The following is a 57671-nucleotide window of genomic DNA, read 5'->3' on the forward strand; positions in this document are numbered from 1 at the left end:
AAAATTGTAGGAATGGAAACCGGACTAAAATTAGTAGCAAAAAAACCGAACACCGGACAAGCTTGGATAAATGCCAATCGTTTTATGAACTTTTCTTTAGAAGACTGTGTAAATATGATTTATATGGACAGTCAAGTAACTACGCCAAATGAAATTAGTGGGAATCAATTTACAAATCTTCAAATACAGCCTTCAAATAAAACAAAAAGCATTGTAAAGGTAAGTGGTCAGCATAATGAATTTCATGGAATGGTGTGGGATTTAAATAAAATAAAACATGAAAACGAACTCATTGAACTGACTGATAAGAGTATGAATACAATGGTTGAAATGTCCAGTGTACCAGCAAATAGAGTTTTAGATAGTGGGAAATCCAATATAATAAAGTAATATTTTTATTTATGAATTCACTTCTAAAAGCAGATAGAAATAAAAATTTTAGACAGGAGATTCAATATGTGGAAAACAAATATTATCAAGACTACTAGAGGAAAATTTGAGTATTTTGTGAAGGGAGAAGGTCCGCCTTTATGCGTTACACATATGTATAGTGAATATAACAATAATGGAAATACTTTTGCAAACCCATTCACTGATTTTTATAGCGTATATTTAGTTAATTTAAAGGGTTGTGGGAATTCAGATTTAGCAAATAGCGATTCCGAATTTAGTATGACGGAAACGGTTAAAGATTTAGAAGCGATTCGCGAAGCTTTATATATTAATAAATGGGGATTTGCTGGTCATTCAACAGGAGGGATGTTAGCTCTTGTATATGCGACTGAAGCACAAGAAAGTTTAACGAAAATAATTGTTGGTGGCGCAGCGGCGAGTATGGGATATGCATCCCATAAAGATAGTATATACTGTAGTAAAAATGAAAATTTTAATAGAATCGTATCAATTATGAATAAATTAAATGATGATAGTATATTACAAGAAGAAAGAAAAGCATTGAGTAGAGAGTGGGCACTTATGTCTTTTTATTCTGAAGAAAAGCTTGAAGAGGCATTAAAATTGCCGAATAGCGGAAAGACAGTTGGCAATCGGTTAAATTATTTTAGACAAGTTGAATATAAAGATTATGATGTTCGTCAGAAACTTAAATTCGTAAAAATCCCAAGTTTTATATACTGTGGTAAGCATGATGCGCAATGTCCCTACATATTTTCTCGTGAAATAGCAAATTTAATTCCGAACGCAGCATTAACTAAATTTGAAGAAAGTAATCATAATCCATTCGTTGAAGAAATAGACAAGTTTAATCAGTTTGTAAACGATACATTATAATCAATAAGTAAAAAGCGAATCTTCTATATAAGACAGATTCGCTTTTTACTATAATTAGACTTTTCGCCACCAAGCATACCTAGGATAGTCTGTAGATTTCAACGTAATAGATTCGCCAATTTGAGGCGTTGTAATTTTAACTCCTAAACGGTTAGCTTCTTTCGTAACACGTTCTATCGGGTCACTCCATTCGTGTAATGCTAACGTAAAAGCACCCCAATGAATCGGAAGAAGCAATTCTCCTTTAACATCAATATGAGCTTGTACCGTTTCTTCAGGCAACATATGAATCGCAGACCACCTCGGATCATATTGCCCGCATTCCATTAATGTAAGATCGAATGGACCGTATTTATCACCAATTCCCTTAAAGTGAGGGGCATAACCGCTATCACCACTAAAGAAAATTTTAGTCTCTTGACCAAGAATAAGCCATGAACACCATAATGAACGATCTCTATCTGTCATACCACGTCCAGAGAAATGCCTTGCAGGTGCACATACTAACTTAATATTATCAAACGTAATTTCGTCCCACCAATTATGCTCACTAATTTTACTAGGCGAAACACCCCATTTAATAAGATATTGTGCAACTCCAGTTGGAACATAAAAGTGCTTTGCGCGATCTTTTAACTGCATAATACTTTTGTAATTCAAATGATCATAGTGATTATGAGAAATGATAATCGCATCAATTTCTTGAAGGTCATCACGTTCTAAAGAAAAAGCACCACTATAGCGTTTACTATTAAACAGGGGAAATGGGGAAGAGGCATCTCCAAACATCGGGTCTAATAACAGTTTTTTACCTTCTATTTTCAAAAGAGAAGCAGAATGGCCAAACCATGTAACACTCTCTAACGATTCATTATCTTTATTTGATAAAACGATAGGCAAATCCTTTATAGGACGCAGCTTTGATTTTATTTTAAAGTAATCCGTCATTAAACTTATAATATCTTTCGGTTTAAAACTCATATCAGTATGAATTTGATTTGTATATTTCTTATTCATTCGTTCTCCTTTTTACGATTAACAATATACGTATGTTGTTATTGTAGCTATTTTTAGTTTAAACTAAATTATTTTACCTTTCATCTAAAATGCCTTGTATTTCATAAATCCGTCAAATTATAAAGTACAAATCGCACAGCAGCAGCTAAGACAAATATTAAGTACATGTAAATTGTTTTTATTTAGTAAATTCCTTCTTATACGCAACAAAGAACATATGTTTCATTGTATGTTATAGAAGAAAATATGTCTCTAATAAAAGAAAGGAAGGAGAGGATGTAAGTGCACCTCAGAAATCGCTATGCTTGCTAATGTGTCTGCAAGGTATATTCGTATGGTTTTATCAGACAATAACGTACCAAGGCGCGCTATAGGGAGTTGGAAAAGAAAGTATGACATAACAGAAGATTATTTTAAAACGTGGTCAAACAATATGGCTTATATTTTAGGGTTTATAGCAGCAGATGGTGTTATACAGAAAGAAAATCAATGTGTCAGTATATCTCAAAAAGAAAATTACATTTTAGAAGATATAAAACAAGAACTAAACACCAACCAGCCACTATATCGGAATAAAAAAACAGGCGTATATATGCTAAACATTAATAGCAAAGTAATAAAAGACGATCTAATGAATATTCACGGAATCATGCCATGTAAATCATTTAACATTGAATTTCCTTTAGTACCAGAAGAATATTTGCATCATTTTGTTCGTGGATATTTTGATGGGGATGGTTACGTTAAGTATGAAACTTATACAGTAAGCTTTGTAGGAGGATCATATAACTTTATGAATTCTTTAAATCAGGTACTACAAAATCATAATTTACCAGCCGATTTACTAAATCAAAATAAACATTATCGCGTCATTTTAACCGGAAGAAAACCAATACAACTATTTTCAAAGTGGATTTATAAAGACAAAGATATTTATCTGCATAGAAAATATGAAGAATTTCAGAAAGAAAGTCTAAGTCTAGATCAATTAAAAGATCGAAAGCTAAAAAGAACTCAAGCTGCTGTTAAGCAGAGAAAACAAAATTTCCTTAAGGAATATATGAAAAATAAATGTATCGCTAAAACTTGTTCCATTTTAGAAATAAAGGAACCAACTTTTAAAAGTTGGTTAAAAAATGATAATCAATTTAAAAAAGACTATGAAAGAATTCATTCATTATAAAAATGCAAGAAACCTTAGTATATCTATGCTAAGGTTTCTAATTTGGGATTATTAGAGGACACTCATTTTCGTTTATAGAACTTAATAAACACATAGATTTTACAATGAATTTATTAGTAAGGAAGGGAATATGAAATGCTCACTAATAATAGTCCGGAGAATATATTACATACAGCTTATGAAGGAAAAAGGCTTTATAACCTTTGTGAACCTCTAATTAAACCAACACTTAAGATCATTGAAGATCATTCAAATCAAATTGAATCTATTTCAAAAAGAAACGACACGTTTAATTATTTATCTAAAGAATCGTATAGTCTGTTACTGTATAGTAGTGTGTTATTAGATTTTGGACAAATAAATTATATTGAAGAAAACTATTAAAAAAAGAAACGACCTTTAAGAAATAAGAAAAGATATTATTATGCTATTCAAGAACAAGAACTAACAGATAAAGAGGCTTTCGTGATGTATGGTAATACGTATTTAGATTTAGGAGAAGTTCAAATTGGTCTTTATGGAAATGCTCGATATTCAACATTAAATTTAATAACAGCAGGTAACGAAACATTTACTGATATTAATTATAAGAAAGAGCAATTAGTAAAAGGTTACGTAGCAACAGATAGACAAATAGATTTACATTTAAATATAGTTTACGAAAAATTAGGTTTATATCAAAATTCAAAACCTTTTATCCCTGTATTTAAATCAACAGACTTATCTATACTTAACGAAATTGCAAACACAATCAGTAAAGATTTAGTCTTATTGTTTAAAGAAAACTATAAACCTTTAAAAGAATACTTTGTGAGCAGCAGATACTCTAAAGAAATAACTTATGATGAGTTTTTTATCTGGTGGTATCACTTTTTCTATACAAAAGTAACTGAAGAATTAATAAAACAAGGTGTAATTATAACAAGCGCACAAGAAAATCAAACGTACATAATCCATTAATAACTTTAGATTAAAGTGCTAATATACTTTTACAAATGTAGCAGCTAAATGGATAAATAATTATTAGTAAATAGAGGATAATCTGAAATTAAAATCTAACATATGAAGAAAATGAAATATTTAAAGGGGAGAAGAGCTGTGCAAAAGAAATTTATCAATCCAGAAACGATGCCACCAACTTTTGGATACTCGCATGTAGTCGAAGTTAGTAACGCTAAACGAACAATTTACATATCTGGATAAGTAGCGATTAACACTGACGGTCAAATAGTTGGAATTGACGATTTAGCTACACAAACGCGACAAGTATTCGAGAATATTAAAAGTGCATTAGAAACCTCGGAATTAAAATTTAATGATGTAGTCAAATTAACATTTTTCTTAACTGACATTTCTCAGATGGCCATTGTTAGAGATATTCGAGATCAATACATCGATACTAAAAATCCACCAGCAAGTTCAGCTGTAGAAGTTAGAAAGTTAATTAACGATAACTTTTTAATTGAAATCGAAGCAATTGCTGTAGCAAACTAATTTTAAAAACTTATTATGAATCATATCCATGCAATTCGTTTAATGCGTTCATTTAAAACGAATTGCATTTTTTATTGTCTTAAATATAATTTATATCTGGAGACATTATCATCAACAACTCATAAAACAACAACAAATAAGCACACAATCGATTACACAGAATGAATCCGATGAAAAGGGAAGCGTAACAATCTACACTAACATATAATAAGTTTATTACTTTCATCCAGTTAACATAATATATATTATAGGCAGTTATAGAAACAAAGCAATATCAGGTATCAAAACCCAAGTAAACTATACTTAATGAGACGAAACAGAGATTTTTAGTGAGATTCACATGAAATCTTATCTAAACAAATTTCTTCAGTTTTTATCGTTTTTATTTGTTATAAATTCATCACAGCAAATCTTAATCAATAATCACTTAAGATTTAACGAATTAAAAACATTTTTGATTGGTAAGAAATTTTTATACAGAAAAATTATTTCTATACAAAATATAAATTAGTAATTTTATTTTATGTTTTACTTAATGAATTTATTGCTATTTGCACATGTTTTACAACTTTACATTATTTGTTGTTATTTCTGTTATTTAGGCTTGACTTTCATTACACTCATTGTTTTTTATTCTAGTTAACATAACGCTTATTTTTAACATAAAAAAATCCTCCTCACCTTCAGGAAGATTTTTTGTTTGCTATTATTTTATTTATATCTTCTAGTAACAATCCCAATTGTAAATGACATTGGAAAAATCTAGATTTAACAGCTCTTCCTTACGTATAAAGAAATTAGCAACCCCAGAATCGCCCCACATAATATTTAATGAATCGTCTGTATCGATTTGCAGCAATAATATGTCATGTTGCTGGTATTTTTCTTCCCATTCTCTCGGATCTGTCTGTGTGAAAAATGGATATCCACCAATTTTATGTCCTTGATCTTTACATAAATCATCATACAGTTCGCCTAATTCTGTATTATTTTCTTCATCAACAATTTCTTCCCAATCAATATCCTCACTAAACATCTTTTCAAATCGATAATCCCTTGACGTTACGGGTTGATAACCTAATTCAAACATTAATTTCGCTGCTTCAGGTATGATAAAGTCCTCTAATTCTAAGGTGTTTAAATAACTAAAATCAGTAATAACCTTATTTAAATCTTCTATAATTGTAGAATGATAAATAATTCGAAAGTCTTTTTGGATTGTTGGATGATCAAAATCTGCTCCGTAAAGCTCATCACCAGCACTTACGAAAAACTGTAACATTCCCTTTTGAGGCATATATTCAACATGCGGAATTTCTTCAAAGTTTAACTGCGCAAGTAACATCATAGGTTGTCCGTTTGAGTCTTTAGGATGCTCTTGATCTATAGGTAAATACGGATATCCACCAAACTTACTTTCAAAAAGCGTTGTCTCTGCTTGCGTTCCAGACACTTTAACATACGGTTTCACACTTTCTTCTAAAATACTACGATACTGTTCTAGATCTTTCGGAATTTGAAGTTGATACGTATTCTTCACTACATTTGCCTCCCTTTAGTAATGAATTGAAAATGCCTAACTTAATTATATAGCAAGCGATAGCTTAATTGAAAATCGTTAAAAATCCATTTTCACCCTCATTTTTTGCGCGCTTGGCGGACAAAGTAAATTATGCTCTAAAACCTTTTTATTGATAGTTCGAATTAATTCCGCTGCTTCTGTAGTATTTGTATTTTCTTTTAGCTTTTCTTTTAAATCGTCAATTTCTTTTGAAAGCTCAATCCACCTAGGCAAAACATGATTATTTGCTAAAGTTCTATAAAGTTGCTTTTCAGGATTGTAAGAAAGATCTTTATCAAGATTAAGAGGTTTCCCTTTACCAGGTAAATTATCAAAAGCTCCTTTCTGTTCTGCTTGTTTAACGATAGAACTAATATGATCCTCATACGTATAGGACCAAACTTTCTCATCTTTCACTAAAATCTCTTGCTTTTTTAGTTTTTTATCTAGTTCTTCTTGATTCATAGATTCTCTCTCCTTTTTATTTTCTAATGTCGTTTTTGTAAATTCTAATGCCCTTAATCCATCGAATAGCTTTTCTCGCCACCATACGCTATCATGTCCGCCTTGAAACTCTTCGTAAGTGGTTTGGTATTTCTTTTCTTCTAAAGCTTTATATAGCCGTCTATTAGCCGTTAAAAGAAGTTCGTTTTCGAGTTCACCTACTGCTATGTAAGAATGTAGATGAGTCGCATTAGAATTTATTGATGAAATTTGATTTTCAATCCAAGGAATTGTATTTTCATAATTATCCTTTTTCCAATGTACGGATCCAGGCATTGACAACACATTTCCGAAAATATGTGGATTTTGAAGTGCTGCATAAAAAGCTGCTAAGCCACCAAGACTGAAACCAGCAATTGTTGTATGATTCTTTTCTTGATAAACGTGATACTTAGCTTGAATCCACGGAAGTAATTCCTTCGTTAAAAATGCATTCATTTTATCGTTATAAGTTAGCTCTTCTAATCGATCGACAGGATCTATAGCAACAGCTATACACGATGGGATTTCTTTTTCGTAAATTAAATAATTAAGTGTTTTTGTGATTGAAAGGTCATGAATGAATTCCCATCAAATACAATGAGAAGTTCTTGAAGATGTGAAGTGTGAGAATAATCATGAGGCGTATAAATATGAATTTTGCGTGTGTTATTTAAAATCGAACTATAAAAAGAATATGTTTCAATCTTTCCGGATGGATAATCATTTGAAGGAAAACGACTGCTATACTGCACTTCCATATCTATTTTTAACACAGACGCTTTATTGGCACCTTCTCCAAATACATTTTCATTAAATTGGTCTAGTTGGTACTGTTCACTACGCTTTATCCAATCATTTTCAAAAAAATCATTTACTGTAAAATAATAAGTTGAAATAAAACTCTTATTCGTCCTAAACGTAACATACCAAATATCTGTCTGTAACAATCGTTGTAATTGATTTACAGACAGATCCCAACCAGGAAAACTACCGAATACATAGACATTTTCAGTATTTTGATCACCTAACCATATATACGTTATACGCTTATACCGATTATCTATTAGTCGTAAGTTATGTGTTTAGAGAAGTTATTGATTAGAAAAATGATCAATTGCTTGAATAGAAAGTTCCAATGATTTTATTCTTCTTTCTAAAAGAGTTCTTTGAGGACTCCCGAGCTTTGACTTAACATAAATTTTTTCAATTGATGGAAGCAAACCAATTAGAACATTTCGAGCGTCTGCTAAATCCTCTTGCGTGTAATGATGGGTTTCTTGATTCCAAATACTTTCTAACATAGCTAAGCCGATACTAGCTGCTTTGAGTCTTTTTTTCACTAAAGTAGTGTTTGATCCTTTTTGAGTCATCTGTGATAAGGCATTTTCAAGTTTACTAATTGTTGACTGTAAAGATTTTATTGATTCTACTTTATCTATATTTGATACGTTTTTCATGTTAATGTTATCCCTTCTACGTTGCTAACTTGTTTTGTTTAATGTTTAATGAAATCCTTAAAAGCTTGATTTCACTCGAAATATTTTAACATAAATAACTAACTGTATTCGAGTTGGACAATAACTTAAAGTAAAACAGCTATTCCTCTCTCCTCCCCTGTATCATTCTATTATATGTACTTCTTTCTTCTCATTAGAATTCCTATATAAACTAGTTGTTAATATTGAATGTTTTATGAACAAAAAAACGTACAAGTAATGTAACCTGTACGTTTTCGCTTTTATTCAGTAAGGTAATAAAGTAATAGCTTCCTGGTCTTCTCATAACTTATGAAATCTCTATACAAAATGGGATAATTCACAATTTCTGTTTCTAGAAAACGATATTGCGGAAACCACTCGAAAAACGATTTTCTTAACCACTTTATTTGTTGAAACGTAATGTTCTGTTCGTTTCCATTTAGTACAGAATTTAAAGTAGCTGCTGTATGCATCCAATAATGATTAAAATCAGCGTTTATACAGTCATCTTCGGTAAATTTACTTTTTAAGTCTCGCTGCAATTTTGCTGTAGCACGATAAGGAAACGGTTTATGAAGTGGAATATGCATTTTCTGCAATTCATTAAAAATAACCCTTTTTCCTAACTTCAACTTTCCACCCCTTTATTTCTCTATCCAATTTAATAAGTTTTCATAATGATATTGAGCATCTATATACCCAAGATTATATAGATTAACGAGCTTTTCCTTATTTCTTTCTATTCCGCTTATAGGAAGCTGTACACTTGGTTGAATTACATAAAAATTATCTTTTTGTTCTTCCCGATTCATATAAGATATCGTCTCATTATAAAAACGATAATGGTCTACTAAATTCTCTGCGATTTTCGGATATTTTCTATATAAAATTTTAGCCAGGCCTGAAAATTTATTTCGCTGCTTCTCATATCCTTCTGGCTTTGTCATAATGACAACGTTCTTTTCATAACCATCCTTTTGGGCTTTCAAAACTGGTATAGGGTCTATAATCCCTCCATCTAATAATTTTCGATTATTATATTCTACAGCAGGTGCTATAAACGGTACAGAGCTTGAGGCGCGAATGATTTTTAAAATATCATTTCCGTGTTCTGCTTTATTATAATAAATGGCTTGTCCTGATTCGCAATCAGTCGTCCCTATGACAAACTGTTCATTACATTTTAAGAAAGTTTGAAAATCAAATGGTACAATTTTATTAGGTACTTCATCAAATAAAAAATCCATTCCGAATAATTCGCGTTTTCGAATCAAATTTCGATAAGATATATAACGGTGATCTGCTACTAGCTCTGTATTTACTTTCTTATTTCTCCCTTTTTGACGTGATAAATAAGTTGCTCCCATACAGGCTCCAGCTGATACGCCGACTACATACGGAAAGAATAAGTTCTTTTCCATGAAATATTCGAGTACACCTGCAGTATATAAACCTTTCATTCCTCCGCCTTCTAATACTAAACCTATATTCTTCATGCTATATCCCTCTGCTTCTTTTTTCTTAATTTCATATTAGCATAAGATTTTAAGATGAGGTTATATAAACTAATTACAACAATAACCAGAAAATACTAAAGTAATGTCATAATATCTTTGTGAGTAACATGTTACAATATAAGTAATTCATTCCACATATATTAAAGGAGGAATTTAATATGGGTTTATTTAGCGGTATTTTAGGAAATGCATCAAATACGAGTTCTGAAAGTGTAGAACGTGATTTAGAGAAGATTATGCTAGACGATGAAAAAGTAGAGCATGCTTATAAATTAATTCGTGATCTAATCGTATTTACAAATCGTCGTCTTATTTTAGTAGATAAACAAGGAGTAACTGGCAAAAAAACAGAATACCATTCTATTCCTTATAAAAGTATTACACAATATAGCATCGAAACGGCTGGGCATTTTGATTTAGATGCAGAACTTAAAATTTGGGTGTCTAGTATGGAGGATCCAATTACGAAAGAATTTAAAGGTGACGATAGTATTTTAAGCATTCAAAAAGCGTTAGTAACATTTACGACAAATTAGTAGTTTTTGTATTTTTATTCACTTTTAAAATTACTAACCCGAGTATTTTGGAATAACATACATTGTTTTTGTATATTTAATCTAAAGTAACATAAAAAGGTAAAGCGTATTTTAAATGCTTTACCTTTCGTTTTTGTAATAAATAAGTGTAGTTTCATCATTTAATTTCTTTATAACTTCTGTTCTTTTATACCCCATCTTTTCATACAAAAAACAATTTTTCTCTTCTTCTAAAATAGTAGCAAGTTCCCAGCTCGTTGCTTCAAGAAACATTTCCTCAATTAATGTAATCACCTTTTGAGCAATTCCTTTTCCTTGATAACCCGGATGAATAAACATTGGACTGATCCAAAATTTAGAGGGTGTTTCTTTTTGTGAAATGCATATCGCTCCAACAAGATTCATAGCCACTATTATTTTATAGAAGCCACCGTCTACATGATTTATTCTACAAATAGTTTTTTCGATAGTTTCATTTGCTGGATTTGTTTCATAGTCTTTATATTTATGTAATAAAGGGCTAAATGAGTCTATTTGCATTTGAAATATAACTTCTGCATCAGTTTCTGTCGCCTTCTCTAATATGATATCCATGTTACCAATTTAGACGCTTTCTTAAAGATGTAATATGAGCTGTATGATGACGACCATGCCATGCGTATAGTCCTATTGCAACAGCAAGTTTTGTTTCACCAGTTTCAGGATGGTTAAATGTCTTTTCTAAATCTTCAATTTCTAGAGAATATAAAAGGTTAACCCATCTTTTATGTAATGAATCTAGCATTACTAGTGAAACATCTACTGGTAATTTTGAATCAGGTAACTCTGCCCACTTCTCTTCTTTATACGGCTTAATAGTTGGATTCTTTTCTGTCAGTGCTAATTTAAAGCGTATGTAGCTATTCATATGGCTATCAACGACGTGATGAACAACTTGACGGACCGTCCAACCTCCAACGCGATACGGTGTATCTAACTGCTTCTGATCTAAATCTTTAATTGCCTTTGTTAGTTCATTAGGTAAATCTTCAATTTCTTGAATCCATGTATCAATCATTTCTTCAGTTATAGGACGTTTGTATGTAAATTGGCCAATTGGATAACGTAAATCATTCATGAATAAGTCCTCCTTATTATAAGCGCGAAGTATTTCTCCAAATATAATGTACAAACTTCACATGTTCTCCATTTAATTCTACAGATGTTGTATCTGATTCGTTTTGATAAGAAGAAAATCCACTTTTTTCTAGTACAATTTGTGATGCGAGATTATTAGTAGTTGTTTTAGCATGAACTTCAGTAATTTCATTATTTTTCGCTACATCTAAAATTAATTTTACGGCTGCTGTTGCAACTCCTTTTTTAGTAAATTTTTCTCCGACCCGATACCCTAGCGAACTAATTCGAGTTTCCGTATCTATATCTACTAAATTGATTCGCCCTACAATTTCTTTTTCTTCATTACGAATTAAATAAAAATAAGAATCTCCATCCGCTTGTTCTATTAATAAATCGTCTAGTAGTTTTTGGAAATATTCAAATTCAAAATATTTTGAGCCACGATTTGGTACCATTGTTTCAAAGAAAGATTTATTCGTAAGTTCAAACGTAAATAAATCCTTAGCATCTTGTTTCTTTAGTTGCTCTATGTATATTTCCATCCCGTATTCTCCCTCTTGATTTACTAACTGTTATACATTCTTTTTTAATCAATCATATTCCTGCTATTTTTTTCGATTAAGCAATACAGATAGTAGCACTTTCGGATGAAAAAGATGAAATGGACTACGAATTAAATTCATCACTCGTACTAAACGAATATAAACATCAGAATCATTCGCGGATAGTCGATATATTTGTTTCGTATACCATAGCTGAAATTTTTGTTTTGTAGTTAATTCTCTCTTTAGCTGCGGGTGACGTGATATTTCCGTCGTTGTCATATCCCAAGGGGTTTCTATTATAGTAGCTGCCTTTTTATAAAATTGTTGTGTAAATGTTTTATCAAGTTGTTTTCTACCTTGCAGAAGTAATTGCAACTGGTGAGCCTCCATAGCAGCAACTGATACGCCTTGGCCGAAAACGGGATCAAAACGACATTGCGCATCTCCAACTACTAACAATCCTTCTGGTAAATTATTCACTAAATCAAATCGCCGACGTACTTGATAAGGGATTTTGTATGTCTTTATATCAGTAATCCCCTCAGCTTTGTTTAGAAACTCTGTAACATTAGAAATTGATAGGTTTTCAGCAAAATCATAAAACTCATCATCTGTTTGTGGTGCTTTCTCATTTGCGTATCCACTGAAAGTAACAAAATAACGATTATCTTCTATCGTTTGAATAAGAACGCCATAAGGGTTATCAGGGAAACTCGGAGACATTAGCATATTACAACAGTCTAACTCCTCACTTTCTTTAAGTTTAAACATTTTCGTTGTGTAAAATAAATCAATACGAACTTTTTCTTCTTGTACTTCAATTTCGTATTCTCGTAGCCACTCTATACTTTTTGAACCAAATCCACTTGCATCAACTACAATATCTGCATGAACTTCTTCTTGTGTGTCTGTCTCTAAATATTTAACTTTTACTCCACACACTTTGTTAAGCTTTCCATCTACCAATAACCCTTTAACCAATGTTTCATATTTAATAGTAATATTTGAAATTTGGTGTATTCGTTTTTGAATATACCATTCTAGCAAAGGACGACTTTGTTGAATCATATGTACTTCCCCTATGAACGGTTGTTTCCATAGACCGAATTGATGCCATTTCAAATCACGTGTAAAGTTGTTTATAATACTGCCCGCTTCTATTAATTCATGCGTAATAGTAGGAAACAATTCTTCAATTGCTTTTTCTCCACCTTTTAATAACACGTGAGGATGATTACTTTGTGGAACTCTTTTTCTTGAAGCTTTTCCATCCCATTTTTCACCGACTTCTAAAATGATTACTTCTTTAAAAGAAGTTGATAATGCTTTTGCTGCAAACTTTCCTGCCATACTTCCACCAATAACGATAGCCTTATTAAACATGTTTTCCCCCTTAATAAAAAGAGATCCTGCCTTGTATGAATGAAACAGGATCTTAAACTAATTAACTTCTTTTTCATTATACTTAAAATACATCAGTAAATTGCAACGTTAAAATTAAAATACCTAATCCCCATACGTAATACGCGAATACTTTTAAGGAGTGACGTTTTAAATATTGAATCATCCATGAAACGGCTATGTATCCAAAAAACGATGCTGATAACGTTCCGACAATTAAAGATGTACTAGAAATAGATTCTGCTTTCCCTTGAAAAACGTCTACAAATTGCAAAATGATAGCTCCGGCGATTGCTGGTGTCGAAAGTAAAAAAGAAAAGTAAGCAGCTGTTTCACGGTCTAATTTTCTCCATAATGCAGCGACAATTGTCATTCCAGAACGGGAAATGGCTGGAAAAATAGCGGCCGCTTGAAATGAACCGATAATTAATGCGTCTTTATATGTTATGTCATCCATTTTTTTACGACCATTCTTTTGTTTATCTGCCATGTAGAGAAAGAATCCGGTCATTAAAAACTCCCAACCGATTGTGATTCCTGTTTTTGAAATATCTTCAAAGAAGTCTTTAAACAATAAACCAATTACAACTGCGGGTATTGTCCCAACGATAAGTAATAACATGAGCTTTGAAAATGGGTTTTTAATTAAATATATAACTTCTTTTTTGTAATAAATAAACACTGCAAGTAAAGTCCCAATATGCAACATCGTATCTAAAAATAAGCCTGCTTCATCTAATTGAAATAAATGTCTTCCTAAATAAAGATGTCCGGTACTACTGATTGGTAAAAATTCTGTTAAACCTTGAATTATACCTAATATGAAAGCTTCTAACCAATTCATGATGGTCTCCTTTCTCTTTTGCTTGTACCAATATATGAGGGTTAAATTTTCGATATGAAAAAAACTATATTTCTCTATGAATTTACTTTTAATTTATGGATATATATGTAAAGAGAATTAAGGAGGGTTATTATGTGGAAGCACACAAAATTCGGTAATGTATTACTTTGGATGGGCCCTATCCTTGTATTTTTAGGACTATGTATGACAAATGTTATTTCAGATATTCCTTTCTTTGAGGGAAAACATAAAACGCTTGGTATTGTACTTATATTTATAGGGATATCCTGTTTTATTGTGGCTAATCATTTAAAAAAAGGAGAAAGATATGAAGAATAAATCTAAATAAAAAACAATCCTGGCATATTAGCTAGGATTGTTTTTTATTAATGTTGATTATTTGTAGAATACTTTATCAACGTTATATTTCGCTTTGTATTCATTAATGATATATGTTTCGTAAATTTCTCTTTCTGTTGGATCTTCTACGATACATGCATCAATGCGGTATACTTCATCACGGTGATTTTTAATTGGTGAAACATTATCTTCAAAATGCTTCTTAATACGTTGTCTAATTTTACGAGCTTTACCTACGAAAAGTAGTTCGTCATTAATATTGTAAAACATAAAAATGCCGCCTTTATCTCTAGGGAACAAGTGGAAATCGATAAATCCATTAATTGGAGTAATGATTGGCTCGTCTCCTTTAATAACTTGTTTACGTTCAGTAATTGTAACATCAACTTCAGGGATACTAATTTTAATCAAGTTCATTCACGTCCTCTTTTATTATAAAGATAAATAATAGCATACATAAGTAAGAAAAGCTATGTTCAGGGGCATATTTCATTTTATAATTCAAATATTATAGGTGTATCATGTAAACTTTTCTTCCAAATCATATGATCACTGGATTCTCCCCAGTAATCTTTCAATACATAGCTAGGTTTTCCGAACTTTTTCATCCATATACTTTGCGCATTTTTATATCCACTATCTAAACAATATTCTGTTATCCCTCTGCTAAGTAATGTAAGAAACATTGTATGTAGTAATAAACTCCCTATTCCCTTTCTTTGATACTCGGGAAGTATGAATACAGTTCCTATTTCATACAAATTTTTAAGTACACCACCTGTACAACTAGTAATCAATGTACTTGCTGGACCGGTTTCGATTGTTCCAATGATTTTATCATTACTTGTATCAATCGCTAATAAAAAGTAACGACTTTCTCCGTTACTTTCAAAATCACTTTTCAAATACTGCTTTTTTGAGTTAATTTCATTTTCTATGTCATCCAATAATTGTGACAATCCTTCATTTTTGTATGTATTCGTAATAACGATACGGAAAAATAAATATAGTTCATCTACATCATTCAAATTCGGTCTTCTAACTGCAACGTTAGTCATGAATGCATTCTCCAATCTTCATTATGCCATTGTCAATACAACACTTTACATAATCTATTCATCATTATTCTGCAAAAACCTGCATAAATCCAGCAGTATAGAAAGCTCAGTATAAATATTGATAAAATAATTTTTATGTCCATAGTTGTATGAACAGTAGGACCAAGTACCGGAAAACGGAAAACATCGAGAACGATCATAATCCCTATAAGTAGACAAGTCGCTGAAAAGGAAACAATCCAAATTCTCCTCTTGAATTTTAAAAAGGCTAGTCCTAAGGCTAGACCTAATAAGCCTGTAGTAAAAGGAAAGACAATTAGTTCACTTGGCTCAATAATAAATAATAGAAAAATAGTAAGAATATAAGAAAGTATTCCCTCACGAATAGAATAGAAAATAGCAAAAAAAATTGGCAATGTCGAAAATGGACTAATGAGTAAACCTATACCAGGAACTAAGTTTCCTGCTGCTTGAAACATGGTGGCCAATGCACTCATTAAAGCTGTAAGTACTAACTTATTCGCAAGGGACAATTTTCTTTTATGAACAAAGTTCGTATCATGTTCTATCATCAGTTGATACCAATAACGTACAAACCGATTCATCAAAATTCCCCCTAAAGATACCTCATTCATTACTTTCTATATTATTCGTACACATATGGTTTATGAGTTACTTTCTACAAGTTAATAGATGCTAATACATTGAAGATTTTTAGGGGGATAAGTTAAGTCTTGCGTTTTGGAAACAGAATAAATTCCTTATGTTTTTAGACTGCGTATTTGTATCGTATCAAGGAATAATTTCAAAAATGGTACCTTTGTTAAAATCAGTTACTTTCATAGAACTGTAAACTCCTAAATATAATCTAGTTTGATCCGAACTTGTTCCTAAACTCATATAATAAGCTGCTTGCGTACCAAAATCATAATTGGTTTCAATAACACGAAAGTCAGCATGTTTACCGTCTGTACCTGCTCTAGTATAAGCTAAAACACCCTTAACCGGCGGTCGAGAATCTTCTTTCTTAGCAAGGTCGGTAAAAACAACGCTACCCGTTAAATTTGAAATCGCATTTCCCATATATGGCTGAACTCCTGTAAGTGAAGTTCCTCCAAACTTATCGGTTCTAGAATCTTTATGAAAATAACTAAGTAGAGGCAGAATACGCTTCACTGAAGTTTGTATTGTTTCATCATAATAAACTATTGTTCTCTCATCCAAAGTCTGATTTTCGGAACAATGTCGTATAAAAGAAGTAGGTAAATCCCCTTCCCATCCTCGCCACCCAAAATTGATAAAACCATCTTGATTGGGAGTTAACCTCATAAAATGCATTTGAACAAGTTCTGTAACTGGTATAGGTTTATATTGAACAAATGAAAAAATAGACTCTACAATATCCTGTCCGACATTTCCGGTGTATTTGATATATTGATTATAAAACCTTTGAAATGAAATGCCGGTTATATTACGTACTCCTTTTGCAATTACTGTAAGTGTTTCTTGTATAGATAAAGGGAGGTCATTAAAGCGTGTAACTACAGGAGGGTTATTTATAAATGTATTTTTATTTACATCGATTTCAATTATTTTTCCTGCTATTTCTAAATCATCTTGGCTTAAATTAAATGGATCATAACCTGATCCGCCATCTCCATTTGTAAAAACAAGTTTTCCAGTCTCAGGTGAAAAATTTAAACTATTGACTCCGTTATGATTAAAAAATGGTCTTCTTACATTCAGTAATGTTCGTCGCTTTTGAGCTTGGCCGTTAGATTGTAAAGTCCATTCTTCCACTGTATCAATGTGATCATATTGCGTATTTCTATTAACCCACTTTAAATTTAACGTTTTAGGGTCACAAGGATTCGGTTTAAATTGTTCAGAAAGTGCACCTGGACCTTGAGTTCCGGCTACTGAATAATGAAGATAAAATAAACCGTTTTGATAAAATTGTGGATGAAATGCAAGTCCTAGTAATCCTCGTTCATCATAACCGCTACTAGAAACACCTTCTTCAGATGTACCTAATTTAATAATTAGGTGACGAATATCTAAAAATTTCTTTATAACTCCTTCCCCTATGTAAAAAATCTCTCCTAATTGAGTTGCGATAAATAGTCTTTCGGTCGATTCACCTGGAAGTATCGTTGTTTTCAATACGGTTGGTAAATTTACGTTATGAACAATGGGTCGTAAATTAACTTTAACTTTTGTCAATTAACTGTACACCCCTTTTTCTTCTTTTTTATAGAAGAATATGATTAGAGTAGTTCTGTTAGTATTAAATAAGTCGCATTCCTTTTTATTACAATTTTGTATATAATATAAGTATCAATATACTGGGGGACTAATTATGACACTCTTATTACAAATCATCGTACCACTTATATGTGCAATATACTTATTTACCCTCTATCATAACGGGACGTATGGATCAGCTTCATTTATTTTAGCAGTCATGATAGGAATTTTCGGTTTAGAGAATATTTTTCAATATGCTAGTCTAACAGATCATACTATTTATCCATATTGGGGAAGTTTGAAGGCTGTTGTTATCGTTTTATCAGTCGTATTTCTATTTAAAAAAGTTGGTTTAACAGGGAAATATTGATTTTTAATGAGGTACATGTTTTCTTGTTAAATTGCTTTTATTTTATAAAAGAAGAAATATTTATGTAAAAACAAGAAGGGATGTGATACATATGTCTATAAATATTATTTCAATAGTCTCTATCATAATATGGATTGTGTTAATTACAGAACTTATAAAACCTTCAAAAGAACAGAATGGACGAAAAATAGTAACTTTAGTAACTGCTGGTTCCGCATCAACACTAATTTTGACGGTTTCATTTATTCAAAATATCCCGTTTTGGAATTGATAGTGATATAACAACCAAAAATATGTATAAATAAAAAGATTAGGATTCACTCCTAATCTTTTTATTTTGGGGTAGCACCACACATCCATCAACTTAAGAATAAACGCCACCAAAACAAAAAAAGCCCCAAAGTTTTCTTGAAAATAAGTTGGGGCTTTTGAACCAGAAAAGTACATTTTCAATTATGAAAACTACGATAAATTTTTCCTTTTTTCCTACTTGCTAAATTCAGCAAGTAAAATATTTTTAAAAGGATTAGGACTGCCAGTTCTACCCAAACTATTCCAATTGACGACCAACGTATGATTGCCTCCAAGTGTACCTCCAACTAGAGTTGTAAACCCTAGAATGCCACCTGAGTGTCCCCATATCGAGACACCGCTTGGCAGCTTAGTTTCATAGATTCCAAGACCATATCCATCGATTCCTTCTTTTCCTGTAGGAACTGTAGTAAGCATTTGTTTTAGTTGCTGTTCCTTCAGTAACTTGCCACCGAGCAAGTAAGAGAAGAATTTGTTTAAGTCGTCAGCAGTAGAAATCATATCTCCAGCAGAGCTACCTGCACTTGGGTTATAATAAGTAACGTCTTTTAGCTCACTTGCTCCGTCTGGTTGGACATATCCACGGGCATGGTTAGTGCCTGGAATAACACTTGAGTTGCCTGGTAGGAATGTATTCGACAATTCAAGTGGTTCAATAATTCGATTTTCAACCTCTTCCGCATAGCTGTTTCCAGTTACTTTTTCAATAAGAATGCCCAGTAATACGTATCCTGTGTTTGAATAAGACCAGCCCTTTCCTGGAGCAAAGTCTGGAGGCAGAGAAACCCCCATCTTCACTAACTCTTCAGCCGTATACGATTTTTTTGTATCCGTAAAATCAGCGTCTTTTGACCTTGAGTATTCAGCGATACCACTTGTATGGTTCAATATGTGCCGGATAGTAATCTTGTTACCATCATATCCATTTCCTTGAATGACACCAGGCAACCAGTCTTCGATGTAGTCGTTTAGCTTCAGGCGATTCTCTCCAGCTAATTGAAGTACAACTGTTGCGGTGAACGTCTTCGTCACACTCCCAATGCGAAAGCGAAAATCTGTTTTCATTGGTTTCTTGGTTCTCAGATCCGCTATTCCAGCGGCATACCCCCACGTTTTTCCACCCTCAGAAGTTTTAGCAAGTATCCCCGGGTATCCAAGTTGCAATGTATCCCGCATTGCTTGCTTGACGGAAGTATGATCTCGTTGAGTATTTGTTTGTAACGAACTAGATACATTTTGAGTGGGCTCTGCTTTTACAATTGAGGTTGGTGTTGTATATAACAGGGAACTTCCAACTATTAAAAGGGCCAAACTTGCACATGTAATTTGACTACGTATTTTCATAAGGCATTCCTCTCCTCTATTCATATTGTATAAGTGTTTGCTTGCTGTTCCTTACTTCCTAACAAGACTTAGGGAAAGGCCCTCACGCATATAGATTAAAGCCCCAGTACAAAGGTATCTATCAATACCAACAATTTGAGCCATTTAAATCTCCATCCCTTCTATAACAAAATTATTCAAAGGTATGAAAGCATATTATGTACCCTTAGTTATTGTTAGGATTAACACAACATGAGACATAACCATAACCCATATTTTACTTTATTTATCCATAATATGTATTGAGAAAGAATGTAAATTCGAATCCTTTCCGTAACCCAACTATTGATTGTTTTTTCACCTATTATAATTAGTTATTTTGAATTCCATAATAAAAAAACTGTAAAAAAATAACGATTCTCTTAACGTACAGGAAGCGGTTGAAAAATATGTCTATACGCACAATTTTTTTGTTTTGATATGGTGAACCCATCGCCATTAAGCTAAGGTTTTGAAGTACCCACTAAATGAAATTTTTCTTTCTCTACAGTTAGTTACTTTGAGAAGTCATCTCATTTTTTTGTTTTTGGGGTGTTTCTTTTTCTTAACTTGATGGATGTGGGGTCTCGCCACATCCATCAAGTTATCTAAATAAAATACCCTCTAAAAATTAAGAATATTCAAAAATGAAAATAGACATTTATTCACTTCGTTTGTTATAATTCAAACAAAATAAAAAAACGTTTACATTTTACGATATCAAATTTACTGGAGGGGATAAAGATGAAAAAAGCACTTTACATCAATATAGGTGGAGAAGGACACTTAAATCCAACATTAGGATTAGTACATGATTTAGTACAACGTGGAGACAACATTGTCTATTATTCATCAAATGATTTTGAAGAAAAAATCAAAAAAGCAGGTGCACAATTCCGTCCCATCAATCAAGAGGCACAAAGAGAGCTTTCGGAAACTATGAATCTTATGACTTCCCATCCTCAAGAGTACTTATTACACTTCCTTCATGCTATGGAAAGAATTACTGATTCCATTTTTGAAGAAATCTCCAAAGAAACATACGATTACATCCTCTATGATGCACAGTCTTTACCTGGAAAATGGGTTGCTCACCATAGAGGTTTAGCATCTATTGCAACTTGGACCACGTTTGCTTTTTCACAAGAACTAAAAGAAAATATGAACCTGACAGGAACAAGAAACATAGGACAAAAACAGGAACGTTTAGCCATGCTACAAGCATTTTTGCAATTAGAAGAAATAGCAAAAAGGAAACAATATTTAGAAGGAAAATATGAAGTATCCCTATCTGATAATTTTTTACTTTGTCCGGGTTCAGGCGATTTGAATATTGTCTTTACTTCTCGCTATTTCCAAAGAAACAGCAAGGATTTTAAGGATGGCTATATTTTTATCGGTCCTTCCATTGCTGAAAATGAAACTCTAAATGATTTTTCGGTTGATGAATTAAAAGGAGAACGTGTGATTTATATTTCTATGGGAACCATAATTAATAATCAGCCTGAATTCTATCAAAAATGTTTCGTCGGTTTAAAAGATCTCAATACGAAAGTAGTACTTAGTATAGGCAAACAATTAACAGTGGAGCAGCTAGGAGATATACCTGATAATTTTATTGTTGGTAACTATCTTCCACAATTAGATATACTGCGTCAAGCGGATGTATTTATTAGTCATTGTGGAATGAATAGCACAAGTGAATCACTTTATTTTGAAGTACCTCTAGTTATGCTCCCATTTATAAATGATCAGCATACGATTGCTGAGCGAGTATACGAACTTGGCGCAGGATTTATGTTAAATATCCAGCAATTATCGGCCGAGGATTTAAAACATGCCGTTAATGAAGTGTTTCAGCATTCGATTTACAAAGAGAATGCCAAAAAAATTAGTCAATCATTCCGTGAGGCAGGTGGTTATATCAAAGCTGTTGATGAGATTATTACATTTACTCGTTAATTCTGCTATGTATGCCACTCAAGGCCTATTAACTTAAAAATTTTATAACACCCTACAACAAGAATATAGAAGAAATGCTGGCAGTATCCCATACTCATCAAGATAAGAAATTAAATACCCCATTACTATCAATTCTTAAGTTGATAGTAATGGGGTAGCACCACATACCCAGCAAGCTAAGGTCTTGAAGTAGCCCCTAAACAAAATTTTAAATTTTTCTAAAGTTATTTATATGAATTCAAATCGTTTTCAGGAACATATGTGGTCCTTTTATAATTTGAATTTCTTTTTAAGCTTCTTATATTTTCTGTACGAACGTCTAACAATGTTTAACATAAAATACGGTATTTTAACGGGGAAAGGTAATTTATAAATGAAAGGAAAATAAAAGGTGAAATATGCCTTTTCTAGGTCTCTCCACTTACTATCTTCTTTTGTTTTTAAGAAATCAGATACATCGACTACATATCCCCTTCCTTTTTCCATCATCACATTTTTCCCGTGAACATCACAAGGAGTTAACCCTTGTTCCCTCGCATACTCTAAAGCCTCATTAATATCAAGTATTACTTGCTTAGGAATTTTAATACCCTTATGAATAGCATCGTATAAGGTAATTTCTTTTAAACGTTTCAATACTATGAAATTTTCTCCTTTATATATAAGTTTTGAATAAGAAGGATGATCTCCAATTCTTCGGTATACTTCTGACTCTTTTTCAATTCCTTCTCCTTCTCGCACGTAAACTTTCACTACCCAATCTTTGTATTCTCTGTGCATGAATACTGCGGCATAATTACCTGTTCCTAAACACTTCCAAAGTCTAGGAATATCTTTAACTACTACAGGCTCGAATTTATCCTCACTTCTTATGCTTACCTCTTTTAATAATTCGTCCTTTATCAATCCCACAAAACTATTTATACTCATCATTCCCACTCCGGTTTTGCTAAAAGGGGCCCACCCACATTTTAACGAAAATATACACTAAGCGAATTTTAGCATAAAACGAGTCATCTTTCTTCTTAAAATAAAAAGCTAACTCGTTATATTTAAACTGTTGAATACTTAATATTTATTCCGTTATTCATAGCCAAAAACCGTACGATATAAAAATATTTCTAACTATTTTCATTTTTTCAGAGTCAACTGTATAGAGCTTTTCTTAGTGCAAGTTCTCTTAGTGCATTACCTATGCAAAATCTATATTACTCTATTTTATAATCTAAAACATTGTTTAGAAGTGTAGCAAGGATTTGTTAATGGTTCAATTCTTGTTCCACTACTATCTTTGTTAGCTAACACTTTTATTGTTTTAATAATCTTTTGTTTAATTCCCACAATGCTGTTTTGTTGCTATCCCATTTCAAAAACGTTACTGCTTCCTCAAAGCATAACCATTTATAATTGAAGTGTTCTTTAGATAATGATATGTTTTTTGTAGGGACTTTAACTCCAAAAGAAAATTCTTTTATTACATAAACCTCTTCTCCCCAAAGGAATCCTCCAACTACATCCTCTACTGGTAGTGAAGACACAGAATCTAATTGTATATATGGACATTCTCTTGTAATACCAGCCTCTTCAAACGCTTCCCGTTTTGCTGATTCAATAGGAATCTCACCGTCTTCTCCGCCACCAGCTATTCCTTGCCAATAACCATAATCACTTCGGTTGAAAATAGCATATTGAATGGAATTGGCAGTTTTTATATAAGGAAATATCAATACTTGATATGGCGCTCTCATTACTTAATCTCCTCTCGAAAATAAGTTTTAAATCAATATGAATAAAGAGCCGACATCACAATTCTACATTATTAATGCAGGTTTATAATGTCGGCCCTCTATTTTTAAAGAATTTTACTTTTCATAAACAGGCTTACTCTTAACAGAGGAAAAACTGCTTATTCCCTGTCGAATTTGTTTAGCATGGTTTTTCCTAAATGTTAGCAGTACCCTATATTATTCAATTGCGCCAGCAACGTCATAATCATTTAAATCTAATTCAATCGGTTGTCCGAGCGATAGTTTAGCAAGTTCCGCTCCTAAGTATGGACCAGCTGTTAAACCCGAAGCTCCTAATCCATTCGCAACGAAAATTCCTTCAAAGTTAGGTAGTGGTCCTATAACAGGTAAGAATCCTGGTGTGAATGGTCTGAACCCAACTCTCGTTTCAAGCATTGTAGCATTTTCTAAGCCAGGTGCAACTGATAATGCCTTATGGAATACTTCATGTAAACCACCTGCTGTTACACGATGATCGAAACCAGTATCATTCTCATGTGTTGCACCAATTACGACATGACCATTGTCAAACGTTAAAATATATTGATCGTTTGGTGGCATAACAACTGGCATATTTTCTGTTGCTGTATTTTCAATTTGCAGATGAACAATTTGTCCTTTTTGGAATGTAACTAAGAAATTAATTCCTAATGGGTTCAAGATTTCATTCGCCCATGCGCCTGCAGTTACAATAACCTTTTCCGCTAAGATTGTTTCATCGTTTACTGTAACTCCAGTAATATGATTTCCTTCACGTACTAATATGGCATCGCCTTTTATAAAAGTTGCACCATGTTTTTTCGCAGCACTTATTAATGCATTGCGTAATAATCTTCCATTTACTCGTGCAGCACCACTAATATGAACAGAACTATATTCGTCTGATAATGCTGGGAATAATTTTTTTGTTTCTTCAGCTGATAAGCGAGTGATTTCACCAATCTCTGGGGCATCTTCACGTCGTTTATAAGCTCGCTCTTCCATTTGATCTAACTTTTTCTCGTCAGTATGTAAACTAATTGCACCTACACGATTATACCCTGTGTCAGTTTCACCGTCTTCTTCTAATTGCTGAATTAACGAAGAATAGTAACGTGCACCGCCTTTAACAATTTTATACCATGCTTTATTACGACGCTGTGATAGCCATGGACATACAATACCTGCTCCTGCATCAGTTGCTTGTCCTAATTGTTGGCGATCCACGATAGTAACATTCGCACCTGCCTTAGCAAGATGATAAGCAGTAGACGCTCCTAAAATTCCAGATCCAACTACAATATACGATTTCATTTCAAACACCTTTTCTCTTTTGGTAATTATATAAATATAAGAACATTCCTTAGTATAATGGAAGGAATACTTTTTTCAATGTACTCATCACAATTAATTGTTGCAGCATTGTGACTTTCTTAATCATTATTTTTTCTTCTTACGGAATAATTCAATTGTTTTATAGCCTTGTGAAAGGATTTCTATCATTTTCTCTAGACGTTTTTCACGTGTTTTTTCTTGTTTCACAGAAAAAAGATTACGTGCCCAATCTTTTTGGTATCCAGGCGTTAAACTTTGATAAAACTTAAGTTCATTCGGATGATTAGCTAATAATGCTTCAACATCTTTAATTCGATCTGCATAATCGGCAACACATTGACTCATAGCAGATGTTTTCATTGTTTTTTTCTTTTCACGTTTTAAACCTACAACAGTAAAGACTTCATCCATACTTACCATTCGTGCAAATTTAATATCGCTTTCTCCCACATAACCATCTTCTCCAACATTTAATGCCGGAAACATCTCATCACGGTGAATAAACGTACTATAACGAGCATTACCTTTTTTCGGATATGCGAAGAACACGTAACCTTTTTCAATTAGTAATTCTTCATTACTAATAATAAAATTCGTTTGTTTCACCATTTCATCAAGCGTTTCTACAAATATAAAGATAGCATCGTGTTCTTTTGAGAATGCAGTTTCTTTACCTGTAAAAATGTCATACTCACTTGGTTCGTTAATAACGACCATATTTGTATACTTATTAAGTTTCAATTTATCAATAACCGACATAATAATCTTCCTTTACATTCAAAGTTCATTGTACATACTTTTTCGTACTGTTCTAGTGTATTATATGTATTAAGAAAATCAAACTTTAAATCATATTATTCTGCTGCAAAAGAACCAGTTTTTCATACATATGAAGAAACTGAGAAAACATTAAAAACATTAACTATACCGCATTTTCCGAAACATATTAGACGAAAACCATTTACACAAAAAATAATAAAGATAGCCGCTTCTGAATAAGTACCGGCTATCTTTATTATTCATAACTTAATAGCAAATAAAGTATATAAAAGCTCTCTATATTGTTCTTCTGTAACCTCACGCTTTGTTTTTGCTCCATAAATAATTTCAGTTACACTATTATTCGTTAAAGAGACATGGCCATAGTCCGTCAATTTCACTGCAATTGGTCCCTTATTAAAAATAGATTTCTCATCTTCTATTACTCTTCTTTGAACATCGTTTACTACTATCTCATCAATAATATGTTTATAAAAAGCATGACATACTTTCCATTCTCCAGCAGCATCTATTCTTTCTAAAACATAATTTCCTTTACTCGTATCTTTTCGTCTCACCCGGTACGAACCATTCTTTGAAGAAACAGACTCATCAGTAAAAGGTACAGGAACAAGAGGTACTAACGAAGCTATACCTACATCAATTAAATACTGTACATTAGCATAAGTTAAAATAATTGTTATATGGCCATCCTCAAGTGCCCATGCATTTATATCACTTTTATAAACCGTACCTAATGCCAGTTGTACATCATAGCCACAGTCTTTTAAGAAATAGTAAAAAAGAGTGTTTAATTCGTAGCAAAGTCCACCACGGGAACTAGTTAAAATTTTCTCTCGTAAGTTTTCCAGAGAGATTTGATTCGTATTACGTGCTATAACGTCTAAATTCTCAAATGGTATAGTATGCGCAAATGAAAAGAGTATAGTAGGTAATTCTTCAAACGTTACTTCATTACGTTTTTTAAGATTTAATCTTGTGAAAAGCTGATCTTGTAAACTTGTCATATTTAGCACCCCTTAAAATTTTATAAGTTTAAATAATATATGCTGATTGTAAATTTTAAGGGGTACTGTAACAACGTACATTTCATTTAACTGTACCGGTACAAAAAGTCTAACCGACAAGATCACTTAAGATAAGAAGCTACGAATACAAATTTAATAGTTTGTCTATAGGTAAATTATTATGATCGCTTAAATCAACAAAATACTGAAGTTGCCACATTTGGCTCTTTTTAGCTTGATTGCTGACAGGCTTATCCCATATAGGATAAATCCTCATAGCCATCTTGCCTTTTTGATTTTGTGCTCTCAAGATTTTTTCCTTAAGAAGAATCTCTTTAGGCAAAATAAATTGTCCTAGTTTATGATCATCTATACAAGTAATAACTAATAAGTCAGGAGCAGTGTCATAAGAAAATGCTTGATTTTGCATATTGTCATCTTTCTCCCAAAAAGAAACAAATTGACCAATTTTATTAGGTGTAACTTTTGATTTTCTAAAACGAATGGTTTTGTTATTTAAGTCAAATAAACATCCTGCATATTCTGCGTTTTGCTTTTCTTCTTTTAGATTCGTAATCATTAAGTTGTTAGGTTTGTAAACTATATTATTTAAATTTTGGATTATATTATTAAAATTGTTCAAGAAAACTCCCCCTTTATTCATCTCTTAGTTTACCACAAACATCAGTTCTTCTATATCGTATATAATCATGAACTAAGTGAAATGGGGGAATTTAGCAGGATATAATTATTACTTTAATGTACTTAGTTTTTCAATTGCTTGTTGTTCAGTTGCTAAGTAAAAAATGTCATTCCCTTTATTACATTCATAAATAAAATCCTTTAAGCTTTTACTAGTATACATAGAGAAATCTCCAACAATAGCAATCTTTACCTTGTAGTTTATAAACTTTTGAAGGATATCGCCCGCAAGCCGTGTTTTTAGATCAAAGAAATCTTCACTTATTAAAGATTTATGGATAATAATATGTTTCGCATCTACCTCATATTGAACTGTTGCCATAGTATCTAATGCAGACTGAACATCCGATATTAATACCTTATCGTTTCTAATGACCGCAATATTGATTCCATCGATTACTACTTTCTTTATTTCCATAGTCCCACCCCTTTATAATTTACACAGTATGAGTAAAATTGTTTTACAAAACTTCGTATTAATCATAGATTAAATTAGCCGCAGCTATTAAAATCGCCTCTATTTTTTATTGTAAATATATATTTTTTATTACTAATACGGTCAATGAAATTAATGATTGTTTCTCTTTTTTATATTTTTGAATATATATGAGATTACTTTTACTTGTTATAAAAATATTGTGGAGTAACATAACTTAACAAACTATCCAAAGTGTTAATCTCGGCATATGGTTGTATTTTGGTAGTATTCTTGATTTTCTGAGGGTTAAACCACACACCTTTTATATTTACATTTTGAGGACCAGCAATATCCTTTTCTAAGTCATCCCCAACAAATAAAGTATTTTCCGGCTGTAAATTTAGCTTATTTAATGCTAGTTCGAATATACGTTTATCAGGTTTACTAAATCCCACTTCTTCAGAAATAATGATTGTTTCAAAATACCTATTTAAATTCGTGTTAAATATTTTAGCTTTTTGCCTCTGAGTTGAGCCATTTGTTATAATTCCAACTTTAAAGTGCTTCTTTATTTGATTTAAGAAATGAATAGTATTTGGGTCTATTGAAAAACATCTAGGGAAATTATTATTCCAAAAATCTTGGATATAATTGCGTGGCAATCTATACTTCGGCGTGAATTCATCAAACAATGATTCTAAAATTGTCGTTTTATTACTTATGCCATATTCTCTTTTATCGTATTCTTTGAATTTCTGTAACATGTTGCTTTTAGCTGCACCATCTACATTTTCATAACACTTTTCTAAAACAATTAAAAATAATGCCGCTACTGCCTTATCCCTATCAAGTAACGTATCATCTAAATCAAACAGCATAGCTTTATAACCCTTCAAATCATTTCACAACCTTTCTAGTATTATGTAAACCTCTTCAAGTTCGTACCTTTAAACTTTTGGTTTAGCAAGAGCATTGTTATGTAGTGATTAACGATTAAACAGAAACTAGATGAAAGAAGTCCAAAGTTCTTGGCACACACTCTAGTATTACTGTAGCTTCTTCTATATTGAAATTCCTTTCCCTCTTTTGGTAAAGAAGCACAAGTGTATTTTTGCGAAATTTCAGAAATTACATACATTTTATATTATACATTAGTTTTTCGTACATCTTTTCATACGATAAGTTTTTTCAACCATACAACAAAGTAAATGGAGCTAAGACGTTAAACACCCTATGCAGTTTCCTACTGTATCTCCACATAAACTCCAGATAGTACGGCTATAATGACTACCAGAGGTGATATTATGAAAAACTATCATATTCTCGTGGTAGAGGACGATCAAGAAATTCAGGAATTAATTAAACAGTTTTTAATGACACAGCATTATACAGTGGTAGTCGCTTCAGATGGACTAGAGGGTATGACACAATTTAATAAGCAATCCTTTGATTTAATTCTTCTAGATGTCATGATGCCCAATCTTAATGGGTTTGAAGTTTCTAAAATGATCCGAAGTCAGTCAAACGTACCAATTATTATGCTAACTGCGTTGGAAGAAGAGGAAGATCAAATGAAAGGATTCGACCTTGGGATCGATGATTATATAACAAAACCCTTTTCATTTCATGTTTTGATTAGACGAGTCGAAGCTGTACTTAGAAGAAGTTATGATAAAAATGTAAATAATCATTTGATATTTAAAGAAGTGCGTATTGATGTGGATGCATATAGAGTATATGTAAATGACGTTGAAATTATATTAACGACAAAAGAGTTTGAAATTCTACAACTACTATTTCAAAATGAGAGAAAAGTACTTACAAGAGAAAATATCGTAGAGAAGGTTTGGGGGTACGATTATTTTGGAGAAACACGAATAATTGATACACATATTAAAAATCTACGTAAAAAATTAGCTATCCCTTATATTAAAACAATAAAGGGTATTGGTTATAAAATTGATGAATAGTATTGTGAAACTCATGAAGATGAAGCAAATTACTTATAAACTCTTTATGACTACATCTCTCATTTTGTTATCCTTTGCAGTATTGATTTATTTAACTTTATACTTCTTTCTCCCTACATTTTATGAGCAATACAAAACAGATCAACTTCAAACAGGGATAAAAGAAATCATTGATAAGTCTAAAGATCTTACGTTTCAAGATGCGATACCACTTTTTGATGAATACGCAAAAAAAAATAATGCGATGCTTTATCTTCAAAATAATGAGGGAATAATTAAATACTCTCCTTCATTTTCTTTTACTCAAAGTGGTTCGCAAACAACAGTAGTTACTAGAGCAACACGGTTCGAGAATGTAGGTACCCTCAGCAATTCATATAATGTTACGAAACCAATTCAATTCCAAGATGGTAGTTTAACGCTTGTAGTGTTTGCTACATTTCAACCGATTGATGAAGCTTCACAAGTTTTAGTACGCTTTCTCCCCTATATTAGTATCATTGTGCTCATTATTGGTATAGGGAGTGCTTATTTTTATTCCAGGTTTATTACAAAGCCACTTATTTATATTAATGAAGGTGCACAAAAGATGGCAAATTTAGATTTCTCCGAAAAAATTGAGGTTCGCTCTACAGATGAGTTAGGAGAATTGTCTAATAGTTTGAATGACATGTCTATTAACTTACAACAAGCTATGTTTGATTTAAAAAAAGCAAATGAACAATTAAAAAATGATATTGAAAAAGAAAGAGAAATAGAAACAAAACGCAGAGAGTTTTTTGCGATTGTAGCACATGAATTAAAGTCCCCTCTTACTGTAATGAAAGGCTACTTAGAAGGGATGATTTACAATATTGGCCCTTATCAAAATCGCGATCAATATTTAAAGAAAAATCATCGAATTATTGAAAGTATGGAACAATTAGTTCGTGAAATTTTAAGCGTATCGAAATTAGAACAACACACCTTCAAACTAAAAGTAGAGGAAGTTAACCCTTCAAAGTTAATAGGTACAATCACAAAAGATCTCGAATTTTTTGCTTCTCAAAAAAGCATCGAAATAATAAAAGAAATTGATTCTGACCTTTCTATTTATACAGATTGTGCTCTTTTAGAAAAAGCATGTAAAAATATTATCCACAATGCGGTTATGTATTCACCACATAATGAAAAAGTCTATATAAAGTTAAGAGAGAATTCTAAACAAGATCAAATCGAAATGAAAATTATAAATACAGGTATCAATATTAAAGATGAAGATATTCAACAAATTTTCAAACCATTTTATCGAATTGAAAAATCAAGGAATCGAAATACTGGAGGAAGTGGTTTGGGGCTATATATTGTTAAACAAATTCTTGAAACGTTAGATATAAAGTATTCAATAAAAAATATGGAACATAGTGTGCAATTTTGCATGAGTATTCCGCTATCTAAACATAAAAACAAATAAACTCTCCTTTAAATAGGATGAGTTTATTTGTTTTTGTAGTAAGTATAAACTTATTAACAGGCTTTTCGTTTAATGACGTATGCTACTTTTTAAATGGCGATTGTCATAAGTAGCGAAAAACTGTATTCACCTTAAATATTTACCTTCTACTATAACAGCAGAAAAAGCGAAATTACGCTTAGCAGCAAATTAGATTCTCTTATTTGAGATACATTTCATCTATGAAACTGAAAAGGAGGATGAAAAATGTATATTCACCTCCATTTTCAGATTAATTTGGAATTCTTTTATGTTAAGCTATATATAAAGATTAAACATAAAACAAAAAGGATGATTCGTATGCAAATAAGACCACAAGCAAGTGAATATAACTCCTATTATGCAACGTATACCAACTTGGTATCAGACGGAAATATCATACATATTCTAGAACAACAAATGAAGGAAACGAATCTTTTATTAAAGGGAATTTCTGATAGTGAGGGACTTTTCCGGTATGCTCCTACTAAATGGAGTATAAAAGAAGTAATCGGTCATATAGCAGATACAGAACGGATTATGGCGTATCGATTGCTATCAATTGCTCGAGGCGAGACAGCAGAACTTCCAGGCTATAATGATGATATGTATGTTCTTAGAGCTGCTTTTGATAAGCAATCTATGCAAGATCTTCTTGAGAATTTAATAGTTGTTCGCCAATCTACCCTGCATTTACTTAGAAGCTTAGATAAAGAAGCTTGGTCACAAAGAGGAAATGCGAATAATTCTGAAGTTACAGTTCGTGCATTAGCATACATCATTGCTGGTCATGAGCTTCATCATCTTCAAATTATAAAAGAACGTTACCTTGGTTCTAATCTATATCCAGCAACTTAATATTTGAAGAACAAGAGTCCTATTTATGTAGGGCTCTTGTTCAGTATTTATAACGTATTAGCGCTTAGAACCATGGCAATTAAATGTCTTTATTTATAAAATTCACCACATAATATTTATGCTATCCCCTCTTATTCTGTACATAATTTTCTTTAGGCTGATATACTATAAACACAATAGTTCTGGAAAGGTGATGATATTATGCATGAACAACAAAATAATAGAGATAGAGATCAAAAAATGATGTTTTCTATGCAAGGAGTTCCCACAAATAAAATTAACATGCATCAATTACCTAAATGGATTAGAATTTTTGGCTATTGTGCGTTTGGTTGGATGATAGTATTTAGTTTAATTATGATTGTAGGTTTAATTCTGCAATAACTATACAGAGTAGGTAAACGGGACGATATTTAGATTATACATCTAGGTAATGTTCCGTTTTTTATGTGTGATTATCCCATGATATAGGTAACCAATTATACTAAAAAGAACTTGTAGAATATCCTACAAGTTCTTTTTCAAATATTATTAAAACGGGAACAACAAACTATTTTAACATTCAGTACAGGGAGACCATTTTGGTTATGGCTTGATTTTATTATAAAATAAATATAATATTTTGAAAGGTCTAAATTTTTAAAATTATGTGAATCGAACAACTACGATGTTTATATTAGATTTCATTTACGACCAACTTCTTCTTACTTAAATACACTGCACGATCTGATTTTTTAGCAACCTCCTGTGAGTGCGTCACAACAATAATGCATTTATTCTCTTTATGTGCAAGTTCTTGAAACAGTTCTATAATATCCATTGCGGTTTCCTCATCAAGGTTTCCTGTCGGCTCATCCGCAATCAATAAATCAACATTACAAGATAGTGCTCGAGCAATTGCTACACGCTGTTGTTGCCCACCGCTTAGTTGCAGGACGTTTCGTTTCGCTTCAGCTTCTGAGAGTCCTACCCTCTCTAATAATTGTAATGCTCTTGCTGTTTTATTTTGCACTTTAACACCTGTAATTTCCATTGCTGTTAAGACATTTTGAAGAGCTGTCATATAGGTTATTAAGTTATAAGATTGGAAAATTACAGATACATTTTGATTACGGTATCGATCCAAACCAATTTTTCTAATATCTTTGCCATTATACAGTACATAACCATTTTTAGGGACATCTAGTCCACAACCTAAGCTTAGGGTTGTGGTTTTACCAGATCCAGATGGTCCTAAAATCGTGTAGAAATGTCCTTTTTGAAAAGAAAAGTTAACATTTTCTAGTATCGCTACATTTTTTCCATTACTTTCATAATAATAATCCAAATTTTTAAACTGTAAAATTGTCTCCATATCGAGCCTCCTCATTCATCTTTTAAAAGAATTTGTTTTGGGTTTAAACGTAGAATAGATAATGCTGGAAGAAGCGTTGCTATTATAGCAATAGCTAGTCCAATTCCACCCATTTTCCCTACATCTTCTCCTGTTACACTTACATCAATTTTATCAATCGGATCTTCTTTTTGATTTTGTAGAGTACCACCAGGTCCAGCCATCATTACAGTACCATGTTGCGAGGTATCTGTTTCTTCGCTTGAAGTAGCAATTTCATTCGAAAGTAAATTATCCCCGATATATTGAGAAACTTTAGCTCCTGTTGTTATGGATAATCCAAATGCTAAAATAGCGACACACACTACTTCTACTACGAATTGCGCCATCAGCTTCCACTTTTTCTCTCCAATGGACAATAGAATTCCCATTTCTTTACGACGTCCTTTAATTGATAGCATAATGATTAATCCTAAAATGATCGCACCTGCAATCGATACAATATAAATAATCATTTGAGAAGTCGAAGAAATATTTTCGATAGGACCAATCATTTGCTTGTACAATGAATCATGCGCATCTAATTTATAATAATTAAAATCAATATTAGATTTTCTTGCTTCTTTTTTAAATGCATCAATATATTGTGGATCATTCAAGAAATACACGACTTGAACACTACTTATACCTTGGTCTACTTCTAATTTTTTCATAGTTGAATGCGGCATATATAGTTTATTAGCTGGATCCATAATAGGAGGAGCCTGTTGACCCATTGCTTGCTCATTTGTTTCGTAAATACCGATAATTTCAACCTCAAGGGTTTCCTTCTTATCCCCTGATTGCACTTTAACTTTGTCTCCTACTTTCAAATTGTTTAATTCCGCTAATCGTTTTTCCATTAAAGCTACATTCTGATCCTTCATTTGCTCTGTTATTGGTTTTCCATCAATGATTTTACTTTTTCCGTTTTTAAAGCTTTCTTGTAATGCAGTCTTGCGAACTCCCTCAATCATAAAAGAAGCATTCATATCTATTTCTGTACCAGAGCTTGAACCGCCTCGCGCAGCCGCCATTCCCACTTTACCTTTTCCTTCTTCTTCTCCTTCTGAAGCTCCTACTAGTTTAAGCCCATCAGAAATACCGAAAGTGTTAGCTATGTAATTATAATCTTTTACATACTTGGACTTCGCTAATTGATCTGTTTCTTTTGCATCGAGCTGCGGCGGATTTGGCATTTCTCCAGTTTCCTTAGCTTTTTGACCTAATTTGTCGAAATCAAGACCTAAAGTAACATCTGCACCAAGTTTTTTTCTTGCAGCATCCGCTGCTTTTTTTGATGCATTTTGGATTGTGAAACCTGAAAGAACCAAATTTGTAACAATCAGAAAAACTGCCATCAAAATTAATGATGTTCCTATCCTTTTTTTCATACTGAGAATTGCTCGTTTCATAAAATTCATTTTTTCTTACCTCCTTGATAACTTGTATTCTATATAGGTTATCTAGAGTTTATATGGAGCTAATCGGTAGTTTAACTAGAGATATAAGGAGTTTATGTGTAGTTATTCAGAATATTGGTAAGGAGTTAGTCAATTTAAGAGACTTATAGAAAAAAGAGAGGTTAAGCTTGATTTAATGTATGTAACATAAAAATATTTATTGTATAATTTCTTTACAATAAATATAGAGAACCTATTTGTGAATATCTATATGGGAATTGTTAAGTTCCTCATAGAAATTACATCTTTTAATAAGAAAAGAAGCAAGTTAGCATTCTTTTATAAGGATAAGAATATTAATTTGCTTCTTAAATTTTAATATAAATTATTTATAGTTTTATTTTATTGCAAGATTTATAATATAATATACAAATTTATCATCTATTTTTATAATTCAAGCACCTACTATTAGGAAAAGAGAATATTTCCTAATTAATTTAAAACATAAATTTTGTCTGTGTTTTAAACAATATGTATTTTGAAGGAGGTTAATTTGATTTTTTCAAAACTCATTGATCGGTACGCCTTATATGATTTACACAAAAAAAGAAGTGTAGCGTTTCAGTATACTTCCCTTTCTAACACTTCATTAAATATAAAGGACATAGAATCTTTTTATAAAGTAAAACCATCCTATATTCATTTTGACATTAAGCATTTAAAGAAAAAAAATGAATACATGGTTGGGCAATTCAAATATAAAAGCTCGGTTCAATCCGGTGATTCATGCAACGACTCTGTAACTGGGGAATTATTCTTACATAAAAATGAAAATGCACCTCATGTTATCTTTGTTCATGGTTGGAGAATGGATTCTAACGAACGTGTGAAAAAAATATTCCACGATCATATGACCAGCCTCAAGTGGAATATGTATTATTTCACTCTACCCTATCATTTTGAAAGAAAACCCGATCAATCCTTATTCAGTGGAGAGTATATGGTAAGTGCAAATATTGAACGAACAGTACAAGCAACTAGACAAGCGGTAGCTGATTTACGAGCTTTGATTAAATGGATTAAAGCAAATAAAAATGGTCCCCTGATTCTAATAGGGGTTAGTTTAGGTGGATTTATTACTAACTTAGCCTCTCTTGTTGAAGAAGAAATTGATGTGTTAGCATCCATTTTCTATGCAAATCGACTTTCTTATTCTATTTGGAATACAACTCCAGGTAAATTTATTAGAGAAGACTTGGAACATCATGGTGTTACGTATGATGATTTAATAGATTATTGGAAAATCACTGAACCGAGTCAAGCATTGCCAAAAGTAAAAAAAGAAAATATTTTATTAATTTCAGGTAAGCACGATCTATATGTGCATTCTGAGGATACAGACTACTTGTGGGAATCTTGGGAAAGACCTACACGATATATTTATACATGTGGGCATGCGGGGATCGTTCTTAAACGTAAAAAAATTGCAACTGATACTATCAATTTTATTCAAAATAGATTGAACTCCCCGCACTTATCCAATGTCATGCCTTAAAGTGAGAGGTTACTAAGTACATAATCTTATACTTGTATTGTTAGTTTTTCTCTTTTTGTTTATTTTTTAAGCTAACTATCTATAAATTCTTCATGAGTCTAGATAAAGAAAAAGAATCTACCCCTTTTCTAAACTCAAAAAGAATTTTTTCTATTGTTCTCCTATATTAATACTTGCATATAAGGATTTCATGAAATTATATATATATGCATGAATTTTTTCCGAGTATGAATTCGAACAAGTATCACTTAGTTTAATCAGACAACTAAATGTACATAAATGCAATGACATTAAAACACTTTGCTCTTAAATCCACAACTTGTATTATTAATTGCATGAAACTCCTTCTTGAGAAAGGTTTTAATTTCCGAATATTCTGTTGACTGTTATAACATATCCAATTTACAATTTAATTGTGGTGTTCTTTCACAATTAAACTACTTAGAATACACTTCATTTATTTGAAAACAATTACAAATAGAGGTGCTAAAATGAAAACTAGAGTAAATCCAGAATTATTACAAGGGTTAGAGATGTTTCCGGATCTCGATTTACGCCCGGAAAACTTGCAATCAATCAGAGAAGGGATAGCTCAAATGAGACCACCTACCGTTGTTGATGACTCCCTTTCGTTAAAAGATAAAGTCATTGTTGGACCTGATGATAATCCGTTACCATTAAGAATTTATCGTCCAAAATCAAATCATGAATCTTTACCTGTATTATTATGGATACATGGTGGTGGTTATATCTTAGGTTCTATAGATGATAACGATGATACTTGTATGAGGTTTGCAAAAGAAGCTGGCTGTGTGGTTGTATCTGTAGACTACCGCTTAGCACCTGAACACCCTTACCCAGCACCAATTGAGGATTGTTATTCAGCTTTAAAATGGATTGCTGATAATGCAAAGTCATTAAACATTGATTCAAATCGTATTGGGGTTGCAGGAGTAAGTGCCGGCGGTGGACTAACAGCAGCATTATCATTATTAGCCCGAGATCGAAAATATCCTTCAATTTGTTTACAAATGCCACTATATCCAATGATTGATGACAGAAATGATACACCTTCAGCGAATGAAATTAAAGAGGGATTTGTTTGGAACCAAAAGGCAAATGAAGCTGGCTGGAAAATGTATTTAGGAGAAATGTATGGAACGGATCAAATCCCTGCCTATGCAGCACCTTCTCGAGCTGAGGATTATAGTGACTTACCGTATACTTACACATTTGTTGGTCAATTAGATCCATTCCGCAGCGAAACATTAACCTATGTAAGCAAACTAGCGCAAGCTGGTGTTGATGTGGAGTTTCATTTATATCCAAATGCCTATCACTGGTTTGAAGGGCTAAATCCAAATGCCGATGTATCTATTTATGCTGTGAACGAAATAGTACAAGCAATAAAGACTGGTTTCAAACGAGTATCCAAGGTTGAGGCTTAATCCCATTACAAGAGAAACACTTATAAATAGTATATATATATTTATCATTTAAACATAATAGCCGATTCTAAATGAGAACCGGCTATTAATATGTAAAATCCGCCTAATATATCAAGGTTGAGAAACAGATATAAGATGTTTAGGCGATGTGTTTATTTCCTCTGCCAATGCTTTTATGTTCATCATGATTTGAAGTATTTCTTCTTTTGTTGTCCTTGGGTTGATAGAGCAAAGTCGAATTACTACTTTTTCTTTTAATTTAGTAGTACTTAGCATAGCAAATCCTCTTTGATTAATTTCTTCCACCAATTTTTTGTTTATTTCATGAATTGTATCTGTAGATGTTAGCTCACATGGAATATAACGAAAAGTAACAATTCCTAATTGGGCAGGTGTTACTACTTCCCAATCTTTTTCTTTCCTTAAAAACTCTTCAACTTGTTCAGCTAGCATAATGCCATGATCAATTGCCTCACGAAAAGCTGTAACACCGAATGCTTTAAAAGAAAGCCATACCTTTAATGCTCTAAATCTACGAGAAAGTTCAATTCCACGCTCCCCAAAATTCACTTTTTCTTCTATATTAGTTTCTGTATCCTTAATATACTCTGGGATCATACGGAATGTTTCACTTAAATATTGGCTATTTCGAATGAGTACACAACCAACATCATAAGGCTGAAAAAGCCATTTGTGCGGGTCTAACGTTAAAGAATCGGCACGATGAATTCCACTTAATAACTCCCTTCCTTTTTCACTGAGAATTGCTGCAGCACCATAAGCTCCATCCACGTGTAGCCATATATCTTCATCATTACAAAGATCAGCCAATTCGTTGAGGGAATCAACCGCTCCGCAATTGGTTGTCCCTGCATTAGCAATAACACAGAATGGTTTTTTCCCTTTTAGTCGATCTTCTTTTATTTGCTTTCTTAAAGTACTAACTGAAATTTTCAAATCTTCATCTGTCTCAATTCGGCAAATTTGATGCTGCTTAAAACCTAATACTTTAAGTGCTCGATCTACAGAAAAATGAGTTTGGTTAGAAAAATACACAATCGCATTTTCTATGTCATTATTCAGCTTGACCTGTCTCGCTACAGTAAGTGCAGTCAAATTAGCCATGGAACCGCCACTGACAAATAGGCCTTCAGCTGAATCAGGGAATCCTAGCATTGATTTTAACCAGTTAATTGTCGTTAATTCAATTTGTTCAGCACCTGCACCTACTATCCAAGCTGTAGGAAATACATTAAACCCACTTGCTAAAAAATCTGCTAATACACCAACATAATTATTAGGACCTGGCACAAAAGCCATAAAATGAGGATGATCCACATGAGTAATTTGATTAAACACATTGTTATTAAGAAAATGAAGTAATTCTTTTGGATTAGATCCGTTTTCCGGAATCGTTTCAATTAGCTTGTCTCTAAAAATATTACTATCAATCGTTTCTGAAACTGGTTTACTTTTTAAATGATTCATATGATCAACAATCAAGTCAACCGCTTGATATCCTAACTGACGCATCTCTTCGGCTGATAGCTGCAGGTTTTTTGTCATTTGATTTACCCCTATTCTATTTAAAAAGGCGAGTCCTTGCTCGCCTTTTGATTTTTTATAATTTGTAATCATCGATTGCCTGTATTGGATTTTGAAGAATCATGTTGATTAAGCAATGGATGTGATTTAATATTTCCTGTATTTTCTTCGCTTCATATAAAGTTTGATCATATCCAAACTTTATTGTAAGTTTTTCTTCAGGGAAGCACATAATTCCATACTTTACATGTGGCTCATCAACAACTTCGTAATCCGTGATGGCAAAATGTCTGTTTTCATTTGAAGAAAAGATTGCTGGATTAGTTGGATAGTTTTCAAAAACCCAAAGATGGTCAGTCAAGTCAGTTTTTAATTCACTTTGCTTTTGTATATCAACAAATGAATAGTATGCATACTCATTACATTTCAATGTTTCTAGTTGTACTTTTTGCAGGAAATCTACAAAAGTTTGCGTTTCTGTCCATGCTAGTCGGATAGGCAAAACATTTGTGAACAGCCCGAACATATTTTCAATTCCTTCTACTTCGGGAGGTCTGACTGATACGAGATTAGGCAATACTACTTCTCTCGTTCCGTTGAATTTGCCAAGTAATATTCCCCATACAGCTAGTAGTGCTGTATTCATAGTTATATTGTTTTTAGTTACAAATGTCTGTAACTGATTAGTCAACTCCTTGTCTAATGCTAAATCCATAAAAGTGAATTTTAACCCTTCACTTTTAGATGGGACTTTCTTTTTAGGAATACTAATTTTCTGATTATATCCTGATAAATAATCCCGCCAAAAATGACGTGCTTTCTCATGATCTTGTGCCAAAGTCCAGTCTATGAATGTTTCAAAAGGTTTTACCATAGGTAACTCCGCCGTAGTTCCCGCATTTGTTGTTTCATAGAGCTGGAATAATTCGTCTATCAAAATGCTGACGCTCCAACCATCACATAATAGATGATGGGAACTCCAAATTACCTTATGCTCGTTATTACCTAGTTGGAATATACAGAGACGTGTCATAAGTTCATCATTTTTGAATCCTCGGCTTAAATTTTCATTCATCCACTGTTTTAGGAATTCTTGCTGTTCTTGTTTCGTCATCTCAATCAAGTTTTTTATTTCTGAATTTATTTGAACATCATATAGAACAGCTTGCCAATGTTTTGCTTGTTCATCTTGCACAATTATTGTTCTTAAAGAATCATGACGATCAACTAATTGTTGGAAACACTGAATAAAGAGTTTAATATCCAGCTCCCCCTCAAGTGCCCAAATTGTTTGTTCAAAATATGCATTTGTATCAGGTTCATTCGTAGCATGCTCATAAATAACTTTCTGGAAAGGTGCTAACGGATAAATACGCTCTATTTTTATATCCGGCATTTTTTCTTGTATTTTGGTAAGTGTATATTGATTAAGTTGTTTATCTTTAACATTTAGTAATGTAGCTTTATTATCGTTCATTATATTTACATCATTTGTTTGTGAACTTGAAAACTGGTCTAGCTTTTTAACAAATTGAACCATGTCCCTTAATATAGGAAATGAAAATAGATTTTTTGGTTCAAGCTCGAATCCTTGTCGATACAGTCTGACGGACACTTGAATCGCTTTTATCGAATCTCCACCTAAGGCGAAGAAATGATCATTTACTCCAACTTGATCTATTTTGAGTACTTCTTGCCAAATACTAGTTAATATTTTTTCCATTTCAGTTTTTGGAGCAATAAATACTTCATTTTTTTGTTTCTCCGGAGTAGGGAGCGCTTTTCTATCTAATTTTCCGTTTGAAGTCAGGGGTAATTGGTCCAAATAAACAAAATAAGAAGGAATCATATAATCTGGCAAGTAATCTCGCAAATGCTTTCGTAGTTCTGTTGTACTAATATTTTGCTCAGTTACCACATATGCAACTAAAAATTTTATTCCGTTCTCATCTGTTTGATCAATTACGACAGCATGTTCGACTTGTTTATAAGTTAGAAGACAATGAGAGATTTCTTCTAACTCCACTCGATATCCCTGAATTTTCACTTGGTAATCTTGGCGGCCTAAAAATTCAATATATCCCTCAGAATGCATTTTTCCACAATCTCCTGTTTTGTATATAAGACCAAAATCAGGATGTGACACAAACGCTTCATTTGTTTTCTTTTCATCATTTAAATATCCTTTAGCAAGGCCCACTCCCCCGATATATAAATCTCCAATTACACCAACAGGGCACATTTTCTTTTCATAGTTCAACACATAATACGTTTGGTTTGCCAAGGGCATCCCGTATGGAATACTGTTCCAATGTGATTCCACTTGTTTGACCGGATAATAAATTGACCAAATCGATGCTTCTGTTGCCCCTCCTAGTGAAACTACTTCTGCAATCGGAAAATGTCGTTTTATTTTTTCTGGTAAAGAAAGTGGAATCCAATCTCCGCTATGTAAAACTAAACGCAAAGAAGAATGTTCAAAATGAGAACCTACTTGATCCAATGCCAAATCCATGATTGCAGGCACTGTATTCCAAATTGTAATCCCTCTACGTTCGACAGTGTGGATTAATTCTTGCATGTTTCTTGGATCACGAATCATTACCAACATTGCACCTGTGCTTAAAGCTCCGAAAATATCGTATACAGATAGGTCAAAACACATGGAAGAGATACCAATAATACGATCATCTTCATTTACCTCATATTTTTGATTTATGTCTTGAATCGTATTTGTAACCGCTTGGTGAGTAATAATTACTCCTTTTGGTTTCCCTGTACTTCCTGAAGTGTATATAATATAGGCAATATCTTCTGGACCAGCAATAGCGGGCATATCTTCTGTTGTATAAAATGACAAATGATTTTCTTCATAAAGACTAGGTTCTAATAAAAGTTTGCATGAGCTATTTTTTAAAATATATGTTTGGCGATCTAAAGGATGATCGGGATCAATCGGAACATAAGCTGCTCCTGCTTTTAAAATACCTAACATATTAACAATTGTGTCAACTCGCCTTTTTGCTAAAAGACCCACTTTGTCACCTAGACCAATGCCTTGCTCTTTTAAGAAGTGGGCAATTTGATTGGAGCGTTTATGAAGTTCCGAGTATGTTAACCATTCTTGTTCAAATACCACCGCTACTTCATCCGGTGTACGTTTTACTTGGTCTGTAAATAATTGATACAGAGTAGTTGAAGGTATTTTTTCTGTTGTTTCATTGTATTGTTTAATTAAAGTTTGATCCGATTCTTTCATCTGCAAAGATGTTATATCGCTTTGTTTCACCAATTGTTCCAATAAGTAAACAAATTGGGAAAACATTGCTTCTATTACATCAACATCAAACAACTCTTCAACATAGTTCCAGCTAATTAATAACTCTCCATTTTTTTCAATTACTACATTATCCAAATACACTTGTGGAGTCCGAGCATGAATATAGCGAAGAGAACCAAGTTGTTCCCAAGAGAAAGCACCTGCACCTGCTAACATCGAGGTGAAAACGATTGGCATAACTGCTTTTGGCGTCATTTGATGATATCGAGTAAAATCTCGAATAAAGTTAACTCCATCGTAATGACGATGTTCAAGGCCATCTAATAAAGTAGATTGCGTTTCTTTTACTCTAGTAAAGAAAGTTTGCTCTGGTTTTACATCAACATCCAACAAAATAAGCGATGTGAAATCTCCAACAATCTGTTCTACTTCATTATGAACAGGATAACGGTTAAATACAGTCAAATTAATTGCCAATTTACGTTGATTACTCCAATATGCCAACACATCACCATATATTGTACAAAGTAGAGCGGAAGGTGTTACCTCTTTCTCTTGTGCTAACTTTCGTAGCTTTGTCCATTTTTCATTGTCCAGGATTTTTGTAAGTGATTGGAATTTAGGAGTAGCAATCTCTGCTGGTTCCTTTTTTAACAGCAAAGAAGGTGCAAACGGAAAGTCAGGAAGCTTACTTGTCCAATAATCTTTTGCTGTTTTATATTCTTCGCTTTGTTCCATTTCATCATAGATAAACATGTAATCTTGAAAATCAAAAGATAGAGATTCTAATTTTTCATTTGGTTTATAATAATAATGCAACAAATCCTGTCCAACAATGTTCATGCTTGCTCCGTCCATTAATAAAGCATCGTATCGAAAACATAATAAATACGTGTCTTCTTTTAAAAGAAAGGCTTTTAATTCGAACAAAGGCCATTGCCCCAAAGGGAATACATGGTTAGTCATTCGAGAACGCTCTTCTTGTAAGCGAGCATTTTGATTCCTATCATCTAAATCTATGAGACTCACTATTTCAATCTCGTAATCAGGAACGCTTTGTAATATTTGCTGTTTTCCCTCTGGTAAAATTACAGCTCGCAACATTGGATGACGATGAATTACCTTTTGAAAACTTTTTGAAAGACGATTGATATCCAACGCTATTTCATATTCAAAATATGTTTGAGGTGAAATACCACTTAATTCAAACTGTGAATTCCGTCCTAACATATACGCTGTCTGAACTTCTGTTAAGGAAAATGGCTTAGATAAATCTTTAACACGAGTTGGTCTACTTTCAAGGTTTTCCTCTTTATGCTCTAACTTTACACAAGAACTCAGTTGAGCAATCGTAGGGTGCTTAAAAAAATCTGTTGTACTTATTTTTAAGCAGTCTTTTCTTAATAAATTAATTACCTGAAGTGCTTTAATGGATTCTCCTTTTAATGCAAAAAAATTATCATGAATACCGATTCCCTCAATCTCCATAACTTTTTCCCATGCATGCACTAATTTTTGTTCAATTTCATTGCGCGGGGCAACGTATGGAATTGATACATAATCTGTTTGTGTTATATCCAACAGCCTTTTTCTATCCACTTTTCCATTTGGATTCAATGGAATCTCTTCTACCTGAATCATTTTTTCAGGAATCATAAACTCAGGTAGTTTATCACTTAAATATTTTCTGATTTCACCAAAAGACACCTTGTTATCCGAAACATAGTAGGCAGCTAATAATTTCCTATTTCTATACACTTGATCAACAACGATAGCCTGGTTTATTTCTGGATATTCCCTTAATTGAGTTTCGATTTCTCTTAATTCAATCCGATACCCCCGAATTTTCACTTGATGATCCATTCGACCTAAATATTCAAGTTCTCCATTAGGCAACCAACGAACGAGATCACCTGTATGATACATCATTTCCCCTGCCGCAAAAGGACTCGGTACAAACTTTTCATCTGTCAGTTTATTTTTACCAAGATACCCTCGTGCTACCGCTACGCCAGCAATGCAGAGTTCACCGGGAATTCCAAATGGTTTTAATTGGCCATACTTATTCAATATATAGGAATGATAATTCGGGTTAGGTTTGCCAATCGTAACTTCTTTGGAAGTGCTCAAGTCTTTTACTGTTGCGCAAATGGTTGTTTCTGTGGGACCATAAATATTTAAAATTGTTGCTTCACTGATACAACGAATTTTTTCAACCAAATCAATGGAAAATGATTCTCCTGCTAATAAAATAGATTTTAAATCTTTTAGAAAATTTGCCCCTTCTGGATCACTCAAAATCACTTCCATTCGCGATGGCGTTGATTCCCATAAATCTACCTTATGTTTTTTGACTAAATGAGCCAATTCTTTTGTTGCAAACTGGTCCTCTGTAGCAATTACTACTTTTGAACCTTGCGTTAAAGGAAGACATATTTCTAACAAGGAAATATCAAAAGATACACTAGCAAGAAACAAGAATGATTGATTAGCCTTTACTTTTTCTCTCATTACATTTAAAAAATGAACTAGCGATTTTTGTTCGATCATTACCCCTTTTGGATTTCCTGTCGATCCTGATGTGTAAATAACATAAGCCAAATCATTAGGATTATGTTCTCGTACTAAATTACTTTCTTCACCTTGGAAAAGATATTCTTTATCAAGATACAGTACTTCACCCGCAAATTGCGGCAATACTTCCTCTGTTCGCTTACTAAGTAAATATTTTGCTTGACTATCTTGTAACATATATTCAATTCGTTCAGTTGGGTAGTTAGGGTCGATTGGTAAATACGCTGCTCCTGCTTTTAAAATCCCCATCATACCAATAATCATTTCTAATGACCGATCTACCATAACGCCAATAATACTTTCTTTTGAAACACCTTTACTTTGAAGAATAGATGCCAATTGATTCGCTTTCTTATTCAATTCTCTATATGTCAAAGATTGATCATTACAAACAACAGCAATTTGATCTGGAATTTTTAATACTTGCGCTTCAAACAAATCTTGAAATGATTGAAACAAGTCTATGCCCGTTTGAAAAGTATTCAATCCTTCTAACAACTCTTTTTCTTCTTCTGCAATAATACAAATATCTTTCAATGCCAAATTCGGGTTTTGTGAAACTTGCTTTAAAACATAACAATACGAATTGGCAAATTGTTGCAAAGAAGAGAATGAACGGGACTTGCAAGAAATTTGAAATTCAAATTCATTATGTATTTCATTCCATTTTCTTCGTATCCATAGGGCTAAATTATTCTCTGCGTATTCTTCTAGCGAATTTTCATTATGTAATCCTTCCATCCCGATTACAATTTGAAAAGGAGTTAAATTGTGTTTAACTAATAATTCAGAGAGCGAATACTCCTGATTTTCATACCCGAATAAAGTCGTTTGTTCAATCTCATTTACTAATTGTTTAAAGGTGTGATGCGGATGGATTTCACTTCCTAAAGGAATCAACTTATTAAGATTCTCACTTTGTTCAAGATTCTTTTCAATTATAGGAATACCAATAGTAATTCTTTCTTGATCTGTATAATGTGCCAAACAAACCCTTAAAGCGGCTTGAAACCAGCTAAATAATAATAAATCTTGAGACTTACTTATTTTTTGTATACTTTTACTAAATTCTACATTCACTATGATTTGAACGTACTCACAAGGTGTTTCTTTATTTAGTTGGTAATCGCTATTAAATACAGAAAAATCGAGAATCTCGGAAGATAATTGCTCCTTCCAAAACGCTTCTACTTCTTTATTTTCATGAATCGAACTTCGATCTTTAATGTGCATTTTTATCTTTATCCCCCTAATATTCATTTCTTCTACTCGTTAATTTTCAAGCCAACTTCAAGCCCATGGAGAAACACTTGATGGTTATCCAAACATAAAAATTGCTGAATCTCTTCAAATTTCATATGACCAACTGAACAAGCCCCTAAATTTAATGTCTCAGCAACCATATTTAAGGTAGCAGTGATAATGCCTGACTCAATACAAGCAAATAAATATCCATCTGAACCGTATTTCGGGATGGAAGCGTTCGCATTATAAACCAAATAAACTGAGAAGGCAGATTGAGTAAATAAATCCTGATTAATTAACTCATGATCACTTTTGATTACTTGATCAATGTTGTTTACAATCACAAGACTATTTTTTGATGGGTTATAATAATAAAATCCAGCTCTCATACCCTCTATACGTTTTGGTTTTACATAAACAAAGATATCAATGGGATAGAGCCCGCCTGCACTTGCGTAATGATAGTATATTTTTTCTTCCCTAACCTGTTTTAGAGTTGATAAGAATTGGGAAAATTCCGAAAAACTAATATATTTTTCCATATCAAATTGACGACAAGACCTACGTTCCTTGATTATAGTAGGTAGCTCATCTGTTGTTTCAAGTTGAATTTTGGTTGACCGCGCAGCAACGTGCGTGCGATTTAATTGTTCACTCATATACTTATCTAACTTTTCTTTAGAAAAGCGAATCTGGTTGCTATATGGATTTGAAAAAATCTTTTCTTGTGAAGAAAATACTTCTCTTGGGTGTAATATGTTACTTACTAACACACGATTTTTTATCATGAGCTCTATATTTTTTTGTGTCTCTTCTACATTTCCTAACGAAAAGCGCTCTACTAGTTCACTGATTTTCACACCTTTTTGAGCCATAAAATAAAAATCAGGAAACCACTCAGACAGAATACCTGTAAATCTCATTTCCCCTATCAAAACTTCATTATGCAACTTCTCCCAATGCTTAATCGGAGACCAGTAATAAATTTTCTCGCTCATATAACCCTCCATAAACGTTTAACTTATTTTTGAAATGCAATTTTCTAATCTACAAAATTTTTTTTAGATTCTGCTCCTTGTCTCATAGTGATTATAAATACATGCACTTTAACGAAACTTGAAAATAATGAAATAACTTTTTCTTCATTAAAATTTTTTATTTCATCATAAAAAATGATTTTTCTTTGGATATTTCACATCCTTTCCCATAGTAATCCTATAAGTTATAAACCATTTATAACATTGAGAATATTCATGTATTTCCAATGTGAAATTATTGTAATGGATTGGAGAGCGGTTGAATATAGTTATTAAATCAAATAATGTTGAGAAAGTTTTATTTATTATATTGATAAAATTTTATGATGTAATTTATTACAAATATATTAAGAAAAGAGTTTTAAATTTTTCTTAATCAGTTAGTGTGAAAATATCACATACTATTACATACAATCGAGTTACTTACATTTCATATTCAAAATAGAGAAAAGACACCTTGAATGGTGTCTTTTCTCTATTTTAATTCCATATACTTTTTACGCCTTTGTTATTTTTAAACGATTTGTAGGAATTAATACAACTCGAACATCTAGTTCGTTATATGTTCGAATATATAATAAACATTATCTGAATTACGAATGTATTTCAGATAATGTTATAAATAAACTCAAAGATATCTTCTCCTCCTACTGTCACAAAAGAAATAATCTATTGCTTATTTCTTTTATTAAATTGTAATATAATTACAGTATGTGAAATTATATTACATTAACTTTAAAAACGAAGTGAGAATAATCTTCACTTCGCTTTTTTTATTTGCAATCCTTATTAAATTTGCTCAATGCAGTATTTATTTCCACATTCTTCGCTTTTATTTAATCGGTTTCTCTGTTTTTAAGACAAATGAACTTAATGCAGGAACTTTAATTTTATTGTCATGGACAACATAAAGTGGTTTACTTCCCGCCTGCTTGCCGTCTACTAGTACTTTCCAAGGCCCTTTCGATGGAAGTGTTATTTCAACAGCTTCTCTATTTGCATTGTGAGCCACTGTAAAGTATTCATTTTTATTCCCCTCTATTGTATAAGCTACAGTATTTTTCGGAGCATCAATAAATGATACGTGTGTTTTTATTTGCTCTGCAGATGTCATTCGAAAAGCTGAGTACTTTTTGCGTAATTCTATTAAACCCTTCATATAATCTACTTCATTATTAAACGTTGCACGGCGCAGCCAATCCATCTGGTTAATTGAGTCTGGAGATTTGTAACTATTATGATCACCGTATTTCGTCCGCATAAACTCTTGCCCTGCATGTAAAAATGGAATTCCTTGTGATGTTAATAAAATCGAAGAAGACAATTTGTGCATTTGTGTTCGCACTTCATCGCTGTCACCTGGATTAGTTAACTCAAGTTTATCCCATAATGTATGATTGTCATGTGCTTCCACATAAGTTAATACCTGTTCCGGATCTTGATAGGTAGACGAATTTGTATCGTAGTCAATACCTGCCGTAATACCTTTTTTAATACGATCTTCCATATTTTCCTTTCCATTTATAAAACCATTTTCTTTCTCCTCAAATACACTACCTTTCAACCCATCACGTATATTATCGTTAAAATGAGCAATCCCTTTCATTTTCTCTGCATTTTTTTGATTTGCTTTCAGCTCAGCTGCAAGAGGTGTATTTAAATCCCATCCTTCTCCGTGTAGTATAATAGAAGGGTCAATTTGATTAACAGCTTTACGTATTTCATTCATCGTTTCATAATCATGAATACCCATTAAATCAAAACGGAATCCATCTAAATTGTATTCTTTTGCCCAATATGTTACGGAATCTATCATAAATTTCCTCATCATTTTTCTTTCTGAAGCAGTATCATTTCCTACTCCAGTTCCATTTGCAAATGTTCCATCTTCATTGTAACGATAATAATAACCTGGAACTAACTTATGAAAATTAGATTCAGCAGCGTTATACATATGGTTATATACTACATCCATCACTACTCGAAGATTATTATCATGTAGTGTTTGAACCATTTGCTTTAATTCAGTTATTCGAACAGTTGGCTCATAAGGATTTGTAGAATAGGAGCCTTCTGGAACGTTGAAATTTTTAGGATCATATCCCCAGTTATATTGCGGTTCATTTAAAGTCTCTTCATTTACTGAAGCATAATCAAATATCGGTAAAAACTGAACGTGAGTAACACCAAGCTCCTTTATATGATCAAGTCCTGTTTTTACACCTTCTGGCCCTTTTGTCCCTTTTTCTGTTACACCTAAATACTTCCCTTTCTGTTTAATACCACTTTCAGGTTGAATGGAAAGATCGCGTACATGTAACTCATAAATAATAGCATCTTCCGGAATTTTAAATTTTGGCTTTTTGTTTACTTTCCATTTTTTAGGATTTGTTTCTTCTAAATTAACGACTGCACCTTTATCCCCATTTACAGAAGCAGCACGCACATATGGATCAACCGCTTCAGTCCACTTATCACCAATTTTGACCTTATACGTATAAAGGAGCCCTTTTTGGTTCCCCTTTAGTTCTGCTGTCCAAGTTCCCTTTTCACCTTGTTGCATGTTTATTTCAGCACCTATTTTATCGTTCCAGTTTTTATATGTAACTAACTTCGCTTCGCTTGCAGTAGGAGCCCATAAACGGAACTTTGTATGTTGCGCGGTATATGTATTCCCTAAATCGTTACCACTATAATAAAATAAATTATCAAATTCCTCGCTACGAATGACTTTACCAATTTCAGTATTCGTATCAGCTAAGTTTTCTATTTTAACTTTGTATGTTTGTTTTAAATCAATTTTCTGTTCCGTAATTATTTTAACCTTATTAGTAATATCTCCACTGTTTATATCATAAGGACTAATATTCTTAATTTTAATGCCTTCAATTTCAATTTTCTTTTCCCTAATATGAAACGGGACATTAGTCGTTACGGTAATTTCATGGAAACTATCAATAGTTGCTTTTTGAATTGAGAGATCTGAAGAAGGCTTAGAGTTATATACTTTTTCATCGCCCGAAAGAATCCATACTTCAGCACGACCGCCCTTTATATTTTCAATCCAACGATCCCCACCATCTTTTTCCCATTCATTTGTTCGAACTATAAATCCTACACGATTATAGTCACCGTCTATTTTTATCTTAGCGTATTTTCCAAATTCATCTTCACCAGTAAATTCATAAGATGTACCATTTGCATTTTCTCCCCATAACCAAAGATTCCAGTCTTTTGTATTTCCAAGCTTCTCTTTGTAATGAATGATAACTTCAGTTGTTTTCGAATTTGAAACTGCCTTCACACCCTGAAAGGAGAAAACAGATGATAACATAACGATTAAAGTAAGTAATAAAACTGTTTTGTTAATTAATCTTTTTATAATTTGCACCACATACACCCTTTCTTCAAATATTACTAGCGATTTATTATGCTTACACTGAATAACACTGCTTAAATTAATCTAGAAATCTCTTTTGCTTCACCTCCATATTGGCTATTTTCACGTATGTATTTCAATGACCTTTTAATACGAAAGCGCTTGCGTAAATACTTAAAAAAATAGATTTGTGTATGCCCTCATATATTTGTAAATGCTAAAAGATCAGGGAAATCATTTTTAAAGCAACCGTTTGTTATCGCTTTCATTTTATAGACTTTCTATCAAGAGGTCAATATATTATTAATTTTCTGTTTTTATATACTTTAAGCCTTATTTATTTGTCGCAACTTCTTACAGATAACGCGCCTAATTATTGCTTAGTCAGTTTATTTTCAACAATACATTGCTACGTAAAAAAGCTAATATCCTTAAAATGATATTAGCTTTTTTCATAATGTATTAATATATGAATGAGAACTATATTTCTAAATTACTTAATTTTTGCTGCATCAAATGCTTTTTGAACTGCTTGAACTTCAGCTGTATTCGCACCATATTTATTAGTTGCCACTCGAATACATGCTGATCTCAATTCTTTGAAATTAGAAGTCATGTTTAACTCATCTGTATTTGCATAATAGAAAATATCAAACATTTTATCTTCACCAATTCCTTTAACAGTTACTCCGTTATGAGTTCCGCCTTTTGCAATGAGATACGCAACTTTATTAATAATACTTGAATTAAAATGAACACCGCCTTGATCCCATCCATTAAAATCGTTAAATTCACTGTAATCATCTGGATAAGGTACTCCTAGTGAAGATGGAACAGAAGCTGGGTTTTCCATATCACGGAAAACAGATCCCGTTTGTTCTCCCATTGTCCAGTTAAAGTTTCCATTATTTACGTATTTCTCAATAGATGTTCCCATAATATCAGATAGCGCCTCATTAATCGCACCAGATTCCCCGAAATATTCAAGGTTAGATTCGCTAGAAGTAACAGCATGTGTAAATTCATGTCCAGCTACGTCATATGCTTTAACAATAGGATCCCCATATACAAGCATACTTCCATTATTAGCACTTAATGCATTCTGCCAATTTTTTGGATCATTCGTCTCTTCAGAATCCCAAGCGTGTACAACTGAAACTACCTTTTGTCCCTTATTATCAAAGCTATTACGCTTGTATTTATCTTTATAAAAATCAAATACTTTTGTTGCTAAGTAATGAGCACTTACCGCTTTTGGATCGTTAAATGTTGCCGAAGTACTAGTCGCTAATGTACCAGGATAATAGCTTTCTTCTTTAGTAATATCTCTGTAATTCACATCATATGTTTCAATTCCTTGCCCTCTTGTATAATCAGCCAGAGCATATTTGCCATTACTTTGTTTAGAGATACCAAATGAACGAGAAATACCTAAATCATCTTTTCCTGTTCCAGTTAATGATGTAAGACTGCTTTGTTTACTTTTCTTTAAAGCGCCAACTAGTTTGTCACTAGCCTTTAAGTTAGATTCTTGTACCATATTTTTTAACATACCACCATTTTGTGCATTTACTAAATAAGTACCAGAAACATAGTTTGGTGTTGCAGCTTCAAAGGTAACTTGGTATGCATTTTTAGCTTGTCCATTATTTTCATCAACAAAAATAACCTCTTTAACTTCTGGCTCAGTAATAAACTTGATATCGTTCCCGTACTTCGTATAAATAAATTGTTTTGCTTCATCTTTTGACAGATTAATAGGTTTTTTCAATTCTTCTTGTTTTAGATTTTGCGCACTATCACCTGAAACACTTTTAATAACACCCTTATTATCTACGTGTGCAGTTAATTGATGGCCATATACTTCTTTTCCTTCGTATGTTTGCTGCATACGCACAAGTGTAGTTCCATCATACGAACCACGTTTTTGAAGGACTTTATAATCTACTCCAGATTCTCCATTGACTTGTTTTTGGGACAGAGCTTGTTCTGTTTTCTCCTTAAGTGCATCCTTTACTACATTTTCTGGTGCCTTTTGTGACGGCTGTGTAAGTTCACCCGAACGGAACGATTCCTCCTGAATTTGAACTTGTAGTTGATCTGTTTCCTCTGCATGACCTACCCCATATGGTGCCACAGCTGTTAAAGCTAATCCTGTTGTTAATGCTACCTTAGTTAATGTCTTTTTGTTTTTCATTATTTCACCTCGTATAATTTTTGAAATAGAAAGCTTGTACAAAGTATACTGTCTATTTCTGTCGGAAAAAAGAGAAAATACACAATTTATGTAACATTATGCAAAATTACATAAATTGTGGTCAATATTATAAATAATGAACGGAACACATATGTACATTAATTTGAATAAAAGAGATTCCTTATAGGCGCTCATCCAATTGGTTAGTTATTAATTATCTATATTCATTCTAATAAAAGTATACTTACATCTAAATAACAACATAAAAACCCACTCTTAACTATTTTAAGAGTGGGTTTAATGCTATTAAAATAACAATTACTATAAGAAACCTTATAATTTATATTTTTTTAGTAATCCTATTAAGTTTTTTATAAAATTCACCTTTTGTCTTTGCATGATTAAACTCATTTGGATTAATATTTGCTTTTTGTGAGAGTGCTACAATTTCTTCTTTTGAAATTGAGTCTTTCGTATTTATAGATGCTATATTTGTGTATTTTCCGTCTTCTGTTTTTGGAATTTCTAAAATCCCTTTATTCACGAGATCAACTACAGCCTTATGCTCTGAAGAATGTAAATCTACACCAGTAATTTTCCAATTACGCATAACTTTTGGAGTGTATACACCATTCTTTACCTCTTTTAAATATGTAATAGCAAGGTTACGAATGGTTCCGCCTGTTTCTCCAAATGCATTCTCTTGTTTAGATGACCAAATTTGTTCAAACTTACGCCCCTCTAAAGCTCCCCCTTTTGCCTGAAGAGCCTCCATTCTATATGCATTCATTCCCAACGTCATAACATCGCTCATTTTGATTGGTTTGCTTGTACGAATAGAGCGTAAATTTGTAATTCTGCTTCCATATGGTTTTGTTAAGTCAATTTCGTATTTTACGCCTCCAAAGAAATCGTTCGTACTGTATTTAGATGCACGGCGGGTTTTATCAAAGCTAACGGTTACATCTCCGGCACGAGATGAGTTAAAATATCCTGCTGCCCATTCCATATAGTCTTTTAAATCTTTTCCAGAAATCTTATATACTGTAATTTCTCCCAAGGCATATTGGTAATTGTACGCAATATCTTTTTTCTTAATAGGACCTGTATCTAAACGGGCATAATCATTATCAATTTGATGGGCTACTACATCTGCTTTACTGTAGTAGAGCATGACTTCATGAAAGAAATCTGATAAAGGTGTTTCTTGAATCTGAACACTTGGAATACCCTTTATTTCATTTTCAGGAACAAGATTTCTACCCTTTAATTGAGCAACTACAACATTTGCATCTCCTCTCGCATATTCGTGAAAAGGTGTTAATGTTTCTTCAAGTGTAGGATCAGATAATATCGTTGTTCCATCAGCATTTTTTACAGGTATAGCGGTAGCAGTTTTATCTTTTAAAACCAACTTCCCATCTTGCTTTGTAAAAGTAAGATCAAGACGTGAAATATGTGTTCCATATTTATCTGGTTCTGTAATAATTACACCATTTACAACTTCTTTTTTTACAAGTTTATGCATGTGAGCCGCAAAAATAGCACTTAGTTCCGGACAAGCATTTGCAATATCTTGAACACCAGTACCAGGGATACCATTCTCATTTTCTAATCCCATATGCATAACTCCTACCATTACATCTACTTTACCTTCTAATTCTTTAATTGCCTTTTTTGTCTCTTCTACCGGATTTTTCACCACTAAACCATCTAAATGATCAGTTCCTTTTTCAAAGTCACTAATCATTGGGGTATTCATACCAATAATCCCGACTTTAATTCCACCTTTTTCAACAATTGTATATGCAGGAAGAAAGCGTTCTCCATTTTCCTTATAAATATTACCTGCTAACGTTTTTCCCTTATATTGCTCACTAACTTTTTTCAATGTATCTAATCCAAAGTTGAATTCATGATTTCCAAATGCCCAGGCGTCATATCCCATTGTATTCATCGCTACCATCATTGGCGATTGTGGCTTATCGTTGAATAATTCTACTGAGTTTCCTTGAATTGTATCCCCGGCATCTACTAATATAGTATTTGGATTTTCTTGACGGACCTTCTTAATAACCGTATAAAGCTGCGTCAAACTTCCACTCATATTTGCTCCATCAAGTGCATAATCCCAAGGCATAAATCTACCATGAATATCTGCAGTACCTAACAATGTAATATTTACTTCAGATTCCTCAGCCTTAGAGATAGGTGGTTTGACTATTACTGCTGTTGCAAGCAGTAATAGAATTACAAAGTAACATACATAGTTCTTCCATTTCATTTTTTGCATAATAATAATATTTCTCCCCTTTTTGTACTTTCATAAAGTTGTTTGAACTTTAAAAATGTAACTTATTATTCAGGAAACTTCAACTACAAAAGATAATTTTGAAGGTGGTTCTGTTGCAAAAATAAAGAGAATAAATTGCATACATCCCCTAACAGAATTGTATTTTATCATTTCCTGACAGAATACCCCTTCCTTATGGGTGTGAAGTATACTTTCAAAATAAGGACATATCATTTATCATCATAAAAATCATCAGTTCAATTTATTAAAACGGGCATATACAATATGTTATGATGCTAATTTTTTTGAATTTCGTTGCTGATTTATTTCCTTCTAAATAAAAACACTTTCAAAAAAATAACCCCGCTCTTCATTGAAGACGGGGTTACACTTATACAGAAAATCGGATAGTTTCATATTTTCTTAAGCTTATTGGTTACTTTCAACTAATTTCATTCTATTTTTGTTTTCTTCTGAATCAATATGAATCAACCGTTTTCCCTGTTTATAATACGTATCAATAAATAGGGAATGATTTTTACTTTTCAATTTCACAAAGCAATTTTATCTCTTTGATTTGTAACATATGACGCTGTTCATGCAAATAGATCAGTTCTATCCACTGGTCAAGCGGTAAATCTCCAAGCGCTGGATGCATCACTGATTTTTTCGCTAATATAGACTCATCTTCTATTGTACTCAGGAAACGCATCAATTCTTTTCTTGATTTGCTTAGCATATTGAGCATTTGCTGCACTTCAAATGGTTCTATACTTGGTTCAATCATTTCTGGAGCTATAAACTTTTTCGTTCTATCTAATAAAATAGTGTGAATTTCTTTACGCTCATTTTGGGTACTATCTAACTTTTTTAATCCTGAGGAAATAACTGTTATAACTCTCTCATCTAATAAAACTATATGATGACAAACTTGTGCAATACTCCATTTATCCTTATCTGGTTTCCTATTAAATTGAGCATCACTCAACAAAGTAATTTCCTCAACTAATTGATTTCTCGTTTCATAAAACTTACCATTCACAAATTTATCCATGCGGATTCTCCTTTCATTGCAACCTACATACTTAAATTCCTACGCTAGAAATATTATCTTCGAAAAATTTTTCTTTCACTACTATTCCAATTTCATTTAAAGCGACAAATGAAGTTATTTGTTTTTTTGTATATTTTTAATTGACACAAATAAATCAACCTTTAACTTTCCTTCTAGATCTTCAGCAACATTATTTAAGCAAAACTCTAAATTATCTCTATCATAATCTGCATCATACTCACTATTTGGTAGCCACTCTGCATACATGTATTGATACGCTTCACTTAACTTGTGAGGTTTATCATAAAACTGGTATAGACCATAGTTACCTCCATCTAATCTTTTAAATTGCACATCATGATACTTTTCTTTATCGAAGTTTTCAGGAATCGTAACACATGCATCATGCCGGCACTTATGGCTTGCAACAAGTTCAGGATTATCTAATGATATTCCGATAAATGATTGCTCTGGTGGATAAAGGTTATTTTCAATTGACCAGTTCAGTAACTTTCCCCAGTGATTTTGCGGTTCAAAGTAGCTACCAGTTCGTCTTATATACGCTACTTCTAATGGTGGTAATTTTTTTATAACAACTTTCATTTACATCTTCTCCCCTATAAATACGTACACTGTTTATTTAGCTTTCTTTAATATTTATTCCTTCTTAAATAAAAATAATTTTCTAATCACATAAAGTGAACCTTTAATCAGCGGGGGATGAATTTTAATTGTAATATAATGGATTACTACTACTAAAGTAGTATGTACTTTCATACTTTTATTTGATTTTAAATTCTTTTTAAATCGATATATTAATTGTAAGAAAATAAAAAGGTG

At 32.5% G+C, this 57671-nt stretch carries 46 protein-coding genes and 4 pseudogenes (1 of these 50 cut by a window edge); 16 read left to right on the forward strand and 34 right to left on the reverse strand.

The features are described from left to right. Together C4S65_RS12135 and C4S65_RS12140 are read left to right on the forward strand one after the other, a co-directional pair. A protein-coding gene (locus C4S65_RS12135) for a hypothetical protein (RefSeq protein WP_086406247.1) crosses the window boundary here: on the forward strand, window positions 1-390 show its 3' end. It extends 534 nt beyond the left edge of the window; the window shows 390 of its 924 coding nt (coding positions 535-924); its start codon lies off the left edge, out of view; it ends in the stop codon at window positions 388-390. A gap of 66 nt (window positions 391-456) precedes the next feature. Further along, complete coding sequence (locus tag C4S65_RS12140; RefSeq protein WP_061667069.1) at window positions 457-1290, forward strand: alpha/beta fold hydrolase; 834 nt, start codon at window positions 457-459, stop codon at window positions 1288-1290. A 54-nt stretch (window positions 1291-1344) separates the two neighbouring features. Here the strand turns inward: C4S65_RS12140 and C4S65_RS12145 are convergent, their stop codons facing one another. Then, window positions 1345-2307: an MBL fold metallo-hydrolase gene (locus tag C4S65_RS12145; RefSeq protein ID WP_086406248.1), complete on the reverse strand. Its 963-nt coding sequence runs from the start codon at window positions 2305-2307 to the stop codon at window positions 1345-1347. A 286-nt stretch (window positions 2308-2593) separates the two neighbouring features. Between C4S65_RS12145 and C4S65_RS12150 the strand changes: the two are divergent. From C4S65_RS12150 to C4S65_RS12160, 3 pseudogenes are all read left to right on the forward strand, one after another. After that, window positions 2594-3490, forward strand: a pseudogene (locus C4S65_RS12150) (LAGLIDADG family homing endonuclease); the annotation flags it as partial. A 135-nt stretch (window positions 3491-3625) separates the two neighbouring features. After that, window positions 3626-4450 (forward strand): annotated as a pseudogene (locus C4S65_RS12155) (hypothetical protein). A 138-nt stretch (window positions 4451-4588) separates the two neighbouring features. Further along, a pseudogene (locus C4S65_RS12160) lies at window positions 4589-4984 on the forward strand (RidA family protein). Between the two features lie 724 nt (window positions 4985-5708). Here the strand turns inward: C4S65_RS12160 and C4S65_RS12165 are convergent. The 5 genes and pseudogenes from C4S65_RS12165 to C4S65_RS12190 form a co-directional block, all read right to left on the reverse strand. Beyond that, a complete protein-coding gene (locus tag C4S65_RS12165; protein WP_098838503.1) occupies window positions 5709-6524 on the reverse strand; it encodes a YwqG family protein in 816 nt (271 codons plus the stop codon). A gap of 78 nt (window positions 6525-6602) precedes the next feature. Further along, a pseudogene (locus tag C4S65_RS12170) lies at window positions 6603-8095 on the reverse strand (DnaJ family domain-containing protein); the annotation flags it as partial. 27 nt (window positions 8096-8122) lie between these two features. Continuing rightward, window positions 8123-8488, reverse strand: a complete 366-nt coding sequence (locus C4S65_RS12175) for a hypothetical protein (RefSeq protein ID WP_086406251.1) — start codon at window positions 8486-8488, stop codon at window positions 8123-8125. Window positions 8489-8769: 281 nt separating this feature from the next. After that, the gene (locus tag C4S65_RS12185) at window positions 8770-9141 is read right to left on the reverse strand and encodes a YxiJ-like family protein (RefSeq protein ID WP_098285690.1); all 372 of its coding nucleotides are present in this window, start codon (window positions 9139-9141) and stop codon (window positions 8770-8772) included. 12 nt (window positions 9142-9153) lie between these two features. Further along, a complete protein-coding gene (locus tag C4S65_RS12190) occupies window positions 9154-10005 on the reverse strand; it encodes a patatin family protein (RefSeq protein WP_000789260.1) in 852 nt (283 codons plus the stop codon). Between the two features lie 179 nt (window positions 10006-10184). Between C4S65_RS12190 and C4S65_RS12195 the strand changes: the two genes are divergently transcribed. Then, the gene (locus C4S65_RS12195) at window positions 10185-10562 is read left to right on the forward strand and encodes a PH domain-containing protein (RefSeq protein ID WP_000522473.1); all 378 of its coding nucleotides are present in this window, start codon (window positions 10185-10187) and stop codon (window positions 10560-10562) included. Between the two features lie 120 nt (window positions 10563-10682). On the opposite strand, the gene C4S65_RS12200 is transcribed toward C4S65_RS12195, so the two are convergent. The 5 genes from C4S65_RS12200 to C4S65_RS12220 form a co-directional block, all read right to left on the reverse strand. Continuing rightward, complete coding sequence (locus tag C4S65_RS12200; protein WP_098285689.1) at window positions 10683-11156, reverse strand: GNAT family N-acetyltransferase; 474 nt, start codon at window positions 11154-11156, stop codon at window positions 10683-10685. A 1-nt stretch (window position 11157) separates the two neighbouring features. Beyond that, window positions 11158-11679, reverse strand: coding sequence for a YfiT family bacillithiol transferase (locus C4S65_RS12205; RefSeq protein WP_000999070.1), 522 nt, complete (start codon window positions 11677-11679; stop codon window positions 11158-11160). A gap of 16 nt (window positions 11680-11695) precedes the next feature. Next, on the reverse strand, window positions 11696-12223 hold the full coding sequence (locus C4S65_RS12210) for a GNAT family N-acetyltransferase (protein WP_061667895.1): 528 nt from the start codon (window positions 12221-12223) through the stop codon (window positions 11696-11698). A gap of 63 nt (window positions 12224-12286) precedes the next feature. After that, entirely contained in the window at window positions 12287-13609 is a 1323-nt protein-coding gene (locus tag C4S65_RS12215; protein ID WP_098516592.1) for an FAD-dependent oxidoreductase, read from the reverse strand. A gap of 82 nt (window positions 13610-13691) precedes the next feature. After that, entirely contained in the window at window positions 13692-14471 is a 780-nt protein-coding gene (locus tag C4S65_RS12220) for an undecaprenyl-diphosphate phosphatase (RefSeq protein ID WP_098838502.1), read from the reverse strand. A 132-nt stretch (window positions 14472-14603) separates the two neighbouring features. Here C4S65_RS12220 and C4S65_RS12225 point away from each other — a divergent pair, with 132 nt between their 5' ends. Beyond that, window positions 14604-14810 carry a hypothetical protein gene (locus C4S65_RS12225; protein ID WP_103945241.1) on the forward strand — a complete coding sequence of 69 codons (207 nt, stop codon included), beginning with the start codon at window positions 14604-14606 and terminating at the stop codon, window positions 14808-14810. Between the two features lie 57 nt (window positions 14811-14867). Here C4S65_RS12225 and C4S65_RS12230 read toward each other — a convergent pair whose 3' ends face one another. From C4S65_RS12230 to C4S65_RS12245, 4 genes are all read right to left on the reverse strand, one after another. Continuing rightward, window positions 14868-15248: a nucleotide excision repair endonuclease gene (locus C4S65_RS12230; RefSeq protein ID WP_001048947.1), complete on the reverse strand. Its 381-nt coding sequence runs from the start codon at window positions 15246-15248 to the stop codon at window positions 14868-14870. Between the two features lie 77 nt (window positions 15249-15325). After that, window positions 15326-15889 carry a GNAT family N-acetyltransferase gene (locus C4S65_RS12235; RefSeq protein ID WP_016081371.1) on the reverse strand — a complete coding sequence of 188 codons (564 nt, stop codon included), beginning with the start codon at window positions 15887-15889 and terminating at the stop codon, window positions 15326-15328. Window positions 15890-15921: 32 nt separating this feature from the next. Next, window positions 15922-16494, reverse strand: a complete 573-nt coding sequence (locus C4S65_RS12240) for a hypothetical protein (RefSeq protein ID WP_061667893.1) — start codon at window positions 16492-16494, stop codon at window positions 15922-15924. A 187-nt stretch (window positions 16495-16681) separates the two neighbouring features. Further along, a complete protein-coding gene (locus tag C4S65_RS12245) occupies window positions 16682-18112 on the reverse strand; it encodes a PQQ-dependent sugar dehydrogenase (protein ID WP_000169962.1) in 1431 nt (476 codons plus the stop codon). Window positions 18113-18248: 136 nt separating this feature from the next. Here C4S65_RS12245 and C4S65_RS12250 point away from each other — a divergent pair, with 136 nt between their 5' ends. After that, on the forward strand, window positions 18249-18506 hold the full coding sequence (locus C4S65_RS12250) for a hypothetical protein (protein ID WP_061667892.1): 258 nt from the start codon (window positions 18249-18251) through the stop codon (window positions 18504-18506). Window positions 18507-18597: 91 nt separating this feature from the next. Beyond that, on the forward strand, window positions 18598-18777 hold the full coding sequence (locus C4S65_RS12255) for a hypothetical protein (RefSeq protein ID WP_000026325.1): 180 nt from the start codon (window positions 18598-18600) through the stop codon (window positions 18775-18777). A 215-nt stretch (window positions 18778-18992) separates the two neighbouring features. Here C4S65_RS12255 and C4S65_RS12260 read toward each other — a convergent pair whose 3' ends face one another. After that, window positions 18993-20162, reverse strand: a complete 1170-nt coding sequence (locus C4S65_RS12260) for a serine hydrolase domain-containing protein (protein WP_000702514.1) — start codon at window positions 20160-20162, stop codon at window positions 18993-18995. Between the two features lie 762 nt (window positions 20163-20924). On the opposite strand from C4S65_RS12260, the gene C4S65_RS12265 reads away from it, so the two are divergent. After that, the gene (locus tag C4S65_RS12265; RefSeq protein ID WP_098285686.1) at window positions 20925-22142 is read left to right on the forward strand and encodes a macrolide family glycosyltransferase; all 1218 of its coding nucleotides are present in this window, start codon (window positions 20925-20927) and stop codon (window positions 22140-22142) included. A gap of 270 nt (window positions 22143-22412) precedes the next feature. On the opposite strand, the gene C4S65_RS12270 is transcribed toward C4S65_RS12265, so the two are convergent. From C4S65_RS12270 to C4S65_RS12305, 8 genes are all read right to left on the reverse strand, one after another. Next, window positions 22413-23072: a serine/threonine protein kinase gene (locus C4S65_RS12270; RefSeq protein WP_000026525.1), complete on the reverse strand. Its 660-nt coding sequence runs from the start codon at window positions 23070-23072 to the stop codon at window positions 22413-22415. Between the two features lie 377 nt (window positions 23073-23449). Next, the gene (locus tag C4S65_RS12275; protein WP_001202592.1) at window positions 23450-23890 is read right to left on the reverse strand and encodes an NUDIX pyrophosphatase; all 441 of its coding nucleotides are present in this window, start codon (window positions 23888-23890) and stop codon (window positions 23450-23452) included. Window positions 23891-24106: 216 nt separating this feature from the next. Continuing rightward, window positions 24107-25222 (reverse strand): FAD-binding oxidoreductase, encoded by a 1116-nt coding sequence (locus tag C4S65_RS12280; protein WP_061666122.1) that lies wholly within the window; start codon window positions 25220-25222, stop codon window positions 24107-24109. Window positions 25223-25348: 126 nt separating this feature from the next. Beyond that, window positions 25349-26002, reverse strand: a complete 654-nt coding sequence (locus C4S65_RS12285) for a YdeI/OmpD-associated family protein (protein WP_000110856.1) — start codon at window positions 26000-26002, stop codon at window positions 25349-25351. 260 nt (window positions 26003-26262) lie between these two features. After that, entirely contained in the window at window positions 26263-27030 is a 768-nt protein-coding gene (locus C4S65_RS12290; protein WP_000202754.1) for an arylamine N-acetyltransferase, read from the reverse strand. A gap of 139 nt (window positions 27031-27169) precedes the next feature. Further along, window positions 27170-27694: a MepB family protein gene (locus C4S65_RS12295; RefSeq protein ID WP_003307143.1), complete on the reverse strand. Its 525-nt coding sequence runs from the start codon at window positions 27692-27694 to the stop codon at window positions 27170-27172. Window positions 27695-27781: 87 nt separating this feature from the next. After that, window positions 27782-28150, reverse strand: coding sequence for a DUF4180 domain-containing protein (locus C4S65_RS12300; RefSeq protein ID WP_000403464.1), 369 nt, complete (start codon window positions 28148-28150; stop codon window positions 27782-27784). Window positions 28151-28350: 200 nt separating this feature from the next. Next, window positions 28351-29028, reverse strand: coding sequence for an HAD-IA family hydrolase (locus tag C4S65_RS12305; protein WP_000895694.1), 678 nt, complete (start codon window positions 29026-29028; stop codon window positions 28351-28353). Between the two features lie 426 nt (window positions 29029-29454). Between C4S65_RS12305 and C4S65_RS12310 the strand changes: the two genes are divergently transcribed. The 4 genes from C4S65_RS12310 (at window position 29455) to C4S65_RS12325 (ending at window position 32833) form a co-directional block, all read left to right on the forward strand. Continuing rightward, window positions 29455-30120 carry a response regulator transcription factor gene (locus C4S65_RS12310; RefSeq protein ID WP_000800727.1) on the forward strand — a complete coding sequence of 222 codons (666 nt, stop codon included), beginning with the start codon at window positions 29455-29457 and terminating at the stop codon, window positions 30118-30120. After that, window positions 30113-31573: a HAMP domain-containing sensor histidine kinase gene (locus C4S65_RS12315; protein ID WP_061666119.1), complete on the forward strand. Its 1461-nt coding sequence runs from the start codon at window positions 30113-30115 to the stop codon at window positions 31571-31573. Before C4S65_RS12310 ends, C4S65_RS12315 begins: the two co-directional genes overlap by 8 nt. 339 nt (window positions 31574-31912) lie before the next feature. Next, window positions 31913-32449, forward strand: coding sequence for a DinB family protein (locus C4S65_RS12320; RefSeq protein WP_042973330.1), 537 nt, complete (start codon window positions 31913-31915; stop codon window positions 32447-32449). A gap of 201 nt (window positions 32450-32650) precedes the next feature. Continuing rightward, complete coding sequence (locus C4S65_RS12325) at window positions 32651-32833, forward strand: hypothetical protein (RefSeq protein ID WP_061666118.1); 183 nt, start codon at window positions 32651-32653, stop codon at window positions 32831-32833. Between the two features lie 292 nt (window positions 32834-33125). Here C4S65_RS12325 and C4S65_RS12330 read toward each other — a convergent pair whose 3' ends face one another. Continuing rightward, window positions 33126-33803 (reverse strand): ABC transporter ATP-binding protein, encoded by a 678-nt coding sequence (locus tag C4S65_RS12330; protein ID WP_000447864.1) that lies wholly within the window; start codon window positions 33801-33803, stop codon window positions 33126-33128. Window positions 33804-33814: 11 nt separating this feature from the next. Then, window positions 33815-35245, reverse strand: a complete 1431-nt coding sequence (locus C4S65_RS12335; RefSeq protein WP_061666117.1) for an ABC transporter permease — start codon at window positions 35243-35245, stop codon at window positions 33815-33817. A gap of 532 nt (window positions 35246-35777) precedes the next feature. Here C4S65_RS12335 and C4S65_RS12340 point away from each other — a divergent pair. Further along, complete coding sequence (locus C4S65_RS12340) at window positions 35778-36779, forward strand: alpha/beta hydrolase family protein (protein ID WP_098838501.1); 1002 nt, start codon at window positions 35778-35780, stop codon at window positions 36777-36779. 491 nt (window positions 36780-37270) lie between these two features. After that, the gene (locus C4S65_RS12345; RefSeq protein ID WP_000857934.1) at window positions 37271-38227 is read left to right on the forward strand and encodes an alpha/beta hydrolase; all 957 of its coding nucleotides are present in this window, start codon (window positions 37271-37273) and stop codon (window positions 38225-38227) included. A 111-nt stretch (window positions 38228-38338) separates the two neighbouring features. Here C4S65_RS12345 and C4S65_RS12350 read toward each other — a convergent pair whose 3' ends face one another. From C4S65_RS12350 to C4S65_RS12385, 8 genes are all read right to left on the reverse strand, one after another. Then, window positions 38339-39793, reverse strand: a complete 1455-nt coding sequence (locus C4S65_RS12350) for an aminotransferase class I/II-fold pyridoxal phosphate-dependent enzyme (RefSeq protein WP_000164810.1) — start codon at window positions 39791-39793, stop codon at window positions 38339-38341. Window positions 39794-39848: 55 nt separating this feature from the next. Further along, the gene (locus tag C4S65_RS12355; RefSeq protein ID WP_142391531.1) at window positions 39849-46859 is read right to left on the reverse strand and encodes a non-ribosomal peptide synthetase; all 7011 of its coding nucleotides are present in this window, start codon (window positions 46857-46859) and stop codon (window positions 39849-39851) included. A gap of 32 nt (window positions 46860-46891) precedes the next feature. Beyond that, entirely contained in the window at window positions 46892-47869 is a 978-nt protein-coding gene (locus C4S65_RS12360) for a SagB/ThcOx family dehydrogenase (RefSeq protein WP_141527012.1), read from the reverse strand. Between the two features lie 871 nt (window positions 47870-48740). Beyond that, window positions 48741-51299, reverse strand: coding sequence for a type I pullulanase (pulA, locus tag C4S65_RS12365; RefSeq protein ID WP_097820496.1), 2559 nt, complete (start codon window positions 51297-51299; stop codon window positions 48741-48743). 481 nt (window positions 51300-51780) lie between these two features. Then, entirely contained in the window at window positions 51781-53484 is a 1704-nt protein-coding gene (locus tag C4S65_RS12370; protein WP_098472204.1) for a M4 family metallopeptidase, read from the reverse strand. A gap of 340 nt (window positions 53485-53824) precedes the next feature. Beyond that, window positions 53825-55777, reverse strand: a complete 1953-nt coding sequence (locus tag C4S65_RS12375) for a 5'-nucleotidase C-terminal domain-containing protein (protein ID WP_103945246.1) — start codon at window positions 55775-55777, stop codon at window positions 53825-53827. A 538-nt stretch (window positions 55778-56315) separates the two neighbouring features. After that, window positions 56316-56831 (reverse strand): DinB family protein, encoded by a 516-nt coding sequence (locus C4S65_RS12380; RefSeq protein ID WP_000357358.1) that lies wholly within the window; start codon window positions 56829-56831, stop codon window positions 56316-56318. A gap of 114 nt (window positions 56832-56945) precedes the next feature. Beyond that, window positions 56946-57434: a GyrI-like domain-containing protein gene (locus tag C4S65_RS12385; protein WP_061666111.1), complete on the reverse strand. Its 489-nt coding sequence runs from the start codon at window positions 57432-57434 to the stop codon at window positions 56946-56948. Window positions 57435-57671 lie beyond the last annotated feature (237 nt).

It is taken from the genome of Bacillus sp. ok061, from assembly GCF_900108285.1.
GTDB lineage: Bacteria > Bacillota > Bacilli > Bacillales > Bacillaceae_G > Bacillus_A > Bacillus_A thuringiensis_S.

Bases quoted from the DNA above. Each gene is read 5' to 3' on its own strand.
- C4S65_RS12225 (WP_103945241.1), top strand. From the start codon at position 14,604: ATGTGGAAGCACACAAAATTCGGTAATGTATTACTTTGGATGGGCCCT.
- C4S65_RS12215 (WP_098516592.1), bottom strand. From the start codon at position 13,609: ATGTTTAATAAGGCTATCGTTATTGGTGGAAGTATGGCAGGAAAGTTT.
- C4S65_RS12300 (WP_000403464.1), bottom strand. From the start codon at position 28,150: ATGGAAATAAAGAAAGTAGTAATCGATGGAATCAATATTGCGGTCATT.
- C4S65_RS12355 (WP_142391531.1), bottom strand. From the start codon at position 46,859: ATGCACATTAAAGATCGAAGTTCGATTCATGAAAATAAAGAAGTAGAA.
- C4S65_RS12205 (WP_000999070.1), bottom strand. From the start codon at position 11,679: ATGAATGATTTACGTTATCCAATTGGCCAATTTACATACAAACGTCCT.
- C4S65_RS12190 (WP_000789260.1), bottom strand. From the start codon at position 10,005: ATGAAGAATATAGGTTTAGTATTAGAAGGCGGAGGAATGAAAGGTTTA.
- C4S65_RS12255 (WP_000026325.1), top strand. From the start codon at position 18,598: ATGTCTATAAATATTATTTCAATAGTCTCTATCATAATATGGATTGTG.
- C4S65_RS12260 (WP_000702514.1), bottom strand. From the start codon at position 20,162: ATGAAAATACGTAGTCAAATTACATGTGCAAGTTTGGCCCTTTTAATA.
- C4S65_RS12380 (WP_000357358.1), bottom strand. From the start codon at position 56,831: ATGGATAAATTTGTGAATGGTAAGTTTTATGAAACGAGAAATCAATTA.
- C4S65_RS12200 (WP_098285689.1), bottom strand. From the start codon at position 11,156: ATGGATATCATATTAGAGAAGGCGACAGAAACTGATGCAGAAGTTATA.
- C4S65_RS12240 (WP_061667893.1), bottom strand. From the start codon at position 16,494: ATGAATCGGTTTGTACGTTATTGGTATCAACTGATGATAGAACATGAT.
- C4S65_RS12195 (WP_000522473.1), top strand. From the start codon at position 10,185: ATGGGTTTATTTAGCGGTATTTTAGGAAATGCATCAAATACGAGTTCT.
- C4S65_RS12385 (WP_061666111.1), bottom strand. From the start codon at position 57,434: ATGAAAGTTGTTATAAAAAAATTACCACCATTAGAAGTAGCGTATATA.
- C4S65_RS12315 (WP_061666119.1), top strand. From the start codon at position 30,113: ATGAATAGTATTGTGAAACTCATGAAGATGAAGCAAATTACTTATAAA.
- C4S65_RS12235 (WP_016081371.1), bottom strand. From the start codon at position 15,889: ATGACTAACGTTGCAGTTAGAAGACCGAATTTGAATGATGTAGATGAA.
- C4S65_RS12330 (WP_000447864.1), bottom strand. From the start codon at position 33,803: ATGGAGACAATTTTACAGTTTAAAAATTTGGATTATTATTATGAAAGT.
- C4S65_RS12140 (WP_061667069.1), top strand. From the start codon at position 457: ATGTGGAAAACAAATATTATCAAGACTACTAGAGGAAAATTTGAGTAT.
- C4S65_RS12350 (WP_000164810.1), bottom strand. From the start codon at position 39,793: ATGACAAAAAACCTGCAGCTATCAGCCGAAGAGATGCGTCAGTTAGGA.
- C4S65_RS12370 (WP_098472204.1), bottom strand. From the start codon at position 53,484: ATGAAAAACAAAAAGACATTAACTAAGGTAGCATTAACAACAGGATTA.
- C4S65_RS12375 (WP_103945246.1), bottom strand. From the start codon at position 55,777: ATGCAAAAAATGAAATGGAAGAACTATGTATGTTACTTTGTAATTCTA.
- C4S65_RS12270 (WP_000026525.1), bottom strand. From the start codon at position 23,072: ATGAGTATAAATAGTTTTGTGGGATTGATAAAGGACGAATTATTAAAA.
- C4S65_RS12285 (WP_000110856.1), bottom strand. From the start codon at position 26,002: ATGTCGGTTATTGATAAATTGAAACTTAATAAGTATACAAATATGGTC.
- C4S65_RS12325 (WP_061666118.1), top strand. From the start codon at position 32,651: ATGCATGAACAACAAAATAATAGAGATAGAGATCAAAAAATGATGTTT.
- C4S65_RS12230 (WP_001048947.1), bottom strand. From the start codon at position 15,248: ATGAACTTGATTAAAATTAGTATCCCTGAAGTTGATGTTACAATTACT.
- C4S65_RS12175 (WP_086406251.1), bottom strand. From the start codon at position 8,488: ATGAAAAACGTATCAAATATAGATAAAGTAGAATCAATAAAATCTTTA.
- C4S65_RS12210 (WP_061667895.1), bottom strand. From the start codon at position 12,223: ATGGAAATATACATAGAGCAACTAAAGAAACAAGATGCTAAGGATTTA.
- C4S65_RS12335 (WP_061666117.1), bottom strand. From the start codon at position 35,245: ATGAATTTTATGAAACGAGCAATTCTCAGTATGAAAAAAAGGATAGGA.
- C4S65_RS12320 (WP_042973330.1), top strand. From the start codon at position 31,913: ATGCAAATAAGACCACAAGCAAGTGAATATAACTCCTATTATGCAACG.
- C4S65_RS12310 (WP_000800727.1), top strand. From the start codon at position 29,455: ATGAAAAACTATCATATTCTCGTGGTAGAGGACGATCAAGAAATTCAG.
- C4S65_RS12295 (WP_003307143.1), bottom strand. From the start codon at position 27,694: ATGAATAAAGGGGGAGTTTTCTTGAACAATTTTAATAATATAATCCAA.
- C4S65_RS12145 (WP_086406248.1), bottom strand. From the start codon at position 2,307: ATGAATAAGAAATATACAAATCAAATTCATACTGATATGAGTTTTAAA.
- C4S65_RS12220 (WP_098838502.1), bottom strand. From the start codon at position 14,471: ATGAATTGGTTAGAAGCTTTCATATTAGGTATAATTCAAGGTTTAACA.
- C4S65_RS12345 (WP_000857934.1), top strand. From the start codon at position 37,271: ATGAAAACTAGAGTAAATCCAGAATTATTACAAGGGTTAGAGATGTTT.
- C4S65_RS12305 (WP_000895694.1), bottom strand. From the start codon at position 29,028: ATGCTGTTTGATTTAGATGATACGTTACTTGATAGGGATAAGGCAGTA.
- C4S65_RS12265 (WP_098285686.1), top strand. From the start codon at position 20,925: ATGAAAAAAGCACTTTACATCAATATAGGTGGAGAAGGACACTTAAAT.
- C4S65_RS12290 (WP_000202754.1), bottom strand. From the start codon at position 27,030: ATGACAAGTTTACAAGATCAGCTTTTCACAAGATTAAATCTTAAAAAA.
- C4S65_RS12280 (WP_061666122.1), bottom strand. From the start codon at position 25,222: ATGAAATCGTATATTGTAGTTGGATCTGGAATTTTAGGAGCGTCTACT.
- C4S65_RS12360 (WP_141527012.1), bottom strand. From the start codon at position 47,869: ATGAGCGAGAAAATTTATTACTGGTCTCCGATTAAGCATTGGGAGAAG.
- C4S65_RS12275 (WP_001202592.1), bottom strand. From the start codon at position 23,890: ATGAGAGCGCCATATCAAGTATTGATATTTCCTTATATAAAAACTGCC.
- C4S65_RS12250 (WP_061667892.1), top strand. From the start codon at position 18,249: ATGACACTCTTATTACAAATCATCGTACCACTTATATGTGCAATATAC.